Source organism: Streptomyces sp. NPDC060002 (assembly GCF_042737245.1).
Lineage (GTDB): Bacteria > Actinomycetota > Actinomycetes > Streptomycetales > Streptomycetaceae > Streptomyces.
The window spans coordinates 96452-154122 of sequence record NZ_JBHWUW010000011.1; the positions used below are offsets into that span (position 1 = coordinate 96452).

48 protein-coding genes and 1 pseudogene (2 of these 49 running past the window's edge) are annotated in these 57671 nt (G+C 70.3%); 14 read left to right on the forward strand and 35 right to left on the reverse strand.

Annotated features, from left to right (window positions below; all coding sequences use genetic code 11):
* The 6 genes from ACFWBD_RS13325 to ACFWBD_RS13350 all read right to left on the reverse strand — a co-directional run.
* Nucleotides 1-815, reverse strand: partial view of a cytochrome P450 gene (locus ACFWBD_RS13325; RefSeq protein ID WP_385666423.1) — the 5' portion only. It extends 694 nt beyond the left edge of the window; only the first 815 of its 1509 coding nucleotides appear in the window; it begins with the start codon at nt 813-815; its stop codon lies beyond the left edge, outside the window.
* Nucleotides 816-889: 74 nt separating this feature from the next.
* Nucleotides 890-1510: an ATP/GTP-binding protein gene (locus ACFWBD_RS13330; protein WP_351762450.1), complete on the reverse strand. Its 621-nt coding sequence runs from the start codon at nt 1508-1510 to the stop codon at nt 890-892.
* Nucleotides 1491-1913: a DUF742 domain-containing protein gene (locus ACFWBD_RS13335; RefSeq protein WP_385666426.1), complete on the reverse strand. Its 423-nt coding sequence runs from the start codon at nt 1911-1913 to the stop codon at nt 1491-1493. Before ACFWBD_RS13335 ends, ACFWBD_RS13330 begins: the two co-directional genes overlap by 20 nt.
* Nucleotides 1910-2317 carry a roadblock/LC7 domain-containing protein gene (locus ACFWBD_RS13340; protein WP_385666428.1) on the reverse strand — a complete coding sequence of 136 codons (408 nt, stop codon included), beginning with the start codon at nt 2315-2317 and terminating at the stop codon, nt 1910-1912. The genes ACFWBD_RS13335 and ACFWBD_RS13340 overlap by 4 nt, the downstream gene beginning before the upstream one ends.
* Nucleotides 2314-3942 (reverse strand): sensor histidine kinase, encoded by a 1629-nt coding sequence (locus ACFWBD_RS13345; RefSeq protein WP_385666430.1) that lies wholly within the window; start codon nt 3940-3942, stop codon nt 2314-2316. The genes ACFWBD_RS13340 and ACFWBD_RS13345 overlap by 4 nt, the downstream gene beginning before the upstream one ends.
* Before the next feature lie 302 nt (nt 3943-4244).
* Nucleotides 4245-4871 carry a TetR/AcrR family transcriptional regulator gene (locus tag ACFWBD_RS13350; RefSeq protein ID WP_385666432.1) on the reverse strand — a complete coding sequence of 209 codons (627 nt, stop codon included), beginning with the start codon at nt 4869-4871 and terminating at the stop codon, nt 4245-4247.
* A gap of 184 nt (nt 4872-5055) precedes the next feature.
* On the opposite strand from ACFWBD_RS13350, the gene ACFWBD_RS13355 reads away from it, so the two are divergent.
* The 4 genes from ACFWBD_RS13355 to atzF are packed head-to-tail and all read left to right on the forward strand — an operon-like array spanning nt 5056 to nt 11724.
* Nucleotides 5056-5883: an urea amidolyase associated protein UAAP1 gene (locus ACFWBD_RS13355; protein ID WP_385666434.1), complete on the forward strand. Its 828-nt coding sequence runs from the start codon at nt 5056-5058 to the stop codon at nt 5881-5883.
* The gene (locus ACFWBD_RS13360; RefSeq protein ID WP_385666436.1) at nt 5880-6521 is read left to right on the forward strand and encodes an urea amidolyase associated protein UAAP2; all 642 of its coding nucleotides are present in this window, start codon (nt 5880-5882) and stop codon (nt 6519-6521) included. The genes ACFWBD_RS13355 and ACFWBD_RS13360 overlap by 4 nt, the downstream gene beginning before the upstream one ends.
* Complete coding sequence (locus ACFWBD_RS13365; protein WP_385666437.1) at nt 6518-10030, forward strand: 5-oxoprolinase/urea amidolyase family protein; 3513 nt, start codon at nt 6518-6520, stop codon at nt 10028-10030. The genes ACFWBD_RS13360 and ACFWBD_RS13365 overlap by 4 nt, the downstream gene beginning before the upstream one ends.
* Nucleotides 10031-10068: 38 nt before the next feature.
* The gene (gene atzF, locus ACFWBD_RS13370; protein WP_385666439.1) at nt 10069-11724 is read left to right on the forward strand and encodes an allophanate hydrolase; all 1656 of its coding nucleotides are present in this window, start codon (nt 10069-10071) and stop codon (nt 11722-11724) included.
* Nucleotides 11725-11822: 98 nt separating this feature from the next.
* Here the strand turns inward: atzF and ACFWBD_RS13375 are convergent, their stop codons facing one another.
* The 12 genes and pseudogenes from ACFWBD_RS13375 to ACFWBD_RS13430 form a co-directional block, all read right to left on the reverse strand.
* Nucleotides 11823-14681 carry a DEAD/DEAH box helicase gene (locus ACFWBD_RS13375; protein WP_385666441.1) on the reverse strand — a complete coding sequence of 953 codons (2859 nt, stop codon included), beginning with the start codon at nt 14679-14681 and terminating at the stop codon, nt 11823-11825.
* 63 nt (nt 14682-14744) lie between these two features.
* Nucleotides 14745-15632 (reverse strand): annotated as a pseudogene (locus tag ACFWBD_RS13380) (diacylglycerol kinase family protein).
* 31 nt (nt 15633-15663) lie between these two features.
* Nucleotides 15664-16623, reverse strand: coding sequence for a twin-arginine translocase subunit TatC (gene tatC / locus ACFWBD_RS13385; protein WP_385666443.1), 960 nt, complete (start codon nt 16621-16623; stop codon nt 15664-15666).
* A 47-nt stretch (nt 16624-16670) separates the two neighbouring features.
* Nucleotides 16671-16958 carry a Sec-independent protein translocase subunit TatA gene (gene tatA, locus ACFWBD_RS13390; RefSeq protein WP_351762481.1) on the reverse strand — a complete coding sequence of 96 codons (288 nt, stop codon included), beginning with the start codon at nt 16956-16958 and terminating at the stop codon, nt 16671-16673.
* A gap of 283 nt (nt 16959-17241) precedes the next feature.
* Entirely contained in the window at nt 17242-17436 is a 195-nt protein-coding gene (locus ACFWBD_RS13395; protein ID WP_385666445.1) for a hypothetical protein, read from the reverse strand.
* 19 nt (nt 17437-17455) lie between these two features.
* On the reverse strand, nt 17456-17746 hold the full coding sequence (locus ACFWBD_RS13400; protein WP_385666447.1) for a hypothetical protein: 291 nt from the start codon (nt 17744-17746) through the stop codon (nt 17456-17458).
* Nucleotides 17743-18822 (reverse strand): helix-turn-helix transcriptional regulator, encoded by a 1080-nt coding sequence (locus ACFWBD_RS13405; RefSeq protein WP_385666449.1) that lies wholly within the window; start codon nt 18820-18822, stop codon nt 17743-17745. Before ACFWBD_RS13405 ends, ACFWBD_RS13400 begins: the two co-directional genes overlap by 4 nt.
* Nucleotides 18823-18840: 18 nt before the next feature.
* A complete protein-coding gene (locus ACFWBD_RS13410; RefSeq protein WP_385666451.1) occupies nt 18841-19812 on the reverse strand; it encodes a helix-turn-helix transcriptional regulator in 972 nt (323 codons plus the stop codon).
* A 130-nt stretch (nt 19813-19942) separates the two neighbouring features.
* Entirely contained in the window at nt 19943-20314 is a 372-nt protein-coding gene (locus ACFWBD_RS13415; RefSeq protein ID WP_351762493.1) for an FKBP-type peptidyl-prolyl cis-trans isomerase, read from the reverse strand.
* A 62-nt stretch (nt 20315-20376) separates the two neighbouring features.
* Nucleotides 20377-21372: an FKBP-type peptidyl-prolyl cis-trans isomerase gene (locus ACFWBD_RS13420; protein WP_385666453.1), complete on the reverse strand. Its 996-nt coding sequence runs from the start codon at nt 21370-21372 to the stop codon at nt 20377-20379.
* A 135-nt stretch (nt 21373-21507) separates the two neighbouring features.
* Nucleotides 21508-22869 (reverse strand): Pup--protein ligase, encoded by a 1362-nt coding sequence (pafA, locus tag ACFWBD_RS13425; RefSeq protein WP_351762497.1) that lies wholly within the window; start codon nt 22867-22869, stop codon nt 21508-21510.
* Nucleotides 22870-22878: 9 nt separating this feature from the next.
* Entirely contained in the window at nt 22879-24138 is a 1260-nt protein-coding gene (locus ACFWBD_RS13430) for an MFS transporter (RefSeq protein WP_385666455.1), read from the reverse strand.
* 121 nt (nt 24139-24259) lie between these two features.
* Between ACFWBD_RS13430 and ACFWBD_RS13435 the strand changes: the two genes are divergently transcribed.
* Nucleotides 24260-25276: a LacI family DNA-binding transcriptional regulator gene (locus ACFWBD_RS13435; protein WP_385666457.1), complete on the forward strand. Its 1017-nt coding sequence runs from the start codon at nt 24260-24262 to the stop codon at nt 25274-25276.
* A 63-nt stretch (nt 25277-25339) separates the two neighbouring features.
* Here ACFWBD_RS13435 and prcA read toward each other — a convergent pair whose 3' ends face one another.
* The 6 genes from prcA to arc form a co-directional block, all read right to left on the reverse strand.
* Nucleotides 25340-26077, reverse strand: coding sequence for a proteasome subunit alpha (gene prcA, locus ACFWBD_RS13440; RefSeq protein ID WP_385666459.1), 738 nt, complete (start codon nt 26075-26077; stop codon nt 25340-25342).
* A gap of 62 nt (nt 26078-26139) precedes the next feature.
* Nucleotides 26140-26985 carry a proteasome subunit beta gene (prcB, locus tag ACFWBD_RS13445; RefSeq protein ID WP_385666461.1) on the reverse strand — a complete coding sequence of 282 codons (846 nt, stop codon included), beginning with the start codon at nt 26983-26985 and terminating at the stop codon, nt 26140-26142.
* Nucleotides 26937-27530 carry an endonuclease VII domain-containing protein gene (locus tag ACFWBD_RS13450; protein WP_385666463.1) on the reverse strand — a complete coding sequence of 198 codons (594 nt, stop codon included), beginning with the start codon at nt 27528-27530 and terminating at the stop codon, nt 26937-26939. Before ACFWBD_RS13450 ends, prcB begins: the two co-directional genes overlap by 49 nt.
* 33 nt (nt 27531-27563) lie before the next feature.
* Nucleotides 27564-27782 (reverse strand): ubiquitin-like protein Pup, encoded by a 219-nt coding sequence (locus ACFWBD_RS13455; RefSeq protein WP_385666465.1) that lies wholly within the window; start codon nt 27780-27782, stop codon nt 27564-27566.
* A gap of 188 nt (nt 27783-27970) precedes the next feature.
* On the reverse strand, nt 27971-29482 hold the full coding sequence (gene dop, locus ACFWBD_RS13460) for a depupylase/deamidase Dop (protein ID WP_385666467.1): 1512 nt from the start codon (nt 29480-29482) through the stop codon (nt 27971-27973).
* A gap of 233 nt (nt 29483-29715) precedes the next feature.
* Nucleotides 29716-31482 carry a proteasome ATPase gene (gene arc / locus ACFWBD_RS13465; RefSeq protein ID WP_385666469.1) on the reverse strand — a complete coding sequence of 589 codons (1767 nt, stop codon included), beginning with the start codon at nt 31480-31482 and terminating at the stop codon, nt 29716-29718.
* Between the two features lie 243 nt (nt 31483-31725).
* Between arc and ACFWBD_RS13470 the strand changes: the two genes are divergently transcribed.
* Nucleotides 31726-32031 (forward strand): ferredoxin, encoded by a 306-nt coding sequence (locus ACFWBD_RS13470; protein WP_385666471.1) that lies wholly within the window; start codon nt 31726-31728, stop codon nt 32029-32031.
* Between the two features lie 57 nt (nt 32032-32088).
* Here the strand turns inward: ACFWBD_RS13470 and ACFWBD_RS13475 are convergent, their stop codons facing one another.
* The 3 genes from ACFWBD_RS13475 to ACFWBD_RS13485 form a co-directional block, all read right to left on the reverse strand.
* Complete coding sequence (locus ACFWBD_RS13475; RefSeq protein WP_385666473.1) at nt 32089-32667, reverse strand: hypothetical protein; 579 nt, start codon at nt 32665-32667, stop codon at nt 32089-32091.
* A gap of 262 nt (nt 32668-32929) precedes the next feature.
* Entirely contained in the window at nt 32930-33832 is a 903-nt protein-coding gene (locus ACFWBD_RS13480; protein ID WP_351762526.1) for a tRNA (adenine-N1)-methyltransferase, read from the reverse strand.
* Between the two features lie 52 nt (nt 33833-33884).
* Nucleotides 33885-35540 carry a site-2 protease family protein gene (locus ACFWBD_RS13485; RefSeq protein WP_385666475.1) on the reverse strand — a complete coding sequence of 552 codons (1656 nt, stop codon included), beginning with the start codon at nt 35538-35540 and terminating at the stop codon, nt 33885-33887.
* A 187-nt stretch (nt 35541-35727) separates the two neighbouring features.
* On the opposite strand from ACFWBD_RS13485, the gene ACFWBD_RS13490 reads away from it, so the two are divergent.
* Both ACFWBD_RS13490 and ACFWBD_RS13495 read left to right on the forward strand, forming a co-directional pair.
* Complete coding sequence (locus ACFWBD_RS13490) at nt 35728-36879, forward strand: RecB family exonuclease (protein WP_385666477.1); 1152 nt, start codon at nt 35728-35730, stop codon at nt 36877-36879.
* A gap of 14 nt (nt 36880-36893) precedes the next feature.
* Nucleotides 36894-37565 carry a response regulator transcription factor gene (locus ACFWBD_RS13495; protein WP_020128315.1) on the forward strand — a complete coding sequence of 224 codons (672 nt, stop codon included), beginning with the start codon at nt 36894-36896 and terminating at the stop codon, nt 37563-37565.
* Between the two features lie 85 nt (nt 37566-37650).
* Here the strand turns inward: ACFWBD_RS13495 and ACFWBD_RS13500 are convergent, their stop codons facing one another.
* The 4 genes from ACFWBD_RS13500 to metH all read right to left on the reverse strand — a co-directional run bounded on the left by ACFWBD_RS13500 (nt 37651) and on the right by metH (nt 45716).
* Entirely contained in the window at nt 37651-39234 is a 1584-nt protein-coding gene (locus tag ACFWBD_RS13500; protein WP_385666479.1) for an ABC transporter substrate-binding protein, read from the reverse strand.
* Between the two features lie 64 nt (nt 39235-39298).
* Nucleotides 39299-40906: an ABC transporter substrate-binding protein gene (locus ACFWBD_RS13505; protein WP_385666481.1), complete on the reverse strand. Its 1608-nt coding sequence runs from the start codon at nt 40904-40906 to the stop codon at nt 39299-39301.
* Between the two features lie 475 nt (nt 40907-41381).
* Nucleotides 41382-42080 carry an HAD family hydrolase gene (locus ACFWBD_RS13510; RefSeq protein WP_385666483.1) on the reverse strand — a complete coding sequence of 233 codons (699 nt, stop codon included), beginning with the start codon at nt 42078-42080 and terminating at the stop codon, nt 41382-41384.
* 114 nt (nt 42081-42194) lie between these two features.
* Nucleotides 42195-45716, reverse strand: a complete 3522-nt coding sequence (gene metH / locus ACFWBD_RS13515; RefSeq protein WP_385666485.1) for a methionine synthase — start codon at nt 45714-45716, stop codon at nt 42195-42197.
* Between the two features lie 373 nt (nt 45717-46089).
* On the opposite strand from metH, the gene ACFWBD_RS13520 reads away from it, so the two are divergent.
* From ACFWBD_RS13520 to ACFWBD_RS13535, 4 genes are all read left to right on the forward strand, one after another.
* Nucleotides 46090-46854, forward strand: a complete 765-nt coding sequence (locus ACFWBD_RS13520; protein ID WP_351762546.1) for an IclR family transcriptional regulator — start codon at nt 46090-46092, stop codon at nt 46852-46854.
* 389 nt (nt 46855-47243) lie between these two features.
* Nucleotides 47244-48038: an MIP/aquaporin family protein gene (locus ACFWBD_RS13525; RefSeq protein WP_385666487.1), complete on the forward strand. Its 795-nt coding sequence runs from the start codon at nt 47244-47246 to the stop codon at nt 48036-48038.
* A gap of 74 nt (nt 48039-48112) precedes the next feature.
* Complete coding sequence (gene glpK, locus ACFWBD_RS13530; protein ID WP_385666489.1) at nt 48113-49651, forward strand: glycerol kinase GlpK; 1539 nt, start codon at nt 48113-48115, stop codon at nt 49649-49651.
* A 9-nt stretch (nt 49652-49660) separates the two neighbouring features.
* Nucleotides 49661-51277 (forward strand): FAD-dependent oxidoreductase, encoded by a 1617-nt coding sequence (locus tag ACFWBD_RS13535; protein ID WP_385666491.1) that lies wholly within the window; start codon nt 49661-49663, stop codon nt 51275-51277.
* Between the two features lie 166 nt (nt 51278-51443).
* On the opposite strand, the gene mtnK is transcribed toward ACFWBD_RS13535, so the two are convergent.
* From mtnK to ACFWBD_RS13555, 4 genes are read right to left on the reverse strand one after another with little or no spacing between them, the layout of a single operon-like run.
* Nucleotides 51444-52616 (reverse strand): S-methyl-5-thioribose kinase, encoded by a 1173-nt coding sequence (gene mtnK, locus ACFWBD_RS13540; RefSeq protein WP_385666493.1) that lies wholly within the window; start codon nt 52614-52616, stop codon nt 51444-51446.
* Nucleotides 52617-52631: 15 nt separating this feature from the next.
* Complete coding sequence (locus tag ACFWBD_RS13545) at nt 52632-53678, reverse strand: ABC transporter permease (protein WP_385666495.1); 1047 nt, start codon at nt 53676-53678, stop codon at nt 52632-52634.
* Between the two features lie 37 nt (nt 53679-53715).
* Entirely contained in the window at nt 53716-55269 is a 1554-nt protein-coding gene (locus tag ACFWBD_RS13550) for a sugar ABC transporter ATP-binding protein (RefSeq protein ID WP_385666497.1), read from the reverse strand.
* Nucleotides 55256-56353 (reverse strand): substrate-binding domain-containing protein, encoded by a 1098-nt coding sequence (locus ACFWBD_RS13555; protein WP_385666499.1) that lies wholly within the window; start codon nt 56351-56353, stop codon nt 55256-55258. The genes ACFWBD_RS13550 and ACFWBD_RS13555 overlap by 14 nt, the downstream gene beginning before the upstream one ends.
* Before the next feature lie 543 nt (nt 56354-56896).
* Between ACFWBD_RS13555 and ACFWBD_RS13560 the strand changes: the two genes are divergently transcribed.
* Complete coding sequence (locus tag ACFWBD_RS13560) at nt 56897-57496, forward strand: acireductone dioxygenase (RefSeq protein ID WP_385666501.1); 600 nt, start codon at nt 56897-56899, stop codon at nt 57494-57496.
* A protein-coding gene (gene mtnC / locus ACFWBD_RS13565) for an acireductone synthase (protein WP_385666503.1) crosses the window boundary here: on the forward strand, nt 57493-57671 show its 5' portion. It continues 556 nt past the right edge of the window; the window shows 179 of its 735 coding nt (coding positions 1-179); the start codon lies at nt 57493-57495; the stop codon falls past the right edge of the window. Before ACFWBD_RS13560 ends, mtnC begins: the two co-directional genes overlap by 4 nt.

Below are 57671 nucleotides of genomic sequence, written 5' to 3' on the forward strand. Positions count from 1 at the left end.
TTGGAGAGCAGGTTGACGGTGGCCTCGTAGGCGGCGAAGAGCACCAGGCGCAGATGCTCCCTGACCTCGTCGTCGGTGAGTTCCGCCGGGTGGCCGATGAGGTGGCTGGTGAAGTCGTCCTCGGGCTTGGCGCGGCGGCGGGTGGTGAGCCGGCCGAGCGCCCCGACGACGTACTCGTGGCTGGCGACCGCGGTCTCGCTGCCCTTGAGCGCGTCGCGGGCGGCGTGCACCATCTTGTCGTCGTACTCGTCGGGCATGCCGAGGACATGGCACATCACGGCCATCGGCAGGTGCTCGGCGAAGTCGCCCACCAGGTCGGCCCGGCCCTCTTCGCAGAAGCGGTTGACCAGGCGCTGTGTGGAGCGGTTGATGTAGCGGCGCACGCTGCGGTCGTCGATGGTCGCCATGGCCGCGGTGACCGCGCCCCGCAGCCGTTTGTGCTCGTCGCCCTCGGCGTGGGCGCAGATGGGCTGCCAGGCCATGTGCGGCATCAGCGGGTGGTCGGGCCTGACCTTGCCGTCCAGCATCTGCGACCAGATGCGGCTGTCCTTGGTGAACTGCGACGGGGTGCGCACCATGCGCAGGTTCTCGGCGTGCCCGAGGACCATCCACATCGGCAGGTCGTCGTGGAGCAGGACCGGCGCCACGGGGCCGTGCTCCTCGCGCAGCCGCTCGTACAGTTCGTTCAGGTCCTCCGCGCCGGGGCCGTAGAGGCGGGCCAGTCCGCCGGGGCCCCGGCCGTGCGCGGGGCAGCCGGCCGGCGGGTCCAGGGCGAGGTCGTGCGGGCCGGTCGGGGTGGGGTGTTCGGGAGTCACAGGGGGTCGCTCCGAAACTGTGCTGAATGTGGTGTGTGGGGAGGGGCTGCCGTGCGGTCGGTCGAGGCTGCGGATCAGGTGAGGCTGCGGGTCAGGGCCAGGGAGTGCAGGAAGCGCATGAGGGTCATCAGGACGTCGCGGCTGGAGGCGCGGCGACGGACGTCGCACTCCACGATCGGGATCTCGGGCGGCAGGTCGAGGGCCGCGCGCAGGTCGTCCATGGGGTAACGGGGCCCGTCGGGGAAGGTGTTGACGGCGACGACGAAGGGCACGCCGCCCTCCTCCAGCCGGCCCATGACCTCGAAGCTGACCTCGAGGCGGCGGGTGTCGACCAGGACGACCGCGCCGAGCGCGCCCTCGAACAGTCCGTTCCACAGGAACCAGAAGCGTTCCTGGCCGGGTGTGCCGAAGAGGTAGAGCACGACCTGCTCGGTGATGCGGATCCGGCCGAAGTCCATGGCCACGGTGGTGGCGGTCTTGGTCTCGGAACCGTAGTTGTCGTCGACCCCGATGCCCGCCTGGGTCATGGTCTCCTCGGTGGTCAGCGGCCTGATCTCGCTGACGGAGCCGACCATGGTGGTCTTGCCGACGCCGAAGCCGCCCACGATGACGATCTTCGCCGCGGCCGTGGTGGTGTGCGGCAGATGGTCCTCGGCCCGTGGGCCGGGGATCGTGTCAGAGCCGTTGAAGTCCATGCATCACCGCTTCGAGAAGGGAACGGTCGGGGAGCTGCTGCCGGACGATGGGGGCGCGTGCCTGTACGAGTTCGGCCGCCAGCATCTCGGTGAGCAGCACCGTCACCACGCTGAACGGCAGGCCGAGGTAGGCCGAGATCTCGGCCACCGACAGCGGGGCGGCGCACATCCGCAGCACCGCCGTCTGCTCCGGGGTGGCCGACGAGGGCGGTTCGGCGCGCGCCACGACTAACGTGACGAGGTCGACGGGTGCGCGCTCGCCGTCCGCGCCCGTGATGATGTACAGCCGCTCGGGGTTCTTGCCCTCCCCCTCGGCTCCCTCCTTCGAGTCCTTCGGGAGCGGTGGGGGCGACGGGGGCGGTTGCGGCAGGGGTTGTCGCCGGCGGCGTTGCGGAGGCGTCATACACTCTGCCCGTTGCGCCGGGGCGGACTGGTCAGGTGGGCGCCGATGCGGACCACCAGGTCGCGCATCATGCCGCTCATCCGACTGGCCTCGCAGCGCACGTCGGCGAGGACGGCGAGGTAGGCGTTGGCACCGGCCGACATCATGTAGAAGTAGCCGCCGCTCAGGTCGATGACGACCATGTCCATCTCGCCGGTGCTCGATTGGATCTCCTGGCCGACCGCGGCGGCCAGGCTCTGGAGGCCGGCACAGGCGGCGGCGACCCGGTCGGCGGCGTCGGGGTCGCCGGCGTAGCGGGCGATGCGCAGTCCGTCGGCCGAGAGGACCACGATCATCTCGATGCCGGGAACCCCGTTGTAGAGCTCCTTGAGCAGCCAGTCGAAGTTTTGGCGCTGCTGGATCACGTGAGGTCCCCTTCATCGTCGGCCTCGGGCTTGGCCTTGTCTTCGATCAGGTGCAGATATGCGGTGGGATTGCGGGTGAAGTCGGTGGGGTGCACGCCGGGCGGGGCCGCCTTGACCAGGCCCTCCCAGAAGGCCTCGAACGCCAGGCCGGGCTCCCGCTTCTTCTGGGGTTCCGGCTCGGGCTCGGGCCGCCGCTGTGCGAACGGGTCGGGCTGGCCCAGGCGCTCGGCCTCCTGAGCGGCGTACGCCTCGGCATAGCGCTGGGTGATCGGGATCGTGGTCTTGCTGCGGCGCTGCGGCAGACCCTGATCGGTCCACTCGGTGACCTCGGGCACCTCGTCGTCGGTCAGGGAGACTCCGGCCGGGATACGCGCGTTGGTGGGACGGCGCTTCTTGGGCGGGCGCTTGGGGCCCTCGCCGATCGTGCTCAGGTCGATCTGCGGTACGGCGGTGGCGCCGATGCCGTGCGCGAAGCCGGGGGCGGGATCGCAGGTCTGCATCTCGCTCGGCACGATGAGGACGGCCCGGACGCCACCGTAGGCCGAGGTACGCAGCGACACCTGGAGGTTGAACGAGGTGCACAGACGGCCGACGACCGCGAGACCCAGGCGCGGGGTGCCGCCGACGTCCTGGATGTCGACGCCCGCCATGGCCTGCTCCAGCATGCGTTCGGCCTTGGCGCGGGCCTCTTCGCTGAGGCTGACGCCGGCGTCCTCGATCTCGATGGCGATGCCGGTCTGCACCTCGACGGCGTTGACGTGCACCTTGCTCTGCGGGGGCGAGTAGCGGGTGGCGTTGTCCAGGAGTTCCGCGAGCGCGTGGAGGAGCGGCTCGACGGAGAGGCCGCGGATGTTCACCTTGGCGATGGAGTCCAGCTGGATGCGGCGGTACTCCAGGATCCGGGACATGGCGCCGCGCAGCACGCTGTACAGCGGGACCGGCTGGGGCCAGTTGCGGCCGGGCCGGCCGCCGCCGAGCACACCGATGGAGTCGGCGAGGCGGCCGATCAGCGACGTGCCGTGGTCGATGCGCAGCAGGTCGTCGAAGACCTCGGGGTTGCGTCCGTGGTCCTCCTCCATCTCCCTCAGTTCCGCGGACTGTTGGTGGACGATGGCCTGCATCCGGCGGGCGACGCTGACGAAGGAGCGCTGGGCCGAGTCGCGCAGGGACTCCTCGTGGTCCACGATGTCGAGGATCTTCCTGATCACGGCGCGCTGCGCGTCGTCGAGTTCGCGGAAGTCGGGATCACCCTCGCTGAAGTCGCGCATCACCTCCCTGGGGGAGTTTCCGGCCCGCAGCCATTCCACGGCGTTGGGCACGAACTCCTCGGCGAGGCGGCGGTTCTCCTCCGCGTGGCCGGCCACCCGGCGTTCCAGGTACCCGACGCGCTGGTCCCGCTCCGCGCGCAGCTCCCGCAGGCGCCGCCCACGGCGCACCGACTCGGCTCCCGCCGCGATCACCAGGAGGGTGGCGACGGCTCCGCAGACGCCGACGGCGAGCCGGGCCTGCGTCGCCACCAGGGCGACGGCGGCTCCGGTCGCCGCGGCCATCAGTATCGCCGGCAGCAACAGCACGCGCGCGTAGGGAAGTTCTCGGCGACCGGGTGGGGACTGAACACTCACCATGTGGGCACCCTCTGTAGGGATCTGTCGGCATCTTCGGGAAGTTTGGGAACAAGCGCACGAATACGCCTCAACTCGGTGCGCCGCGGGCGAGCTTAGTCCGACCGGATCATCGCTGTGTCATATTCAGCAACTGCCTGAAACCGCTTCCGCACGTGGAGTAACCTCGGCTCATTTACACGCCGGGCATTCGATCGAACACGGTGCGTTACGCCGTACGGACGTGCGAAACAGTTCACCGGGACGGATGAGACGAGCGCCCATGAACGGTTCGGGCGGTGTTCGGTCCCCGCGATGCGCGGTGTTCAGTTCCCCGCGATGCGCAGTGCCGCGTCGGCGGTGGCGCGGGCGAACTCCGAGACCGAGCGGTCGGGATCCGAGCGGTGCACGAGGATGACGCCCTCGATGAGACCGAAGACGAGGTCGGTGCGCAGATCCAGCGCGCTCTTCGCGAGCGCGCCGCCCGCCACCGTGGCGGCGATCAACTGACGGTAGGTGTCCTTGAGTTCGGCGCGCACGGCATGGAAACCGGCGAACCGCTCGGTGCGCACCTCGGGCAGCAGATAGAGGCCGCCGAGGTTGTGCGAGCCGCCGCACAGCAGCTCGACGTCGGTGCGGCACAGCTCCCACAGCCGGTCCTCGGCCGTCCGCCCGTCGTCCGCGAGCAGCTCACGGGCGTACGTCAGCGAGGGCGTGACCGTCGACTCCAGCAGCGCGGCCAGCAGCTCCTCCTTGCCGGAGACGTAGTGGTACATGGAGGCCTGGCGCATTCCCGCGCGTTCGGCGACGGCCCGGGTGGTGGTGGCGGCGTAGCCGCGCGTGGTGAACAACTCCGCGGCGGCTACGAGGAGTTCGGCGCGCGGCGCGAGCCCGCTGTCCGGGCGCTGCGCGGCCCGTGGGCGGCCCACTCGACGTCCGCTGCTCGTCCCCATGCGTTCGATCCTCGCACACGGCCCCGGACGGCGATCTCCGGGCGATCCGGCGAGGGCGACCGGGTGAGGAGTCGGTAACCGTCCCGCAACCGGCGGGCAACGGCGGCGACCCGCCCCGGACCTAATTTCTGTCGGGCGACAGAAATACCGGGACAGCGACGCAACCGAGCTGCGGAGGTCCGCGATGGCGGCGACAGCGACCACATACGGAGCACGCGCCCACGCCCGGGCGCAGGAGGGCGCCCATGCCGAGGCCATGCCCGTCGTCCCGGCCCGGGACTGGCAGGAACCGCCCTGCGAGGCGGGCCACCTGGTGTGGGCCGAGACGGTCGCGGGCGGCAACTACACCCACCGGGTCCTCGCGCGCGGCACCGAGCTGCGCCTGACCGACCTGCACGGCGACGCCTGCGCCCATCTGCTGCTGCACGCGGAGGGCCGCCCCTGGGAGCGGCTGAACGTCGCCGACACGGTCAAGGTCCAGTGGAACGCCTACCTCGGCGAGGGCGTGCTGCTCCTGTCCGACCAGGGCCGCGTCCTCGCCTCGGTCGTCGCCGACACCGCCGGCCGGCACGACGCCCTGTGCGGCACCTCCACCCTCGTACGCAACACCGAGCGCTACGGCGACGGCACCCCGCAGTCCGCCTCCCCGGCCGGCCGGGAGCTGTTCAAGCTGGCCGCCGCGAAGAACGGTCTGGAGCCGCGCGATCTGCCGCCCTCGCTCTCCTTCTTCCAGGGGGTGGAGGTCGGAGGCGACGGCACCCTCGACTTCACCGGCTCGGCCGGCCCGGGCGGCAGCGTCACCCTGCGCGCCGAACAGGACGTGACGGTCCTGATCGCCAACGTGCCGCACCCGGCCGACCCCCGGCCGGGGTACGTCAGCACCCCACTGGAGGTCCTCGCCTGGCGGGCGGCGGCCACCCGGCCGGGCGACCCGCTGTGGGAAGCCACGCCCGAGGGCCGCCGCGCCTTCCTCAACACCGCCGAATTCCTGACCGCGAGGGGGCTCGCATGAGCACGAAGACAGTGGTGGCGGCCCGCGCCTCCTGGTCCGCCGTCCTCCGCGAGGGCGAGACGCTGACCATCACCGACCTGCACGGCAACCAGGCCGTCGACTTCCTCGTGTACGACGCCCACGACACGTCCGTGCGCTACAGCGCGCCCGACACGATCCACGCCCAGGGCGGCATCTTCCTCACCACGGGCAGTGTGCTGATGTCCAGCGAGCACACTGCGCTGATGACGGTGACGGCCGACGGCGTGGGCCGCCACGACACCGTCGGCGGCGCCTGCTCCAAGGAGTCCAACACCCTGCGCTACGGCCACCACACCTACGCGCAGCACGCGTGTGTGGACAACTTCCTCGCCGAGGGCGCCCGGCACGGCCTGGGCAAGCGGGACCTGGTCTCCAACATCAACTGGTACATGAACGTGCCCGTCGAGAAGGACGGCACCCTCGGCATCGTCGACGGACTCTCCGCGCCGGGCCTCTCGCTCACGCTCCGCGCCGAACGGGACGTCCTCGTGCTGGTCTCGAACTGCCCCCAGATCAACAACCCCTGCAACGGCTTCGAGCCGACGGCGGTGGAGATGACGATCACCGGACCCGGCCGGCACGCCGAGCGCGACGAACGGGACGGGGACGCGGCATGACCTTCGACAAACTGCTGGTCGCCAACCGCGGCGAGATAGCCGTCCGTGTCATCCGCACGGCCCGCGCCCTGGGCCTGCGCACGGTCGCGGTGTACTCCGACCCGGACCGCTCCACCCCTCACGTCCGGCTCGCCGACGAGGCCGTACGGCTCGGCCCTGCCCCCGCGAAGGAGTCGTACCTCGACGCCGACCTGGTCCTGGGCGCGGCCAAGGACACCGGCGCGGGCGCCATCCACCCGGGCTACGGCTTCCTCTCCGAGGACGCTGCCTTCGCGCGCCGCTGCGCCGACGCGGGGATCGTCTTCGTCGGTCCGACGCCCGAGCAGCTGGAGCTGTTCGGCGCCAAGCACACCGCGCGGGCGGCGGCGGAGGCGGCGGGGGTGCCGCTGGCCCCCGGCACCGGACTCCTGGCGGACCTGCCCGAGGCGCTGGAGCAGGCCCGGCTCATCGGCTACCCGGTCATGCTCAAGGCGACCGGCGGTGGCGGCGGGATCGGCATGTCGGCCTGCCGCTCGGCCGACGAGCTGGCCGACGCCTGGGAGCGCGTCCAGCGCGTCGCCGCCGCCTCCTTCTCCTCCGCCGGAGTCTTCCTGGAACGGCTCGTGGAGCACGCCCGCCATGTCGAGGTGCAGGTCTTCGGCGACGGCGCGGGCGAGGTCGTCGTCCTCGGCGACCGGGACTGCTCCCTCCAGCGCCGCAACCAGAAGGTCGTGGAGGAGGCCCCGGCTCCCGGCCTGCCCTCTCGCATACGAGAGCAACTCGCCACGAGCGCTCATGACTTGTGCGCCTCGGTCGGCTACCGCTCCGCCGGCACCGTCGAGTTCGTCTACGACGCGGCCCGCGAGGAGGCCTGCTTCCTGGAGGTCAACACCCGCCTCCAGGTGGAGCATCCGGTCACCGAGGAGATCTACGGCGTCGACCTGGTCGCCTGGATGCTGCGCCTGGCACGCGGCGAGCGGGACGTCGTACGCGACCCGGGGCCGCCCCGCGGCCACGCCGTGGAGGCACGCCTCTACGCGGAGGATCCCCGCCGCGACCACCGGCCCGGCGCCGGCCTGCTGACACGGGTCGAGTTCCCGGCCGGGGTGCGCGTCGACGGCTGGGTGGAGACGGGCACCGAGGTGACGACGTCGTACGACCCGCTGCTCGCGAAGGTGATCGCGTACGGCTCGGACCGGGAGCACGCGCTGCGACGCCTGGACGAGGCGCTGGCCCGAACCCGCGTCGACGGCGTCGAGACGAACCTCGGGCTGGTCCGGGCGGCGCTGGCGGACTCCCGGTTCATGACGGCGGCCCACTCCACGGCGACCCTCGCCACCGTCACCGACCCGACCCCCCGCGTCGAGGTCGTCTCCGGCGGCACGCTCACCACCGTGCAGGACTGGCCCGGCCGCACCGGCCACTGGCAGGTCGGCGTCCCGCCGTCCGGCCCGATGGACGACCGCTCGTTCCGCCTCGGCAACCTGGCTCTCGGCAACCTGGAGGGCGCCCCGGGTCTGGAGTGCACCCTTCAGGGTCCGGCCCTGCGCTTCACCCACGCCACCACGGTGTGTGTGACGGGCGCGCCGGCCCCGGTCACCTTGGACGGCGCGGCGGTGGCGCGGTGGGAGCCGGTGACCGTGCCGGCCGGGGCCCTGCTGGAGATCGGCGCGCCCGGCGAGCACGGCCTGCGGACCTACGTCCTGTTCGCGGGCGGCCTGGACGTCCCCGCGTTCCTGGGCAGCGCGAGCACGTTCACGCTGGGCCGGTTCGGCGGCCACGGCGGGCGGGCGCTGCGGACGGGCGACGTCCTGCACGGCGGGACGGTCGTCGAGGGCACCGCCGTGCCCGTCCCGGACCGCCCGGAGTTCACCCCGGTCTGGCACCTCGGCGCGGTCGAAGGCCCGCACGCGGCACCGGAGTTCTTCACCGAGGACGACATCCGCGAGTTCTACGCCGCCGACTGGAAGGTCCACTTCAACTCGGCCCGCACCGGTGTGCGCCTGGTCGGGCCCAAGCCGCGCTGGGCACGCGGCGACGGCGGCGAGGCGGGTCTGCACCCGTCCAACATCCACGACACCCCCTATTCCGTCGGCGCCGTCGACTACACCGGCGACATGCCGGTGCTGCTCGGCCCGGACGGCCCCTCCCTCGGCGGGTTCGTGTGCCCGGCGACGGTCATCGGCTCCGAGCGCTGGAAGCTGGGCCAGCTGCGCCCGGGCGACACGGTCCGCTTCGCGCCGGTGCACGTGGACGGCGCGCCGCGCCCCGAGATCGTCGACGGGGGCGTGCTGGCCCGGGACGGCGACGTGACCTACCGGCGCAGCGGCGACGACAACCTGCTGGTCGAGTTCGGACCGCTCCAGCTGGACCTGGCGCTGCGCATGCGGGTCCACGCGCTGATGGAGGCGGTGGCCGCGGCGGACCTGGCCGGCGTCACCGATCTCACCCCGGGCATCCGCTCCCTCCAGATCCGGACGGATCCCGAGCGCCTCCCCCAGTGCGAACTCCTCGCCGTGGTCAGGGAGATGACGGCCGCCCTGCCGCCCTCGGACGAGCTGGTCGTCCCCTCCCGCACCGTGCACCTCCCGCTGTCCTGGGACGACCCCGCGACCCGCGAGGCCATCGCCCGCTACATGGCGGGCGTCCGCGACGACGCCCCCTGGTGCCCGTGGAACATCGAGTTCATCCGCCGGGTCAACGGCCTGGACACGGTGGCGGACGTCTACGACACGGTGTTCGCCGCGGAGTACCTGGTCCTGGGCCTGGGAGACGTCTACCTCGGCGCCCCGGTCGCCACCCCTCTCGACCCGCGCCACCGTCTGGTGACGACGAAGTACAACCCCGCGCGCACCTGGACGGCCGAGAACTCGGTGGGCATCGGCGGGGCGTACCTCTGCGTCTACGGCATGGAGGGACCCGGCGGCTACCAGTTCGTGGGCCGGACGACTCAGGTGTGGTCGCCCTGGCAGCAGCGGGGCGCGTTCGAGCCGGGCTCTCCCTGGCTGCTGCGCTTCTTCGACCGGATCCGCTGGTATCCGGTCGACGCGGACGAACTCCTCGAACTCCGGGCCGACATCACCTCGGGTCGCTTCGTGCCGCGCATCGAGGAAGGCGCCTTCTCGCTCGCCGAGTACCAGAGCTTCCTCACCGAACACGCCGACCCCATAGCGGAGTTCAGGTCCCGTCAGCAGACCGCGTTCGCGGCTGAGCGGGACGCCTGGGAGACGGCGGGCGAGTTCGCGCGGGCGGCGGCCGCCGAGGCGCCGGCCCCTCCCCCGGCCGAGGTGGCGGTACCGCCGGGCGGCCGCCTGGTCGAGGCCGAGTTCGCCGCCTCCGTCTGGCAGTTGAACGTGTCGCCGGGCGACGAGGTGACGAGGGGGCAGCCGCTGCTCGCCCTGGAGGCGATGAAGATGGAGTCCAGGGTGCACGCGCCGGTCGACGGCGTGGTGGCGCAGGTCCTGGCCCGACCCGGCGACCAGGTCGAGGCGGGGACGGCGCTGCTCGTCCTGGCCCCGGCCGCAAGCTGACCGAGCCGACCCGACCAGAGTCCTTGCAAGGAGCCCCCATGTCCACGACCGTCTCCCGCGTCCGCGCCGCGTACGCCCGCATCGAGGCCACGGACCGCGCGGAGATCTGGATCGATCTCCGGCCGCCGGCGGACGTCGAGTCCGAGGCCCGCACGCTCGACGAACGGCTGGCGCGGGGCGAGCGCCTCCCCCTCGCCGGCCGGCTGCTCGCCGTCAAGGGAAACATCGACGTGGCCGGACTGCCCACCACCGCGGGCTGCCCGGCGTACGCCTACCGGCCCGCCGCCGACGCCCCGGCCGTCGCCCGCCTCCGTGCGGCCGGCGCGCTGGTGCTGGGCACCACGAACCTGGACCAGTTCGCGACCGGTCTGGTGGGCACCCGCTCCCCGCACGGCGCGGTGCGGGGCGCCGTCGACCCGTCGCGGGTGAGCGGCGGCTCCAGTTCCGGTTCGGCCGTCGCGGTGGCCCTCGGCATCGTCGACCTCGCCCTGGGCACGGACACGGCGGGTTCGGGGCGGGTCCCGGCCGCCTTCAACGGCATCGTCGGCCTCAAGCCCACCCGCGGCCTGGTCCCCACCCAGGGCGTGGTCCCGGCCTGCGCCTCGATCGACTGTGTGACGGTGTTCGCCCGCACGCTCCCCGAGGCGGAGCGGGCCCTGGCCCACATGGCGTCGCCGGCCGGACGAACGCTGCCCGCACTCCCCGCCCGCGGTCCCGGCCCCTGGCGGATCGCGGTCCCGCCCCTCGACCAGCTGGGCGAACTGGATCCGGGCTGGGCGGCCGCGTACGAGGCGGCGGTACGGCGGCTCGAGGCGGCCGGGGCCGAGATCCGCGGTATCGACCTCAGCCCGTTCACCGAGGCCGCCGCGATGCTCTACGAGGGCGCGTTCGTCGCCGAGCGCTACACCGCCGTGGGCGCTTTCGTCGACAAGTTGACCGCGGAGGGCGGCGAGGGTCTGGACCCGACGGTCGCCGGCGTCATCACCCGGGCCCGGGACATCCCGGCCCACCGGCTCTACACGGACACCGAACGCCTGACGGTCCTTCGCACCCGCGCCCTGGCCGAACTCGCCGACTCGGACGCCCTGCTGCTGCCCACCGCCCCCGGCCACCCCACCCTCGCCGAGGTCGCCGCCGACCCCCTGGGCGCCAACGCCCGCCTGGGCCGCTTCACCAACTCCACCAACCTCTTCGACCTGGCGGCCGCGGCCGTCCCGGCCGGCGAGGTGAACGGCCTGCCCTTCGGTGTGATGCTGGTCGGCCCGGCCTTCACGGACGACCGACTGGCCCGGATCGCCGACCTGCTGCGGCCCGAGGCGTACGTGGCGGTGGTGGGCGCCCATCTGACCGGCCAGCCCCTCAACCTCCAACTCCTGTCCCTGGGAGCGGTGCTGGACCGCACGACCACGACGGCCCCGGTCTACCGCCTGCACGCCCTGCGCACGGCCCCGCCCAAACCGGGTCTCGTGCGTGTGGGCGAGGGCGGCGCCGCGATCGAGGTGGAGATCTGGCGCCTCCCGGCGGAGGGTCTCGGCCGACTGCTCGCCGCGCTCCCCCGCCCGATGGCCCTCGGCAGCGTGCAACTATCCGACGGCACCGAAGTACCCGGCTTCCTGTGCGAACCGTCCGCGCTCACCGACGCGGAGGACATCACGGCGTACGGGGGCTGGCGCTCATATCTCGACAAACACTGAGGTGGGGCCACTTCAGGGGCGCGGGGCTGCGTCGGTATGCGGCTCCGCCGCGCGGGCGCGAGCAACCACACACAGCCCGCGCCCGCCGCCGATCAAGATCACCCCACGGACGAGTAGGCCACGACCCCCCGGAGCAGCTCGTCGACCGCCTTGCGGGCGTTCTTCGCCACCGTCGAGCCCTCGCTGGAGACGGGAGCCGCCGCCGCGATCTGCCCCAGCACGTCGATGACCTGCTTGCACCAGCGCACGAAGTCACCGGCGGGCATCTCCGCCTCCCGCAGCACCTCGTCGAGGCCCTTCCCGGAGGCCCACATATAGGCCGACCAGGCGAAACCGAGATCGGGCTCGCGCTGCCCCACGCCCTCGGTCTGGCTGATCCGGAAGTCCTCCTCCAGGGCGTCCAGCCGGCCCCAGATGCGCACCATCTCGCCTAGCGCGGCCTTCGCCTTGCCCGAGGGCAGCTTCGGCGCCATGGCGTCGTCCCCGGCCCGCGACTCGTAGACCAACGCCGAGACGCAGGCCGCCAGTTCGGCGGGGGCCAGCCCCTCCCACACACCCGCGCGCAGGCATTCGCTCGCGAGCAGGTCGAGCTCGCCGTAGAGCCGGGCCAGCCGCTTGCCGTGCTCGGTGACCTCGTTGCCCCGCAGATAGTCGAGCTCGGTCAGCAGCGCCACGATCCGGTCGAAGGTACGGGCGATCGTGTTGGTGCGCCCCTCGATACGACGCTCCAGCTGCGAGGTGTCCCGCACCAGCCGGTGGTAGCGCTCGGCCCAGCGGGCGTGGTCCTCACGGTCGGAGCAGCCGTGGCAGGGGTGCGCGCGGATCGCGGTGCGCAGCCGGGCGATCTCACGGTCGTCGGCGGCCTGCGCGCGCTGTTTGCGGGCCCGCTCCGGCGGGATGTGCCCGGCCTTGGTGCGCAGCGCGGAGGCGAGATCGCGGCGGGACTGCGGCGAACGCGGGTTGAACGACTTCGGGATCCGCATCCGGTCCAGCGCCTCCACCGGCACCGGGAAGTCCATCGAGGCCAGCCGCTTGACCTGCCGCTCGGAGGTGAGGACCAGCGGGCGCGGCCCGTCCTGGTGGTCGAAGCCGCGGTGTCCGTTGACCCGGCCGGCGGGCAGCCCCGGGTCGAGCACCAGCGCCAGCCCGGCGTACTTTCCGGTGGGCACGTGGATGACGTCCCCCGGCTTGAGCTTCTCCAGCGCCACGGCGGCCTCGGTGCGCCGCTGGTTCGCGCCCTGCTTGGCCAGTTCGGTCTCGCGGTCCTTGAGGTCGCGGCGCAGCAGCGCGTACTCCTCGAAGTCGCCGAGGTGGCAGGTCATGGAGGCCTTGTAGCCCTCGAGCCCCTCCTCGTTGCGCTGCACCTGGCGGGAGATCCCGACCACCGACCGGTCCGCCTGGAACTGCGCGAACGAGGTCTCCAGCAGCTCTCGCGAGCGGTGCCGCCCGAACTGCTCGACGAGGTTGACCGCCATGTTGTACGACGGCTTGAAGCTGGAGCGCAGCGGGTACGTGCGGGTGCCCGCGAGCCCGGCGAGGTGCTCGGGGCTCATCGCGCGCTGCCACAGCACGACGGCGTGCCCCTCGACGTCGATGCCCCGTCGGCCCGCGCGGCCGGTGAGCTGTGTGTACTCGCCGGGTGTGATGTCGGCGTGCTGCTCGCCGTTCCACTTGACGAGCTTCTCCAGCACCACCGAGCGGGCGGGCATGTTGATGCCGAGGGCGAGCGTCTCGGTCGCGAAGACGGCCTTGACCAGGCCGCGCACGAACAGCTCCTCGACGACCTCCTTGAAGGTCGGCAGCATGCCCGCGTGGTGGGCGGCGATGCCTCGCTCCAGGCCCTCCAGCCACTCGTAGTAGCCGAGGACGTGCAGGTCCTCGTGGGGGATGGCGGCGGTCCGCTCCTCGACCAGGGCGCGGACCACGGCGCGCGCCTCCTCGTCGTTCAGCCGCAGCCCGGCGTGCAGGCACTGCTGGACGGCGGCCTCGCAGGCGGCGCGGCTGAAGATGAACGTGATGGCGGGCAGCAGCCCCGCCGCGTCGAGCCGCTCGATGACCTCGGGTCGCCCCGGCGTCCACACGCGCGAGCGCTGCCTGCGCTCCCGCTCACGGTCTGCCTCGCGCATGTTGCGGCCACGCCTGCGGTCCTGGTACGAGGGCCGGCTCGCCTCCGTGCGGGCCAGCCGCGTGAGGTCGGGGTTGACGGCTCTGCGCTGGCCCTCGCCCTCCTCGAACAGGTCGTACATCCGCCGCCCGGCGAGCACGTGCTGGAACAACGGCACGGGCCGGTGCTCGGAGACGATCACCTCGGTGTCGCCGCGCACGGTGTCCAGCCAGTCGCCGAACTCCTCGGCGTTGGAGACGGTCGCCGACAGCGAGACCAGGGTGACCGACTCGGGGAGGTGGATGATCACCTCCTCCCACACGGCGCCCCGGAAGCGGTCGGAGAGGTAGTGCACCTCGTCCATCACCACGTACCCGAGGCCGAGGAGGGTCTGCGAGCCGGCGTACAGCATGTTCCGCAGCACCTCGGTGGTCATCACGACCACCGGGGCGTCGGAGTTGACGCTGTTGTCGCCGGTGAGCAGGCCCACCTTGTCGCTGCCGTAGCGTCGGCACAGGTCGGAGTACTTCTGGTTCGACAGCGCCTTGATGGGCGTCGTGTAGAAGCACTTCTTGCCCTGCTGGAGGGCGAGATGGACGGCGAACTCGCCCACGATCGTCTTGCCCGAGCCGGTGGGGGCGGCCACCAGGACGCCCTTGCCCGCTTCGAGCGCCTGGCAGGACTCGATCTGGAAGGGGTCGAGACCGAAGTCGTACATCTCGCGGAAGGACGCGAGCGCGGTGGCCTGCTCGACGGCGCGCTTACGTGCTGCCGCGTACCGCTCGGCCGGTGAGAGATCCTCTGTCATCGTGCTTTCGAGCGTACCGGGCCGCACTGACAACAGGACGATCATTATCCGGATCCGGTCTTGCCAAACCTTGGTACGCCCAGCTCACGGGCGCACGGGCAGCCCGTTTCAGGGGCCGATGACCCGCACCGCGCCCGGCACGCACCGCGCGGTCAGCGGCAGCGCCCCGAGCCGCTCCCCGTCCGCGTATCCCGAGACGCCCGCGGCGGCGATCTCGGCCTTCGCCGCCCGGTGCACGGTGACCTCGGGATGGTCGGTCTGCGTCCCGCGGTACACCTCCGGGAACACCCGCAGCGGTGTCGTCCGGCTGCGGTCCCCGACGACCGTGACGTCGAACTGTCCGTCGGCGAGGTCGGCGCCGGGGCAGAGTCGCATGCCGCCCCCGCAGGAGGAACCGTTGCCGACGGCGACGAGGGTGGCCTCGACCTCCCGGACGGCTCCGTCGTCGAGCGTGATCCGGTACGGGAACGGGCAGAACGCGGCCGGTTCGGCCGGCATCGCGAGGTCGTACCTGGCACGTCCGGTGGGCCATCGCATGCGGTTGCCCCGGTCGTTGACGCGGGAGTCGAAGCCGGAGGCGAGGACGGGGCCGAACCAGCGGTCGCCCACGAGGCCGAGGTCGATGTCGCGGATCCGGGCGCCCTTGGGGGCGTCGGCGACCAGCCGGGCCGCGGCGGCCGGATCGCGGACGGGCAGACCGAGGGGCGGCGCGGGCGAAGTCGTTGCCGGTGCCGGCGGCGACCAGGCCGAGCGGGGTGCGGGTGCCGGCGACGGCCTGGAGCGCGAGGTGGGCCAGACCGTCACCGCCGACGGCGATCAGGGCGCCGGTGCCGACGGCGACGGCGCCGCGCGCGCGGGCGTCCTCGGCGTTCGCGCCGAGGACCGTGTGCACCGTGTAGCGGCCGCCCGCAACGCGGAAGCGGCCGGCGGCGCTGAGTGAGCGCCCCGGCCGCGGCCCGCCGCGGGGTTGACGAAGAGGATGATCTCGCTGGTCACGGGGATGACCTCAAGATCTCTTCGACGCCTCTCAGGTCACGTCGTCATAACCGTTGACGCGGTCCGTGCTCGTCTGTTCCGGCAGCGCGCGGCTCGCGGTCACCGACTCGACCTCGCCGATGGCCTCGGGGCTGAGGTCCAGCTCGGAGGCCTCGTCGTCGGCGGGGCCCAGCGCGTCGCGGCGGCGCCTGCGCCGGTCGTTCAGCAGCGAGAAGGCTGTCGCTGCGAAGTACAGGATCCAGATCGGTCCGGCGAGCGCCAGCATCGAGATGGGGTCGGTGCTGGGCGTGGCGACGGCGGCGAACACCGTGATGCCGATGATCATGGCTCGCCACCAGCCGAGCATGCGCCGGCCGGTGACCATGCCGGTGAGATTGAGGAAGACCAGCAGCAGCGGGAGCTCGAAGGAGAGGCCGAAGACGACGACCATGCGCGTGACCAGCTGGAGCAGGTCGTCCAGCGGCAGCAGGTTGCTGACGCCGCCCGGGGTGAAGTCGATCAGCACCTTCGCGGTGGTCGGCAGCACCCGGTAGGCGAAGTAGCCGCCGCCCATGAACAGCGGGGCGCCCATGCCGACGAACGCGTACGCGTACTTGCGCTCGTGATTGTGCAGACCGGGGGCGATGAAGGCCCACAGCTGGTAGAGCCAGACCGGCGAGGCGAAGACGACCCCGGCCATCAGGGAGACCTGGAGGGCCAGCGTGAAGGGCGCGAGCAGACCGTTGATCGTGATGCTCGCGCACTTGTTCGTGGAGTCGCCGGACTTGAGCTGGCCCGCGATCTCCTCGAAGGTCTTCCCGCAGCCGACCGAGTCGAGGATCGGCTTGGTGAGGAAGTTGATGATGTCGTTGTAGAAGAAGGCGGCCACGACCGTCACGAGGACGATGGCCAGCATCGCCTTCGCGAGCCGGTTGCGGAGCTCACGAAGATGATCCGCGAGGGGCATCCGCCCCTCGGGGTCCTTCTCCTGTTTGCGGGCAGGCTTCAGCAACCCACGTTCCCATCTCGTGCGGCGGGCCGGAGGTCACCGGCCCTGCGTCAGCGCTTGGTCGTGTCCGTCGGCTCGGTGACCGGACGGGAGCTGGTCACGTCGCCGGGGGAAGCCTGGATGGTGCGCTGAGCCGGGGGCTGCTCGTCGTTGTTGGGCGGGCCGGCCGGGGTGGCCGTGCTGCCGCCCTCTTCCTTCATCGCCTTCGCCTCGCTCTTGAGGATGCGAGCGGACTTGCCGAGCGAGCGCGCCATGTCGGGAAGCTTCTTGGCGCCGAACAGCAGGATGACGACGACGAGGATGAGAATGATCTCGGGGGCGCCGAGCCTTCCGAACATAAGTCTTTACCTTCTCACCGAGGCTGCGGGGGCGGGTTGCCGTCCGACCGGTCGGACACCTGTCCGAGCGATCGTGTTGACAGCGATCGTAACGCTCAGGGGTAAACGTGAGGCAATCCCCGTGCGTACTCCCGGTCCGCGGTCCGGGCCTCGTTCTCCGAACCGCGACCAGCAGCGTACCTGCCCTCCCTGCCGGGGCGGGAGGGCGAAGTGGCCCAAAACGCGTTCGCCGCAGGACTCACAGGACGCCCACAGCACTACCCGAGAGTCGCCACAGCGGCCGTCACAGGGTGTCCACAGCACGGGCCGCGCTCGCGGCGGCCCGTTCCAGATCCTGGGCCGCCCGGTCGATCCGGCGCGCGGACTCCGCGACCTGCCGTCCCAGACGCCGGGCCTCCGAGAAAACCCGTACGGCGAACACCGCGAGGACGGTGAGACCTGCGAAACCCACGGCAACCGCGAACATCGGCCAGAACATGGGCCGAGCCTAGACCGTCCTACGGGGTCTGCAGCCGCAGGGTCCTGACCCCGCCGCCGGTGAGCAGTTCGACGATCCGCTCACCGGCCGGCTTGCGCACGGCGGCACCGCAGTCGGGGCAGGTGAAGGAGTAGAAGGTGGTCCGGCTCGACGCGCCGATCGCCAGCCGCAGGGCACTCGCGGCCAGCTCGAAGGCGCCCCGGCAGTCCGGGCACCCGGCCCGGAAGCGCACCGGCCCCGCGTTCCGCATACCGCCGAACGCGGAGGCCACCGAGATGGCCCGCACACCGGACGCCGTCGACTCGCTCAAAGCCCCTGCTCCCGCCCGTCGAACTGACTTTCGCCCCGCGGTCCCGGCTGCTCGCCGGGCACCGCGTGCGGCCCGTCGGCCGCGCCCCGCGCCTCGATCCCGTCGTACGCCGCCAGCGCCTCACGGGCGGCCCGGCGGGCACTGTCGGCGAGCTCCGGCGGCGAGACGATCCGGCCGTCGCGGCCGAGTCGCAGCGCCAGCCGCCTGAGCGAGGCGGGTTCGGGCGTGCGCAGGGTAATACGCAGTCCGCCGTCGGGAAGCTCATCTGCGCTGTCGTGCGGGTAGTACTCGGCGACCCAGCGGCCGCCCGGGCCGACCTCGACGACGACCTCCGGATCCTCGGCGGCCGGCTGTACGAGCCCCTCCGACAGGTCCCGGAGCTCGATCTCGGGCGGTGCGGACGGCTCGTCGAGGATCTTGATCTCGGCGACCCGGTCCAGCCGGAAGGTGCGGCGCGCCTCCGAGCGCCGGCACCAGGCCTCCACGTACGTGTGCCCGACGCTGACCAGCCGGATGGGGTCGATCTCGCGCTCGGTGACCTGGTCGCGAGCGGGCGAGTAGTAACGGATCCACAGCCGGCGCCGCTCGGAGATCGCCCGGTCGACGTCCGCGAAGACCCCGCCCTCCGACTCGAACGTCACCGACAGCCGCGCGCTCGCGCCCGCCGCCTCGCCGGCGGAGGCCTCCACCTTGGCCGTCGCCCGCAGCAGCGCCTGCCGGTCGCCCTCCCGCAGTCCGGGCAGTGTGGACACCGCGCGGGCCGCCACCAGCAGCGCGGTCGCCTCGTCGGCGGCCAGCCGCAGCGGCTCGGCGGCCTCCGCGCCGAGCGCGGCCGGGTTGTGCCACCAGATGCGCTCGCCGTCGGTGTCGATGTCGAGGAGATCGCCGCCGCGGAAGCTGGTGCCGCACATGGGCAGCACGTCGAGGTCCGAGACCAGCTCGTCCTCGGTGATCCCGAACGCGCGCGCCACGTCCTCGATCCGCGCGCCGGGGCGCTCCCTGAGATATGTCACCAGGGAGAGCATCCGCCGCGTCTGGTCGATGGCGTTCGTCGGCCTGACCGGTTTGCCTGCCACTGTGTTGCTCGCTCCCCCTCAGCCCTTCGCCACGGCCCGTAGCCGGTCCACGACGTCCGCGCGCAGCTCGGCGGGATCGAGGACCACCACGTCCGGCCCGAACTCCACCAGCCACGCGTCCAGCCCGTGCCCGTACGGAATCTCCAACTCGTCCCAGCCGTCCCCGAGTTCCCGCACCGCGGTGGCCTTCGCCCGCAAGGGGTACCCGGCGTCCGTCCGCAGCCGGATCAGCGCGCTGCGGTCGGCGTTCTCCCCCGCCCAGCTCGCGACCGTCTCACGGACGGTGACGACGTCGGGGACCGGCGCGGTGAAGCTCGCGCCGCGCGAGCGCACCCTGCCGGTGATCCGCGACAGCCGGAAGACGCGCTCGGCGCCCCGGTCGCGGTCGAAGCCGGCCAGGTACCAGTGGCCGCGCCAGCACTCCAGCGCCCATGGCTCGACGTGCCGGGGCTCCGGGTGCGCGGCGGTGGCCTTGCGGTAGTCGAACATGACGGGCCGGCGGTCGCGGCAGGCCAGCATCAGCGGCTCGAACGCGGCCTCGTGGACGGGAATCCGCGGTTCCAGGGCGCCATGCGGCTCGTACGGGTCGACGTCCTCGGGGAGCCCGGCCGCGCGCAGCTTCTGGAGGGCGCCGCTCGCGGCACCCGCCAGCCGGGCCTGCTGCCACACCTTGGCGGCCAGGCCCAGCGCCGCGGCCTCCTCGGCGTCGAGGGTGATGGGCGGCAGACGGTTGCTGTCGCGGCGGGCGAGGTAGCCGATCTCGCCGTCCAGGCTCTCCACCGTCTCGATGACCAGGCCGAGCTCGCGAAGATCGTCCTTGTCCCGCTCGAACATCCGGTTGAAGGAGTCGTCCGCCGCGCCGTTGCCCGACCGGAAGGTCTCGACATACGCCTCGATGGAGTCGCGCAGCTCGCGCTTGCTGAGCGGGCGGCGCGTCCCGAGCAGACACAGCGCCAGGTTCATCAGCCGCTCGGCCTTGGCAATGGCCATCGACGCCCTTCGCCTCCCCTATGGTGCTTACGATCGACGACCGTACCGCCCCGCGGCGCCCGGACAAAAGCCGAGGGTCCATGCCCGGGCGGGCATGGACCCCAGGTGATCAACACTGGTCGTGCGACGGTCAGACCCCGAGCAGGTCCACGACGAAGATCAGCGTCTCGCCGGGCTTGATCGCCGGGGTGGGGCTCTGGTCGCCGTAGGCGAGGTGGGCCGGGATGGTCAGCTGGCGACGGCCGCCGACCTTCATGCCCTGCACGCCCTGGTCCCAGCCCTTGATGACCCGTCCGCCGCCGAGCGGGAAGCGGAACGGCGTCCCGCGGTTCCAGCTGGCGTCGAACTCCTCACCGGTGCTGAAGGCGACACCGACGTAGTGGACGCTGACGTTGTGGCCGGCCTGGGCGACCTCGCCGTCGCCCTCCCAGATGTCCTTGATCTCGAGGTCCGCCGGGGGCGCGCCTTCGGGGAAGTCGATCTCGGGCTTGTCAATGCTCACGTCACTGGCTCCTGCATGTCTCACGGAAAGGCAACACGGACAGTCTTACACCTTCGCCGGCCTCACCCCTTGGCGATGATGTCCACCGAGAAGACCATCGTGGAGTCCTTCTCGATACCGCTGCCGCTCGGCGGGCTGTCGCCGTAACCCAGCGACGGCGGGACGACGATGACGACCCGGCTGCCCACCTTCTTGCCGGTCAGCCCCTGCGCCCAGCCCTTCACCACCTGCTGGAGCGAGAACGAGGTCAGCGAACTGCGGCTGTACGAGGAGTCGAACTCCTTGCCCGTGTCCCAGACGACGCCCTTGTACTGCACCAGCACGGTGTCGTCCGCCGCGAGCTTGGGGCCGTCCCCCTCGATCACGTAGTTCGACACCAGCTTGGTCGGCGGGTCCGACTTGGGGACCTCGATCGAGGGTGCCTTGCCGTCGGTGTTCGTCCCCACCTTCGGCACGGCGGCGTCGTCCTGCGGCACGTCCTTGCCCTTGGCCGAACTCTTCGCGTTGAACGTGTCCTGGATGTCGAAGACGAACACCAGCGTGTCGGTGCCCTTGATACCCGTGTCCGCGTCGCCGTCCTTGCCGAAGGCCCAGGTCGGCGGCACCGAGAAGAGCACCCGGCTGCCGGTCTTCTTGCCCGTCAGCGCATAGCGCCAGCCGTCGATGGTGCCGCCCTGCGCGAGCTGGGTGAACAGCGGCTTCTTGGTGTCGTAGGTGTTGAGGAGGACCTTCGCGGTGTCCCAGATCTGGCCGAGACAGTTGGCCTGGATGTAGTCGTTCTCCGCGACGATCTTGCCGCTGCCCGCGATCACCGTCTTCACCGCCAGCTGGTCCGAGGGCTCACCGGTGCCCTTGGCGACCGTCGGCTTCTCATCGAACTTCACCCCCGCCGTGATGGCCGGCAGCGGGCCGTCGACGATCTTCGGTGGAGGCGTGGCTCCGGCGGAGGACGACGCGCTGTCGCTCGCCTTGCTCGAGTCGGACTTGTCGTCGCCGCACGCGGCGAGAGTGACCAGTCCAGCGGGTACGGCGGCAAGGATGAGTGAGCGTCGGCGCACGATGAAGCCTCGTAATCGGTCGATCTTCTGATGGCGTGCGCGCTACCTTAGCGACGTTTGTCGACGTGCGAAGGGCGCCGTACGGGAACGTACGGCGCCCGTGTCGCGTTCCGCAGCGCCTGCGGAACACGTCACTCACATTCCGGCGATCAGCTTCTCCACCCGGTCGTCCACCGACCGGAACGGGTCCTTGCACAACACGGTGCGCTGTGCCTGGTCGTTGAGCTTCAGGTGCACCCAGTCCACCGTGAAGTCCCGGCGCTGCTCCTGCGCACGGCGGATGAAGTCGCCGCGCAATCGTGCCCTGGTGGTCTGCGGCGGCACCGACTTGCCCTCGAAGATCTTCAAGTCGTTGCAGATCCGCGCCGCTTGGCCCCTTCGCTCCAACAGGTAGTACAGACCACGACGACGGTGAATGTCGTGATAAGCGAGGTCTATCTGCGCCACCCGCGGATGCGACATGGTCATGTTGTGCTTGGCCCGGTACCGCTCGATGAGTTTGTACTTCATCACCCAGTCGATCTCGGTGCCGATCCGGTCGAGGTCCTCCGCCTCGATCGCGTCCAGCGTGCGGCCCCACAGCTCCAGGACCTGGTCCACGGTGCCGGTGCGCACACCCCGGCGCTCGACGAAGTCCACGGCCTTCTCGTAGTACTCCCGCTGCACCTCCAGCGCGGAGGCCTCCCGGCCGCTGGCCAGCCGCACCTTGCGCCGGCCCGTGATGTCGTGACTGACCTCACGGATCGCCCGGATCGGGTTCTCCAGCGTCAGATCCCGCATGACGGTGCCCGCCTCGATCATGCGCAGCACCAGGTCGGTCGCGCCGACCTTGAGCAGCATGGTCGTCTCGGACATGTTGGAGTCGCCGACGATGACATGCAGCCGGCGGTATCGCTCGGCGTCCGCGTGCGGCTCGTCGCGCGTGTTGATGATGGGCCGCGAGCGGGTCGTCGCGGAGGAGACGCCCTCCCAGATGTGCTCGGCCCGCTGACTGACGCAGTAGACCGCCCCACGGGGCGTCTGGAGCACCTTGCCCGCGCCGCACAGCAGCTGGCGGGTCACCAGGAACGGGATCAGGATGTCCGCGAGCCGGGAGAACTCCCCGTGCCGGGCCACCAGGTAGTTCTCGTGACAACCATAAGAGTTGCCCGCCGAGTCCGTGTTGTTCTTGAAGAGGTAGACGTCGCCCGCGATTCCTTCCTCGTGCAGGCGTCGTTCCGCGTCCACCAGGAGTCCTTCGAGAATGCGCTCGCCGGCCTTGTCGTGGGTGACCAACTCGGTCACGTTGTCACATTCCGGTGTCGCGTATTCCGGATGCGATCCCACGTCGAGATAGAGGCGGGCGCCGTTTCGCAGAAAGACATTGCTGCTTCGGCCCCATGACACGACACGGCGGAAGAGGTACCGCGCCACCTCGTCGGGAGACAGCCGGCGCTGTCCCCTGAACGTACATGTGACGCCGTACTCGTTCTCCAGCCCGAAAATGCGGCGGTCCATGAGTGAACATTACGCCCGATCCCCTGAACTGAAACGGGGTTCGGCAGCACGGTTTGGATCATTTTCCGATGAAGCCGCAACGACCCCACTTCCGGCGGGAACTGCCATTACCCGCCCTGTGGCCAGCAAAACCACCAGCGACACGGCGCCCGCGACAGCCGGCACGGTGAAACCCCACGACGCGCCGCCGGCCTCTACGACCGGACCCGTCAGGCCCGTTCCCACCGACGCGCCGACCGTGAACGTCGTCACCAGCCAGGAGAACGCCTCCGTGACCGTCCCGCGCGGCGCGTGCCGGTCCACGATGACGAACGCGCACGCGATGGCGGGCGCCAGGAACACGCCCGCGAGCGCCGTCAGCGCCACCATGGCCACCGCACCCGGCATCAGCGTCAAAGGCAGGTAACACACCGCCAGAAGCGCCACCAGGCCCCGCAGTCGCCGCTCCGGCGGCCCCTCCCACCGCCGCGCCCCGTACGCCACGCCACCGACCAGCGCGCCGAGACCCAGCGCCGCCATCAGCCAGCCGTACACCGCGTCACCACCGTGGTCGTCCGCGTACGGCACGGACGCCACCGTGATGGAACCGAGCGCGACACCGATGAACAGGAACGCGCCGAGGAGCGCCAGCAGACCGGGAGACCGCAGCGCGCCCAGCCAGTGCGCCGCGCGGGGGGCCGAGCGCCACGCGCGCGAGGGCGGCGACACGACCACCGACAGCGCGCCCACCACCCCGACCGCGTTCAGCAGCAGCAGAGCGCCCTGCGCCGACCACACCGACACGCACAGGGTCACCAGCAGCGGCCCGACGGTGAACATCACCTCCTGCGCCACCGCGTCCATCGCGTACGCCGTGTGGACCTGGTCCTCGCGGCGCAGCACCCCCGGCCACAGTGCCCGCAGGCCGCCCTCCAGGGGCGGCGTGAAGAGTCCGGCGGCCGCCACCGCCGCGTACGCGAGCGGCAGCGGGTCCGTGCCCACGAAGGCGAAGGCCGCCATGGCGAGGGCCGAGGCGAGCGCTGCGGGCAACTGGACCCGTGGCTGTCCGTGCACGTCGACGAGCCGCCCCAGCAGCGGCTGCCCGACGGCGTTGGCGACGCCGTACACGGCCGCCAGCGCGCCCGCGAGGCTGTACGTGCCGCCCTCCGCCCGCACGAACAGCACGATCGCGATGGCGGCCGTGGCGTTGGGCAGTCGGCCGACGAGGGTGCCGGTCAGCAGCCGGGCGGCATGCTTCGCCCTGAGGATCTCCAGGTATCCCGTGGCCAATGTCCCGCCTCCGTCGGCTCGCCCGAGGCGATGGCCCGCCTCGGAGGTTTTACGTATAACGTCTCTCGTCATACGTACCATGTGCGCTGTTCGCCAGTCCAGACGAAGGAGCAGACCCACGGTGGCACGAGGTAGCACGCGCCCGACGAGCCGTGACGTCGCCCAGGCCGCGGGGGTCTCCCAGGCCGCCGTCTCCCTCGTCCTCGGCGACAAGTGGCGCGGCCGCGTCTCCGAGGCCACCGCGGAACGCGTACGGGAGGCGGCCCGCGAACTCGGCTACCGGCCCAACCTCGCCGCCCGCAACCTCCGCCTCGGCCGCACCCGCACGGTCCTGCTCGTCGTCCCCGCGCTGACCACGGAGTTCTTCGCCGGCGTCTACACCGGGGCGGCACGCGTAGCGGCCGAGCACGGCTTCGGCGTGGTCCTCTACCCCTCCCCCGAGGGCGTCGGCCCCGCCCGCGACCCCTTCGCCTCCGCCCAGGCCGCCCTCGACGGCGTCCTCGCCTCCTCGATGGCCGCCGACGCGCTGACCGCCATCCGCGGCGACCAGCTCCCCCTGGTGATGCTGGACAGCGACCCCTCCGGAAGCCTCGGCGCCGCCACGGTCAACCTCGACATCACCGACGGCGTCCGCCAGGTCGCCGACCATCTGCTGGGCCTCGGCCACCGCCGCTTCCTGCACCTCGCGGCCGACATCCCGTCCTGGACCTTCGAGGTACGCGCGCGTGAGCTCGCCGCCCGGGTCGGCGCGACGGCGGGGACCTCGCTGCGCACCGCCCCCGCCCCGATCTCGATCGACGGCGCCCTGGCCGCCGCGGAGGCGGCGCTGAGCGCTCCGGGACCGCGGCCCACCGCCGTCGTCTGTGACGACGACAAACTCGCGGCAGGCGTCTACAAGGCTCTGCGGCGCCTCGGCCTGCGCGTCCCCGACGACGTGTCCGTCACCGGCCTGGACGACCTCGCCCTGGCCACCGCCCTCGACCCCGAGCTGACGACGGTGCGGCTGGACGCCGAGCTGTTCGGCGAACGAGGCATGCGGGCCCTCCTGGCCGTCCTGGAGGGCCGCACACCGGACGGCGGGGATATCCCCGTCGAACTGGTCGTACGGGCCTCCACGGCGTCACCGAACGCCTCCTGAGACGCCCTGCGCCCCGGCCGAATCATCGACCGGGGCGCACAAGGGTGTGAAACGTGGACGGTGTCACTCCTCGTCGGAGCTCTCCGCCTCCGTGGCCGCGCCGTCGATCTCCAGCAACCGGCCCAGCTGACGGCCCACGATCCGCTTGAACTTGCGTGACTGCGGCCGGGTACGGTCCAGCACCGCCACCTCCAGGCGCTCGGCGGGAATCTCCCGCTCCGTGCCGTTGGTGTCGCGCGACAGGGCCTGCACGGCCAGCTTCAGCGCCTCGGCCAGGCTCATGCCCTCCTGGTGACGCTGATCCAGGTAACTGTTGATCTGCTCGGCGTTGCCGCCGACCGCCACCGAGCCGTGCTCGTCCACGATCGAACCGTCGTGCGGCAACCGGTAGATCTGGTCCCCGTCCGGCGTGGCGCCGACCTCGGCCACCACCAGTTCCACCTCGTAGGGCTTCTCGCCCGCCGAGGAGAAGATCGTGCCCAGCGTCTGGGCGTACACGTTGGCCAGACCACGGGCGGTCACGTCGTCACGGTCATAGGTGTAACCACGGAGATCGGCGTACCGGACGCCGCCGATCCGCAGGTTCTCGTACTCGTTGTACTTGCCGGCGGCCGCGAAGCCGATCCGGTCGTAGATCTCACTGAACTTGTGCAGCGCACGGGACGGATTCTCACCGACGAACACGATGCCGTCGGCGTACTGGATCACGACGAGGCTGCGCCCGCGCGCGATGCCCTTGCGGGCGTACTCGGCGCGGTCGGCCATCGCCTGCTGGGGTGAGACATAGAACGGAGTCGACACCGGTTATCCGTCCCTTTCTGTCGAAGTCACTGGATCACCTGGGATGAGAACGGGGCCGCCGGCTACAGCAGGGCGGCGCGAGGGCCGTCCGGCTGCTCCAGGCGACGCGCCAGGATCGAGCGGGCGATCTCCGACGACTCCTCGTCGGTGAGCCGGCGGAAGCCGTCCTCGGTGATCACGGTGACGATGGGGTAGATCCGGCGTGCGACATCGGGACCACCGGTCGCCGAGTCGTCGTCCGCCGCGTCGTAGAGGGCCTGGACCACGAGGGTCGTGGCATCCGACTCGGACAGGCCGTTGTGGAAGAGCTTCTTCATCGCCCCGCGCGCGAAGACCGAGCCGGAGCCGGTGGCGGCGTAGTTGAGCTCCTCGGAACGGCCGCCCGTGACGTCGTAGGAGAAGATCCGGCCCCGGTCCCGGTCCACGTCGAACCCGGCGAAGAGAGGCACGACCGCCAGACCCTGCATGGCCATGCCCAGGTTGGAACGGATCATGGTCGACAGCCGGTTCGCCTTGCCCTCGAGCGAGAGCTGAGCTCCCTCGACCTTCTCGAAGTGCTCCAGCTCCAGCTGGAACAGCTTCACCATCTCGACGGCCAGGCCGGCGGTACCGGCGATTCCGACGGCCGAGTACTCGTCAGCCGGGAAGACCTTCTCGATGTCCCGCTGCGCGATGACGTTGCCCATCGTGGCGCGACGGTCACCGGCGAGCACGACACCACCGGGGAACGTCACGGCGACGATCGTCGTGCCGTGCGGCGCCTCGATCACACCCTGCGTCGGGGGCAGCTGCCGCTTGCCGGGCAGCAGCTCCGGCTGGTGGTCGGAGAGAAAGTCCATGAAGGACGAGGACCCGGGCGTCAGGAAGGCAGCCGGTAGACGCCCGGTGCTACGAGTGTTGGCTTCCATGGAGTTCCTTCCAGGTAAGCGGCTGCCCGACGAACAGCGTCGGGATCGTCTCCCAACTTGCCGATGGCCGAATTGCAGTTGAAGCACAGTACGCCACGGACCCTACCCGTCTCGTGGCAGTGATCCACATGCGCGGCAGGAGCTTTCAGGCAGATCACGCAGAGACCTCGCTGAGCGGCCACCAAGGTGTCGCGTTCGGCTTCCGTCATGCCGTACTGGCGCTTCAGGTGTCCACGACGACCCTTGACTGCTTTGCATGCCTTGCAGCAGGTCGCAAGGCCGTCGGACGCTGTCGCGTTGCGGTGCCACTCGCTGTGCGGCTTGATCTCCTCACAGCTGCGGCAGAACTTGTGCCCCTCGGGCGTCTCCACCCGCGGCCGCACGTTCCGGCCCTTCGCGAGTTGGCGAGCCTGGTGATATGCCGCCCAACACTCCCGGCAGTAGGCCTGCAACCCGTCCTTCGCCGCCCTGTTACTGGCGAAGGCTGCCCGTGGCTTCGACTCCCCACACCGCGAGCAGCTCTTCACAGCATCTTCGATTGCCAATTTCAGAGACCCCCGCAGCCTTCAATTCGAAGGCTACTCGCCGCCCTTCTGAACGAAACTTCGAACGAAATCCTCGGCATTCTCCTCGAGTACATCGTCAATCTCGTCAAGAACCGAGTCGACGTCGTCGCTCAGCTTCTCCTGACGCTCCTTGAGGTCCTCCGACGCCTGCGTCTCGGGCGCCTGCTCCTCGACCTCCTCCGTGGAGCGCGTCGCCTTCTGCTGGCCGCCGCCGGTGTCCTTGGTCGCCATAACCCTCACCCCGCTCTTTCGCCCGACATGGTCGACAGGTCGGCATTCCTGCCGATCGGTGATGATCAGACCCTACAAGCCGGGTCCGACATCGGCCCCGCAGTTGCCACAACGTACGGGGGCCACCTCGATGATTCCCGGACGGGAGGGTTTCCACCCCGTCCCGGAAGTTGCGTCCGGGTGGTCGTTCAGCCGCCCGAGAGGACCTTGACCAGGTCTTCTGCCGTCCGGCAGCGGTCCAGAAGCTCCTTGACGTGATTTCGCGTTCCGCGAAGAGGTTCGAGGGTTGGGACGCGCTGGAGCGAATCCCGGCCCGGCAGATCGAAGATCACCGAGTCCCAGGAGGCGGCGGCGACATCGTCGGCGTACTGCTCCAGACAGCGGCCGCGGAAGTACGCGCGGGTGTCCTCCGGGGGCTTCGTGATCGCCCGCTCGACCTCGGTCTCGTCCAGCAGGCGCTTCATGCGGCCACGGGCCGCGAGACGGTTGTAGAGGCCCTTGTCGGCCCGTACGTCGGCGTACTGGAGGTCCACGAGGTGGAGGCGGGCGGCGTCCCAGTCGAGGCCGTCACGGCGCCGGTAGCCCTCCATGAGCTCCCGCTTGGCGACCCAGTCCAGTTCGCGGGAGAGGCTCATGTGGTCGTTCTCCAGACGGTTGAGGGTGTCCTCCCAGCGCGCGAGGACGTCCTTCGTCTGATCGTCGGCGTCCGAGCCGAACCGCTCCTCCACGTACTTGCGCGACAGCTCGAAGTACTCCATCTGCAACTGGACCGCGGTGAGCGTACGGCCGCTGCGCAGGGTGACCAGGCGCTTGAGGGTCGGGTCGTGGGAGACCTGGTGGAGGGTGCGGACCGGCTGGTCGACCGCCAGGTCCACCGCGATGAAGCCGTCCTCGATCATCGACAGGACCAGGGCCGTCGTGCCCAGCTTCAGGTACGTCGAGATCTCGGAGAGGTTCGCGTCGCCGATGATCACATGGAGGCGGCGGTACTTCTCCGCGTCGGCGTGCGGCTCGTCACGCGTGTTGATGATCGGGCGCTTCAGCGTCGTCTCCAGGCCGACCTCGACCTCGAAGTAGTCGGCGCGCTGACTGAGCTGGAAGCCGTGCTCATGGCCGTCCTGGCCGATTCCCACGCGGCCGGCGCCGGTGACCACCTGGCGCGAGACGAAGAAGGGCGTCAGGTGGCGCACGATGTCCGAGAAGGCGGTCTCCCGCTTCATCAGGTAGTTCTCGTGCGTGCCGTAGGAGGCGCCCTTGTTGTCGGTGTTGTTCTTGTAGAGGTGGATGGGCTGCGCGCCGGGCAGTGCGGCGGCACGCTCGGCCGCCTCGGCCATGATCCGCTCGCCGGCCTTGTCCCAGAGGACGGCGTCACGCGGATTGGTCACCTCGGGCGCGCTGTACTCCGGGTGTGCGTGGTCGACGTAGAGGCGGGCGCCGTTGGTGAGGATGACGTTGGCGAGGCCGATGTCCTCGTCGGTGAGCTGGCTGGAGTCGGCGACCTCGCGGGCGAGGTCGAAGCCGCGCGCGTCCCGCAGCGGGTTCTCCTCCTCGAAGTCCCAGCGGGCCCGGCGGGCCCTGTGCATCGCCGCCGCGTAGGCGTTGACGATCTGGGACGAGGTGAGCATGGCATTGGCGTTGGGGTGGCCGGGGACGGAGATGCCGTACTCCGTCTCGATGCCCATTACTCGCCGTACGGTCATGCGGCCCTCCTTGCCCGGCGGCACCCTCGGTCGTGGGCGCCGCTCAGATACCGGTGGTGCTCCGGCGCGTGTGCGGTGCCCGTCCCCGCACTGCGCGACCCGGCGGTACGGAAGAGCCTAGAACGCCTCCGCGCTGGTGGGGAGATCATTTGCGTCATTGCCTTGCTCCAGCCGTGGCCCGGAAAGCAGTCGGCTGCGGGTACCCGTGGTGGGCACCCGCAGCCGCCCTGTTCTTACAGGTACTGTCCGGTGTTCGCCACCGTGTCGATGGAGCGTCCGGTGTCCGCGCCCTGCTTTCCGGTGATGAGGGTACGGATGTACACGATCCGTTCGCCCTTCTTTCCGGAGATCCTGGCCCAGTCGTCGGGGTTGGTGGTGTTCGGCAGGTCCTCGTTCTCCTTGAACTCGTCCACGCATGCCTGGAGGAGGTGGGAGACCCGAAGGCCCTTCTGGTTGTGGTCGAGGAAGTCCTTGATGGCCATTTTCTTGGCACGGCCGACGATGTTCTCGATCATCGCGCCGGAGTTGAAGTCCTTGAAGTAGAGGACTTCCTTGTCGCCGTTGGCGTAGGTGACTTCCAGGAAGCGGTTTTCCTCGGATTCGGCGTACATGTGTTCCACGGCCGTCTGGATCATGCTCTGGACGGTGATGGTCCTGTCGCCGGCGTGTTCGCCCACGTCGTCCGGGTGCAGCGGGAGGCGCGTGGTGAGGTACTTCTGGAAGATGTCCTTCGCCGCCTCGGCGTCCGGACGCTCGATCTTGATCTTCACGTCGAGGCGGCCGGGCCGCAGGATCGCGGGGTCGATCATGTCCTCACGGTTGGAGGCGCCGATGACGACCACGTTCTCCAGACCCTCGACGCCGTCGATCTCGGCGAGGAGCTGCGGAACGATGGTGTTCTCCACGTCCGAGCTGACGCCGGAACCGCGGGTACGGAAGAGGGACTCCATCTCGTCGAAGAAGACGATGACGGGGGTGCCCTCGGAGGCCTTCTCCCTCGCACGCTGGAAGACGAGGCGGATCTGCCGCTCGGTCTCACCGACGTACTTGTTGAGGAGCTCGGGACCCTTGATGTTGAGGAAGAAGCTCTTGCCGGTGGCCTGACCGGTGACCTCGGCGACCTTCTTGGCCAGCGAGTTGGCCACGGCCTTGGCGATGAGCGTCTTGCCGCATCCGGGAGGTCCGTAGAGCAGGACGCCCTTGGGCGGGCGCAGCTCGTGCTCCTTGAAGAGGTCCGGGTAGAGGTACGGGAGCTCGACGGCGTCGCGGATCATCTCGATCTGGTTGCCCAGACCACCGATCTGCTCGTAGCCGATGTCCGGGACCTCTTCGAGGACGAGTTCCTCGACCTCGCTCTTGGGCACGACCTCGTAGACGTAGCCGGAGCGGGGTTCGAGCAGGAGGGCGTCGCCGGGGCGGATGACGACGTCGAGGAGCGGCTCGGCGAGCCGGACCACCCGTTCCTCGTCGGTGTGCCCCTGCACGAGGGCGCGCACGCCGTCCTCGAGGATCTCCTTGAGGGTGACGATGTCGCCGACGCTCTCGTACTCCATGGCCTCGACCACGTTGAGCGCTTCGTTGAGCATCACTTCCTGGCCGCGTCGAAGCTCTTCGAGCTCGACGCCGGGGCTGACGTTCACCCGGAGTTTGCGGCCCCCGGTGAAGATGTCGGCCGTGCCGTCCTCGTTCGCCGTGAGGAAGACACCGAAGCCGGCCGGCGGCTGGGCGAGCCGGTCGACTTCCTCTTTGAGGGCCACGATCTGGTCGCGGGCCTCACGGAGTGTGTTCGCGAGCCGCTCGTTCTGGGCGGACACGCCGGCCAGGTTTGTCTGTAGTTCGACGATCCGCTCTTCGAGAATCCTCGTGTGCCGCGGAGAGTCGGCGAGCTTGCGTCGCAGGACGGCGATCTCCTGCTCAAGGTAGGCAATCTGCCCGGACGGGTCGTCGGACCCTCGTCCCGGGCGGATGCCGCGGTTCATGTCGTCGTCGTGGGCTGCCACGGTCCTCACCTCCTCCAAGGGGAGCTGGACGCTTCCAGACCCTACCTGGGTGGGTGTCGATTGAAACCCCTAGATCACAAAGACTGTCGGGGTGTGTCCGATCTTCACCCTTGCGCTCTCCCTCACGCCAGGGGAATACCCACCGAACACGGTCCGGAAGCCGCCGAGGGTAGGGTCGAAGTGTTCAACACCCGTCAGAGCCTGCATGGTTCCCTGGCGGCTCGACAGTAAACGGCAGGAGATATGGGCGTGCAGCAGGAGGCCGGTGTCGGCAGCGAGGAGCTGGAGGTCTGGATCGACCAGGATCTCTGTACCGGTGACGGGATCTGCGCCCAGTACGCGCCCGAGGTGTTCGAGCTGGACATCGACGGTCTGGCCTACGTCAAGAGCGCCGAGGACGAGCTGCTCCAGGCCAAGGGGGCCACGACCCCGGTGCCGTTGCCGTTGTTGACGGACGTGGTGGATTCGGCGCGGGAGTGTCCGGGCGACTGCATTCATGTGCGACGCGTTTCGGACAGCGTCGAGATCTACGGTCCGGACGCGGAGTGAGGTCGCGGACGCGCACTGTCACGCCTGTCTGATTTCTCACAGGGCTGACGGCCCGGATCAGACGCTGTGGGCGCCCGCGGGCGTCGAGCGGACGAACCGGTCGTCCTTCCACTGCCACTTGGCGCTGTCCTTCACGTCGGGGCAGCAACTGGGTACGTCGGCCGTGGAGTAGCCGAGGAGCGTGGCGAGGACGGCTCCGTCGGTGACGGAGAGGCTCGTGACGGTGTTGCGGGCCTTGGGGTCGACGAGGGTCGCGACCACGCGCGCGTGGGTGCTGTCCGCGCCCTGGGTGAGGACGTAGACGCCGTCGGGCGGGGTTCCCATGGGGGCGTCGCAGTGGACCACGGCGACGGTTTCCGGGGCGCCGTCGCCGTCGAGGTCGCCGCTGGCCTTCTTGACCACGAGGGCCTGTACGGGGCCGCATTCGAGCGGGAAGTCGACGCCGGTCGTGGCGGGGGCCGCGGTGGCGACCGGGGCGGGTCCGGCGTCCGGGCCCGCGGCCTGGGCGGCTGTCGCGGGTTTGGGTTGCAGGAGCGAGGAGAAGGCGACGACGCCGGCGAGGGCGGCGGCGGTCGCGACCCAGTGGATCGGCCGGGTGTGGGTGTGTGCCAGTTCCGGGACGGCGGACTGCTGCACTGGCAGTGTCTCCTGTGGTGGCTGTGCCGGTGGGGGTGGGGGATTGGCCAGCATCGTGCCACACGCCACAGGGTGGGGGAACGGCGGGGTACGGGATATCGGACGCGGATCCGTGACACGTCGCCCTACCGTGCCGAGGCGTGCCGACGGACGCTGGACCGGTGTCCGGTCGACGCCAACGACAAGGCGCCGCGGCCGAGTTCCGGGTGGTCCGGGAACTCGGTCACGGCGCCTTGTCGTCGAACGCTGTGCTGGGGCGGCGTCAGCGGCCGCTGCCTCCGTCGGCGTTGGGACCCGTGTAGTCCTCGCCGTAGGCACCCTTGGCGGGGCGGCGGCGGCGCATCGGCGGCTCGACGCCGTCGGCGAGGCGACGGGCGGTGAGCAGGAAGCCGGTGTGGCCGATCATCCGGTGGTCCGGGCGGACCGCCAGGCCCTCCACGTGCCAGTTGCGGATCATCGACTCCCAGGAGGTCGGCTCGTTGAAGGAGCCGATCTCGCGGATGGACTCGACGGTGCGGGCGAGCTGGGTGGTGGTGGCCACGTAGCAGCACAGGATGCCGCCGGGCACGAGGGCCTTGGAGACGGCCTCCAGGCACTCCCAGGGGGCGAGCATGTCGAGGATGACGCGGTCGACGTCGGTGTCGGACAGGTTGTCCTGGAGGTCGCCGACGGTGAGCTGCCAGGCGGGGTGCGGGCCGCCGAAGTAGCGCTCCACGTTCGCTTGCGCGATCTCGGCGAAGTCCTCGCGGCGCTCGTAGCTGTGCAGCATGCCCTGGTCGCCGATGGCGCGCAGCAGGAAGCTGCTGAGCGAGCCGGAGCCGACGCCGGCTTCGACGACGCGGGCGCCGGGGAAGATGTCGGCGAAGGCGAGGATCTGCCCCGCGTCCTTCGGATAGACGACGGCTGCCCCACGGGGCATGGACAGGACGTAGTCGGGGAGCAGGGGGCGCAGCGCGAGGTAGGCGACGTTCCCGGTGGTGCGGACAACGCTGCCCTCGGGAGCACCGATCAGCTCGTCGTGCGGGAAGGAACCCTTGTGGGTGTGGAAATTCTTCCCGGCCTCGAGCGTGAACGTGTAGTGGCGGCCCTTGGGGTCGGTCAGCTGAACCTGGTCCCCGACCTTGAAGGGCCCGCGCCTGCGGGCGGCACCGGTCGGTTCGGACATGTGAACAGCCTACCGGGGTTTGCCGGGGCCGCCGACCACGGGGACGACCACGCTAGGACGGCCTGGCCATGGCCTTGACGAAGGCGCGCTCGACGTCGGCGGCGGACAGGACGCCGAAGATCTCGCCGGTCTCCTCGACCACGAGGTACTCGGTGGCGGGGGTGGCCCGCAGGACGTCGAGAAGGTCCTCTCCGGCCAGCTCGGCGGAGACGCGCATGCCGTCGGTGAGGTCCTGGGCGAGGCCGCTGACGGCGACCCAGGGGCGGCGGTGTTCGGGCACCCCGACGATGGCGGCCTCGCGGACGAGGGAGAGGGGATCGCCGTGGGCGTCGACGACGACGAGGGCCCGGGCGCCGGCGTCGTTGGCGCGGCGCAGGGCCTCGGAGAGGGGGGTGTGGGTCTCGACGGGGACGGCACGCCGGGTGAGGGTGCGGGCGCGCAGTTCGGGGAGGTGTTCACGCAGGCGGGCCATGCGCAGGCTGTTGCCGGCACCGGTCCAGATGATCGCGGCGAGGATGGCCGCGAGGAGGGCGTCGGTGACGGTGTCCATGCCGACGCTGTCCTCGGCGCTGGAACCGAGGGCGCCTGACTGGGTGAGCAGCGGCAGGCCGATGAGGACGGAGACGGCGAGGGCGCGGCCGACCCAGGCGGCGGCGATGGTGCCGTTCATGGGCTTGCCGGTGAGCTTCCAGACGACGGCGCGGAGCATGCGGCCGCCGTCGAGGGGAAGGCCGGGCAGCAGGTTGAAGATCGCCACGATGAGGTTGGAGATCATCAGGCCGGCCAGCAGGACGCCCGGGACGGTGCCGGGCTCCACGGGCTGCATGGCGAGGTAGAAGAGGCCGGCGAGGACGAGGGAGAGCAGCGGGCCGACGAAGGCGAGCCAGAACTCCCGGCCGGGGGTCTCGGCCTCCTTCTCGATCTCGGAGACGCCGCCGAAGAACTGGAGCTGGATGCGGCGGACCGGGAGCTTGAAGCGGAGGGCGGCGATGGTGTGGGCGAGTTCGTGGATGAGCACGGAGGCGTAGAAGGCGACCGCGAAGAAGAGGGAGACGAGGTAGCGGAGGGCGCCGAGTTCGGGGAGTACGCGGTCGAGCTGGTTGCCGAAGACCCAGGTGATGAGGGCGGCGACGAGGAACCAGCTGGGCGCGACGTAGACGGGGACACCGAAGGGACGGCCCATGAGGAGGCCCCCGCGCGGCTGCTCCGGGGGGCGCTGGGGCGGGGGGCCCTTCGGGAGCATCGGGGCGGGGGCAGGGGTGGGGGCGGGAGGTACCGGTTGCCCGGTCTCGGCCGCGGTCCCGGTGCCGGTCCCGGCAGCGGCCCCGGTGCCGTTCCCGTTCCCGGCCCCGGCTCCGGTCTCGGGGTCGGCCTCGGCTCCGGTCTCGGGGTCGGCCTCGGCTCCGGTCTCGGGGTCGGCCTCGGCGTCGCCGTTCGCATCGGGGACGCGGTGGTCGTCGCCGGGTGCCGAGGGCCCCTGTGGAGCGTTCCCACCGTCGGCCGACGCGGCTTCGGCGGACGCGGCCCCGCCCGGCTCCGGTGCCTCGGACGTGGCCGGCGCGGGTTCCCTGTCGGGCGTGGCCGGGCCGGGAGTGCCGGGGTCCGGGGTCTGCGCGAGGTCGGTGGCCGGAGACGCAGGTGTCGCGGGGTGCTCGGCCGACTGTTCGTTGTCCGGCCGCGGCCGCCCGGTCCCGCCGCTTTCCACCACGGTGTCCCCTCGTCGAAGCGTCTCCCGCTCGTGCAGGGCGGGAGGGTCTCGGACCGATGGTATGCGGCGGTCGTGACGTGTTCCGCCCCGGCACCCCCCGTGTTTCCGCGGTCGTCGCCGGTGTTCGGGACGAGCCGTGGTGCGCGGACTGGGTGACTGTCCGTGGTGGGCCGTAAGGTCTGGGGTCATGGAGAGCAGCAGCGAGGGCGTCGCCCGGGTGGGCGACGGCGGTGTCGTGGAGGATCCGGCGCACACGGAGGCGAGCCCGGCGGAGTCGGCCCCCGCGGAGTCCGCCGCCGCGGAGGCGATCGTCCCGGGGCCGGCGGTACCGGAGTCCGCCGCCGCGGAAGCCGCCGCCGCGGAAGCGATCGTCCCGGGGCCGGCGGTACCGGAGTCGGCCGCCGCGGAAGCCGCCGCCGCGGAGGCGGTCGTCCCGGGGTCGGTGGTGCCGGGGTCGGTGGCGACGGCCGTCGCCGCCAAAGCGCCCGCCTCGCTCTCGCCCTCGCGGGCCGGTGACTTCATGCAGTGCCCGCTGCTGTACCGGTTCCGGGTGATCGACCGGCTGCCGGAGAAGCCCAGCCCGGCGGCCACGAAGGGCACGTTGGTGCACGCGGTCCTCGAGCGGCTGTTCGACGCGCCGGCGGGCGAGCGGACCGCCCCGCGGGCCAAGTCGCTGATCCCGGGCCAGTGGGACCGACTGCGGGAGACGCGGCCGGAGGTCGTGGAGCTGTTCGCCGACGATCCGCAGGGCGAGCGGCTGGCCGGCTGGCTGGTGGAGGCGGAGCGGCTGGTCGAGCGCTGGTTCACGCTGGAGGATCCGACGCGGCTTGAGCCCGCCGAGCGGGAGCTCTTCGTCGAGACCGAGCTGGAGTCGGGGCTGCGGCTGCGCGGGATCATCGACCGGGTCGATGTCGCGCCCACCGGCGAGGTGCGGATCGTCGACTACAAGACGGGCAAGGCGCCCCGGCCGGAGTACGCCGAGGGCGCGCTGTTCCAGATGAAGTTCTACGCCCTGGTCGTGTGGCGGCTGAAGAACGTCGTCCCCCGGCGGCTCCAGCTCGTGTACCTGGGCAGCGGTGACGTGCTGACGTACGACCCGGTACTGGCCGATCTGGAGCGGGTCGAGCGCAAGTTGCTCGCACTGTGGGAAGCCATCCGGCTGGCGACGGAGACAGGTGAGTGGCGGCCCCGGCCGACCAAGCTGTGCGGCTGGTGCGACCACCAGGCCCACTGCCCGGAGTTCGGCGGCACTCCCCCGCCGTATCCCCTTCCCGTGACGCTGCCGGTGAGGGCGGCGGAGTCCGAGGGCGGAGCTCAGGGCAGAATGGGGCCGGGCTAAAGAAGGAGACATACGTGGCCATCCGCGTCCTACTCGTCGACGACCAGCCGCTGCTGCGTACCGGCTTCCGGATGATCCTGGAGGCCGAGCAGGATCTCGCGGTCGTCGGCGAGGCCGGAGACGGCCTCCAGGCTCTCGACCAGGTGCGGGCGTTGCAGCCCGATGTGGTGCTGATGGACATCCGCATGCCGCGGATGGACGGGGTGGAGGCGACCCGGCAGATCACCGGGCCGGGGCGGGACGGGCCGGCGAAGGTGCTGGTGCTGACCACCTTCGACCTCGACGAGTACGTGGTGGAGGCGCTGCGCGCCGGGGCGAGCGGGTTCCTGCTGAAGGACGCGCCCGCCAACGAACTCGTCCAGGCGATCCGGGTGGTGGCCTCGGGCGAGGCCATGCTGGCGCCGAGCATCACGCGTCGGCTGCTCGACAAGTACGCCACGCATCTGCCCTCGGGCGACGAGCCGGTGCCGGACACGCTGCACACGCTGACCGACCGTGAGGTCGAGGTGCTGAAGCTGGTGGCGCGCGGGCTGTCGAACGCCGAGATCGCCGCCGACCTCTTCGTCAGCGAGACCACCGTGAAGACGCACGTGGGTCACGTGCTGAACAAGCTGGGCTTGCGCGACCGGGTGCAGGCCGCGGTGTACGCGTACGAGAGCGGTCTGGTGCGCCCCGGCGCGCAGTAGCACGGCAAGAGCTGGAAGAGACGAGAAGAAACAGGAAGGCGCCCCCTGGTCAGGGGGCGCCTTCCTGCGTGTGGCTGTCGGGTCGTCAGCTCTTGCTGAGTTCCCAGAAGCGGAACACCGTGGAGGCGTCCAGGCAGTTCTCCAGGCCGTAGACGTTCTCGCCGACGACCGCGTACTGCTTGGCCTGCCAGAGGGGCAGGACCGGCACTTCCTCGGCGACGATGTTCTGCAGCTCGGCGTAGTCCGCGTCGGTGGCGGTGCGGTCGCTCTGCGCGGCGGTGCGCGGGATGAGCGTGCCGGTGATGGCGGTGTCGGCGAAGTTGTTGCTCAGCACGTTGCCCTTGCCGAAGAAGGGCGAGGTGAAGTTGTCGGCGTCCGGGTAGTCGGGCACCCAGCCCTTGACGTAGACGCCGTACTTGCCGTCGGCGATGTCCTTCTCGTACTGACCGTAGGCGACGGACCGGACGTCGGCGTCGAACAGGCCGCTGGCGTTGAGCTGGGCCGCGATCGCCTTCAGTTCCTGGTCGGTGGCCGGCCCGTAGCGGGTCGGGGTGGACCAGAGGGTGAGCTTCACCTTGTCGGTGATGTCCTCGTCGGCGAGCGCGGCGGCGGCCGCGGCCCGGGAGGGGCGGGCGCCGTAGCGGTCGAAGAAGGCGGTGTTGTGGCCAGCGACCCCGGCCGGGATGATCGAGTAGAGGGGTTCGGCGGTGCCCTCGTAGACGTCTTTGATCAGGGCTTCGCGGTCGATCAGGTGGGCGATGGCCTGGCGGACGCCGAGCTTGCCGGCGACCGGGTCGTCCATGTTGAAGACGAGGTGCTGGACCTCGGCGCTGCTGCCCTCGACGACCTCGGCGCCCCCGTCGGCGGTGCTCTGCTGGATGTCGGAGACGTCGGCGGCGGTGAGGCCCCGGTAGGCGATGTCGATGTCGTTCGCGAGCAGGGCCTGCTTGAGGGCCTTCTGGTCGCCGCCGAAGAACTTCAGGGTGACGCCGGTGTTGTCGGCTTCGCCGGCGCTGCCCCGGTAGTGGTCGTTGACGGAGAAGACGGCCTCGTCGTCGCCGAAGGAGTCCAGCTTGTAGGGGCCGGAGCCGACGGCGGCGCCGTCCTCACGCAGGCCGTCGGCGTCGTACTCGGCGTGGTCGACGATGGAGCCGGCGCCCGAGGCGATCTTGCTGGGGAAGGTGGCGTCGGGCACCTTGAGCCGGAAGACGACCGTCTTGGCGTCGGGTGTCTCGACCTTGTCGAGCGCGGGGAACATGATCGCCGGGCCGGCGTCGTCGTCGATCTTCAGCATGCGGTCGAAGGAGAACTTGACGTCCTCGGAGGTGAGCGCGTCGCCGTTGCTGAACTTCAGGCCGTCCTTCAGCGTGCACGTGTAGACCTGGGTCCGCGTGTCGGTGAAGGAGCACTCCCGGGCCGCGTCCGGCTCGGGTTCCGTACCGCCCTTGGGGAAGCTCAGCAGTGACTGGAAGACGTTGTTGAACAACAGCCAGGAGCCCGGGTCGTAGCCGGAGGCGGGGTCCGTGGCCAGAACGTCGTCGGACATTCCCAGGACCACGGAGGAGGCGTCACCCCCGGAGCCTCCGCTCTGGGTGCCGCAGCCGGTCAACAGGCCGGAGGCCAGTCCCGCCACGATCGGCAGGACTGGCCACTGGTTACGCATGTTCACAAAATGCCTTGTCGTCGTTTCTCTGCACACCGGGGCTGTCGTACCGGGCCCCGGAGAGGGTGCGTCAGTTGCTCACACCGTGGCCGAGCTCCCACAGCTGAAGGGTCGCGGAGGAGTTCAGCACGTAGGCCGTACCGGTGACGTCGTTGTTGGCGGCGACGTACTGCTTGCCCTGCCACAGCGGCAGGATCGGAACGTCCCTGGCGACGATGTCCTGGATCTCCGTCAGGTTCTTCGCGGCGCTGAGACGGTCGGCCTCGCGGCGGGAGGCCGGGATCAGGTTGTCGATGATGTCCGAGTTGGAGTACGGGGACTTGAGGAAGTTGTCCTTGTCGAGGAACGGGGCGACGAAGTTGTCGGCGTCGGGGAAGTCGGGGAACCAGCCCATGCCGTAGACGGCGTACTCGCCCTTGCGCTCGGCCGGGACGAACGCGTCCCAGGCGGTTCCCTTGATGGTGACGTCGAACAGGCCGCTGTCGTTGAGCTGCTTCTGCAGCACCTCGAACTCCTGCTTGGTCGCCGGACCGTAGTGGTCGGTCGTGTAGTTCAGGGTCAGCTTCACCGGGGCGCTGATGTCCGCGTCCTCCAGCAGGCCCTTGGCCTTGCTGACGTTCGGGTCGCCGTAGGTGTTGAAGAACGAGTTGGAGTGGCCGGTGAGGGTGGCCGGGACGAGCGAGTAGAGGGGCTCGGCCTGGGAGCCGTACACCTCGGAGACGAGCGCGCTGCGGTTGATGATCTGGGCCATCGCCTGGCGCACGGCCTTGGTCTTGACCGACGGGTCGGTGGTGTCGAAGGCCAGGTAGCGGATCTCGAGGCCGTTCAGCTCGACGAGGCCGATGTCCCCGGCCGCGGAGGACTCGGAGAGCTTCTGGATCTGCTCCGGCGACATGGTGCGGGTCATGAGGTCGATGTCGCCCTTTTCGAGGGCGGTGCCCATGGCGTCGGCGTCCTCGTAGGAGACCATGTCGACCTGGTCGTTGTTCACCTTCAGCGTCCCCTTGTAATTGGGGTTCTTGGTGAACACGGCCTTGGTCATCTCGTCGTCGTCGGTCTCGGCCTTGAGGGTGTAGGGGCCCGAGCCGTCGATCGAGAAGCCGTCGCGCAGCTTGTCCTTCTCGTAGTCGTCGGGGTTGACGATGCCGGCGACCGGAGTCGACAACTTGAAGGGGAAAGTGGCGTCTGCGGTCTTGAGATGGAAGATGACTTCGTTGTCACCCTGCGTCTCGATGGTGTCGATCGTGGAGAGCAGGGCGAACACACCGGAGTCGGCCTTGATGGTGCGGGCGCGCTCGATGGAGAACTTGACGTCCTCGGCGGTGACCGCGTCGCCGTTCGCGAACTTGAGGCCGCTGCGCAGCTTGCAGGCGTAGCGCTCGTTGCCGGTGTCGGTGAAGCCGCAGCTCTGGGCCGCCTCCGGGACGGGTTCGCCCTCGCCCTTGGGCTGGATCATCAGGGTCTGCACGGTCTGGCGCAGGATGTTCCAGGTGCCGACGTCATAGGAGTACGCCGGGTCGAGCGGCGCCGGGGCGTCCTTGGTGACGGTGAACCGGTCGGTGGTGCCCATGACGATGGCGTCCCCACTGCCGCTACTGCCGTCGGACCCGCCGCAGGCGGCGAGTACGGGCGCGAGCAGACTGACCACGGCCGGCAGCACCAAAGTCTTGCGGTTCATGCTCGAGTTTCTCCAGAGCTGTCGAGTCCGTGTACCCAGCATGCAGGGGTGTCGCGGCGGATCACGGGTTAGGGCGAGGTTCTCGCGATGAGATTAGTCCGCGGCAGCACGAGGGTTCGCAGCCAGCGGAGTTGAAAGTCCATCACGCTGCGAAACCGGCTGTGGACGCACTGAACAACCCTCAGCGGAAGGATTCGTACAGCCACCCATCAATCGGGACACAAAGACACGTCGAAGCCCTGTTCATCAGGGAGTAATACACACGGAGAGTCAACTGTCGACCCCCGCACGGGTGGGGAACGTCACATGCCGTACGGGGTTCGAGTGGGGTGGAATTCGGCCGCCGCCGGGACCTTGCCGCAGATCGGAATTCCACCGCGCGCACACGCCGAATTCCACGTTATCGGCGGTGCACGCTGGGTGAACGCCTATCGCATTTCCGTCATCGGCCGATCACCAATGATCGGGGTGCCGATCATCGGAGCGGCATCAGGTCGCGCAGAAATGCCAGGTCGACCTGTTCCAGCGAGGAGACGACGGTGCGTCCGGGGGACGGCGTGATCGGCGCCACGGAGGGCACCGCGACCACGCGACAGCCCGCCGCCTCGGCCGAGGCGACCCCGGTCGCGGTGTCCTCGATGACGGCGCATCTGGTGGGATCCACGCCGAGTCCGGCGGCCGCGAACAGGTAGGGATCGGGGTACGGCTTGGTCCGCGGGACCTCGTCGCCTGCCACGCTCAGGCGGAAGTTCTCGGCGCCGAGCGAGGTGAGGACGCGGTCGATGATGCGCCGGTGGGAGGCGGAGACGAGGGCCGTGGGCACCTCGTGCTCGGCCAGCTCGGCAAGGAGCCGCGCGGCGCCCGGCATCAGGGGCAGAGCGCGGATGATGCGGTCCTCGAACCCCTCGTTGAGCAGGACGGTGAGTTCGGCGAGGTCGATGTCGGCCCCGGTCACCTCGATCAGGAACCCGGCGCTGCGGCTCATCGGGCCGCCGACCACTACATGGCGCCATGAGTCGTCGAGGGTGTGGCCCAGGCCGGCGAAGACCTCGACCTCGACGTCCCACCAGAAACCCTCGGTGTCCACCAGGGTGCCGTCCATGTCGAGCAGCACGGCCTGCAGGGCGGAGCCCTCGGCCGTACGGGTTACTGGCGCGGGAACCGTACTGGTCATCCACATACCTCCTTGAGGGACGAGCAGGCCGGTTCCCGCTGTGGGGAACCGGCCTTCAGTGGACCGACAAGTGTACGACTTATCCGATCAGTGTGCTCGGTGGCACGCCCTGCGTCACCGGGCGTTGAAGTATTTCGCCTCGGGATGGTGGATCACGATGGCGTCCGTGGACTGCTCGGGGTGGAGCTGGAACTCCTCCGACAGGTGGACGCCGATCCGCTCGGGCCGGAGCAGCTCGGCGATCTTCGCGCGGTCCTCCAGGTCGGGGCAGGCGCCGTAGCCGAGGGAGAAGCGGGCGCCGCGGTACTTCAGGGCGAACATGTCCTCGACCTCGTCCGGGTCCTCGCCGGCAAAGCCGAGTTCGGCACGCACGCGCGCGTGCCAGTACTCGGCGAGGGCCTCGGCCAGCTGCACGGACAGGCCGTGCAGTTCGAGGTAGTCGCGGTAGGAGTTCGACCCGAAGAGCCTCGCGGTCTCCTCGCCGATGCGCGAGCCGACCGTGACGATCTGGAAGCCGACGACGTCCCTCTCCCCCGATTCCTCCGGGCGGAAGTAGTCGGCCAGGCACAGGCGGCGGCCGCGGCGCTGGCGGGGGAAGGTGAAGCGGGTCCGCTCGTTGCCCTGCTCGTCCAGGACGATCAGGTCGTCGTCCTTGGAGACACAGGGGAAGTAGCCGTAGACGACGGCCGCCTCGAGGAGGTTGTCGGTCTGGAGCTTGTCCAGCAGGCCGCGCAGCCGCGGCCGGCCCTCGGTCTCGACGAGTTCCTCGTAGGTCGGTCCGTCGCCGGCGCGGGCCTGCTTCAGGCCCCACTGGCCCTTGAAGAGTGCGCCTTCGTCGAGCCAGGAGGCGTACTCCTTGAGCTGGATGCCCTTGATGACCCGGGTGCCGTCGAACGGCGGCTTCGGGACGGGGTTGTCGATGGCGACGTCGGAACGGACGTGGCCCTCCTCCGGGCGTTCCTCGGTCTCGACGACGGCGGCGGCGCTCGGGCGGACCCGGCGCTGCTTCAGCTCCGGCAGCGCGGCCCCGGGCACCCCGCGCTTGACGCCGATCAGGGCGTCCATCAGGCGCAGGCCCTCGAAGGCGTCACGGGCGTAGCGGACCTCGCCCTGGTAGATCTCGTGCAGGTCCTGCTCGACGTAGGCCCTGGTCAGGGCGGCGCCGCCGAGGATGACCGGGTACTCGGCCGCCAGCTTGCGCTGGTTCAGCTCCTCCAGGTTCTCCTTCATGATCACCGTGGACTTGACCAGCAGACCCGACATGCCGATGACGTCGGCCCTGTGCTCGACGGCGGCGTCCAGGATCGCGGAGACCGGCTGCTTGATGCCGAGGTTGACGACGTTGTAGCCGTTGTTGGACAGGATGATGTCGACGAGGTTCTTGCCGATGTCGTGGACGTCGCCGCGCACGGTGGCCAGCACGATGGTGCCCTTGCCCTCGGCGTCCGACTTCTCCATGTGCGGTTCGAGGTAGGCGACCGCGGTCTTCATGACCTCGGCGGACTGGAGCACGAACGGCAGCTGCATCTGGCCGGAACCGAACAGTTCGCCGACCACCTTCATGCCGTCCAGAAGCGTCGCGTTGACGATGTCGAGGGCGGGGCGGGTCTGGAGGGCCTCGGCGAGGTCGGCGTCCAGGCCGTTCTTCTCGCCGTCGATGATCCGGCGCTTGAGCCGCTCGTCCAGGGGCAGCGCGGCCAGTTCCTCGGCCTTGCCTGCCTTGAGGGACTTGGTGGTGGCGCCCTCGAACAGCGCCATCAGCTTCTGGAGGGGGTCGTAGCCCTCGCGGCGGCGGTCGTAGACCAGGTCGAGGGCGGTGGTCACCTCCTCCTCGCTGAAACGGGCGATGGGCAGGATCTTCGACGCGTGGACGATCGCCGAGTCCAGGCCCGCCTTCACACACTCGTCGAGGAAGACCGAGTTGAGCAGGATGCGCGCGGCCGGGTTGAGACCGAACGAGATGTTCGACAGGCCCAGCGTGGTCTGCACGTCGGGGCGGCGGCGCTTGAGCTCGCGGATCGCCCCGATGGTGGCGACGCCGTCGCCCCGGGACTCCTCCTGGCCGGTGCAGATGGTGAAGGTCAGGGTGTCGATGAGGATGTCCGACTCCTGGATGCCCCAGTTCGTCGTCAGGTCGTCGATGAGCCGCTCGGCGATGGCGACCTTCGTCTCGACGGTACGGGCCTGGCCCTCCTCGTCGATGGTCAGCGCGATCAGCGCGGCGCCGTGCTCCCGGGCCAGCTCGGTGACCTTGGCGAAGCGGGACTCGGGGCCGTCGCCGTCCTCGTAGTTCACGGAGTTGATGACCGCGCGACCGCCGAGCCGCTCCAGGCCCGCCCGGAGGACCGGAACCTCGGTGGAGTCCAGGACGATCGGCAGCGTGGAGGCGGTGGCGAAGCGGCCGGCCAGTTCGTCCATGTCGGCGACGCCGTCGCGGCCCACGTAGTCGACGCACAGGTCGAGCATGTGCGCGCCCTCGCGGATCTGGTCGCGGGCCATCTCCACGCAGTCGTCCCAGCGGCCTTCCAGCATGGCCTCGCGGAACTTCTTCGAGCCGTTGGCGTTGGTGCGCTCGCCGATCGCCATGTACGCGGTGTCCTGGCGGAACGACACGGTCTGGTAGAGCGAGGCGGCACCGGGCTCGGGCCGCGGCTGCCGTTCGGTGGGCGAGGCCCCCCGGACCCGCTCCACGAGCTGCCGCAGATGCTCGGGCGTCGTACCGCAGCAGCCGCCGACCAGGTTCAGCCCGTAGTCGGTCACGAAGGTGTCCTGGGCGTCGGCCAGGCCTTCGGCGTCGAGCGGGAAGTGGGCGCCGTCCTTGGTGAGGATCGGCAGACCCGCGTTGGGCATGCACAGCAGCGGGGTGCGGGAGTGGCGGGCCAGATAGCGCAGGTGCTCGCTCATCTCGGCCGGGCCCGTCGAGCAGTTCAGGCCGATCATGTCGATGCCGAGGGGTTCGAGGGCGGTCAGGGCCGCGCCGATCTCCGAGCCGAGCAGCATGGTGCCGGTCGTCTCGAACGCCATCGAGACCAGCAGCGGCACGTCGACGCCGGTCGCCTCCATCGCGCGCTTGGCGCCCAGGATCGACGACTTCGTCTGGAGGAGGTCCTGCGTCGTCTCGACGATCAGGGCGTCCGCGCCACCGGCGAGCAGGCCTTCCGCATTGGCCTGGAAGCCGTCGCGCAGGGTGCCGTAGCCGATGTGGCCGAGTGTGGGCAGCTTGGTGCCGGGGCCGATCGAGCCCAGCACCCAGCGCGTGCGTCCGTCGCGTCCGGCGAAGGCGTCGGCGGTCTCACGGGCGATACGGGCGCCCGCCTCGGACAGCTCGAACACCCGCTCGGAGATGTCGTACTCGGCCATGGCCGAGTGGTTTGCGCCGAACGTGTTGGTCTCGACGCAGTCCACGCCCGCGTCGAAGTACTCCTCGTGCACGGAGCGGACGATGTCCGGCCGGGTGACGTTGAGGATCTCGTTGCAGCCCTCGAGGTTCTCGAAGTCGTCGAGGGTGGGCTCCTGGGCCTGGAGCATGGTGCCCATGGCTCCGTCGGCCACCACCACACGGGTGGCCAGGGCCTCTCGGAGCGCGGACACACGGGTCCGGCTGTCGGCGGAAGGGGTCGGCGGCACAGAGGCCATGAAAGGGCTCCCTCAGATGCGACGGCTGTCGGCTTTGCGTCACCTCGGAATGCGGGCAGGAAGGCTCCCCGAGACGAGCGCACGCCGTCAGGGTAGCCGGGACGGAGGCCTTATGGTCAGGGGCGTCCACGGGACGGACGGGCGTGGCGGCCTTTCACAGGGCGGCCACGAGCCGGGCCGGAGCCGGGCACGACCGGAGCACTACCGGAACGCGAGTGTGCGACGGCCGCGTCACTCCGTGGGGACGAATGGCGTAACACGTATCGACCGAACGTTAGCGAGAGGTCGACATGGACCGGTAGTGTTCGACATTGCCGAACGACGGCAGTAGATGCCGCGCGTTGACGGTCGAGGGGACGGAGGCAGGACGGCGATGGCACGGAACATCCAGTCGGTCGAACGTGCGGCCGCGATGCTGCGGCTGCTCGCGGGCGGCGAGCGGCGACTGGGCCTGTCGGACATCGCCTCGTCCACGGGCCTGGCCAAGGGCACCGCCCACGGCATCCTGCGCACCCTCCAGCACGAGGGCTTCGTCGAGCAGGACGACGCCTCCGGGCGCTATCAGCTGGGCGCGGAGCTGCTGCGCCTGGGCACCACCTATCTGGATGTGCACGAGCTACGCGCGCGTGCCCTCGTGTGGACGGACGATCTGGCCAGGTCCAGCGGCGAGAGCGTGCACCTGGGGGTGCTGCACCAGCAGGGCGTGCTGATCGTGCACCACGTCTTCCGGCCCGACGACAGCCGGCAGGTGCTGGAGATCGGGGCCATGCAGCCGCTGCACTCCACGGCCCTGGGCAAGGTGCTCTCGGCCTACGACCCGGTCGCGCACAGCGAGGTCCTGGAGGCCGAGCGCAAGCCGTTCACGGACCGCACGGTGTGCGAACCGGAGGCCTTCGAGCGGGTCCTCGACCTGACCCGCGCGCGGGGGTACGCGGCCGACGTCGAGGAGACCTGGGAGGGTGTCGCCTCCGTCGCCGCGCCCATCCACGACCGGCGGCGCATGCCCGTGGGCGCGGTCGGCATCACCGGCGCGGTGGAGCGGCTGGGCCGGGACGGCGAGGTGCGCCCAGAACTGATCGCCGCGGTACGGGACTGCGCCCGCGCGGTCTCGCGCGACCTGGGTGCCGGGCGTTTCTGAGCGACCAGCCGCCCGACCCCCGCCGCTGACCCACCGCTCCTGAGGAGTACGTAAGAGCAGGCCGGGACGTCCTCCGACGTTCCGGCCTTTGTCGTACGTTCAAAACTGTCCGAACTACACAAACAGGGCGAGAGTATGCGCACCGGCGCGAAGATCGATAACTCGCGTCGATCAATAACGATCGCGCTTTCGACAACAACACTCTTGACGCGCACGTAACGCCACGGCAAGACTCCCGTCCACCGGTCGACATTGTCGAACACCTAACGGCAATACGCGCTAGAGTGTGACAACGCCAAAGGCCGGCATCGCTCTCACCCCCGAGGGCGCTCGAACCCCCGGCGGGACCCGGGGTTCGGCTTCCTGGACGAAGGACAAAGGAGTCGCGGGTGTCCAGCTCCGACATCTTCATCGGCGAGACCATCGGTACCGCCATACTCATCCTGCTCGGCGGCGGCGTCTGCGCCGCCGTCACGCTGAAGGCCTCCAAGGCCCGTAACGCCGGCTGGCTCGCCATCACCTTCGGGTGGGGTTTCGCCGTTCTGACGGCTGTCTACACCTCGGCGCCCCTCTCGGGCGCCCATCTCAACCCGGCGGTCACTCTCGCACTCGCGATCAAGGACGACGACTGGAGCAACGTTCCGGTCTACTGGGCCGGGCAGCTGCTCGGTGCCGCCATCGGCGCCACCCTGGTCTGGGTCGCCTACTACGGCCAGTTCCACGCGCACCTCACCGACAAGGAGATCGTCGGCGAGCCGGACGCGGAGGCCGCCAAGGCCAAGTCCGTCGAGGCGCGGGAGCAGGCCGCCGGCCCGGTCCTGGGCGTCTTCTCCACCGGCCCCGAGGTCCGGGTCGTCTGGCAGAACCTCGCCACGGAGATCATCGGCACCATCGTGCTCGTCCTCGCCGTGCTCACGCAGGGCCTGAACGACAAGGGCAACGGCCTCGGCAACCTGGGCGCGCTGATCACCGCGCTGGTGGTCGTCTCGATCGGTCTGTCCCTCGGTGGCCCGACCGGCTACGCGATCAACCCGGCCCGTGACCTCGGTCCGCGCATCGTGCACGCCCTCCTGCCCCTGCCCAACAAGGGCGGCTCCGACTGGAGCTACGCCTGGATCCCGGTGGTCGGTCCGCTGATCGGCGGCGCGATCGCTGCGGGTATCTACAACGTCGCTTTTGCTTAAGAGCACCAGCCACACCGCGTAGTCATCAGCGCCGTACAGACAGCCCCCTCACCACGGAACCCCAGGAGCACACCGTGACCGACGCGCACACCGCCGGCCCCTTCATCGCCGCCATCGACCAGGGCACCACCTCCTCGCGCTGCATCGTCTTCGACCGGGACGGCCGTATCGTCTCCGTCGACCAGAAGGAGCACGAGCAGATCTTCCCGAAGCCGGGCTGGGTGGAGCACAACGCCACCGAGATCTGGACCAACGTCGAGGAGGTCGTCGCCGGGGCCATCGAGAAGGCCGGCATCACCCGCGCCGACATCAAGGCGATCGGCATCACCAACCAGCGTGAGACCACGCTGCTGTGGGACAAGAACACCGGTCAGCCCGTCCACAACGCCCTCGTCTGGCAGGACACCCGCACCGACGCGCTCTGCAAGGAGCTCGGCCGCAACGTCGGCCAGGACCGCTTCCGCCGCGAGACGGGCCTCCCCCTGGCCTCGTACTTCGCCGGTCCGAAGGCGCGCTGGCTGCTCGACAACGTCGAGGGCCTGCGCGAGCGTGCCGAGGCGGGCGACATCCTCTTCGGCACCATGGACAGCTGGGTCATCTGGAACCTGACGGGCGGTGTGAACGGCGGCAGGCACGTCACCGACGTCACCAACGCCTCCCGCACCATGCTGATGAACCTGCACACCATGGAGTGGGACGAGAAGATCGCCGAGTCCATCGGCGTCCCGCTGGCGATGCTCCCCGAGATCCGCTCCTCCGCCGAGGTGTACGGCGAGATCACCGGCGGCAAGCTCGGCGAGCTGCTCGGCGGCATCCCGGTCGCCTCCGCGCTCGGTGACCAGCAGGCGGCCCTGTTCGGCCAGACCTGTTTCGCCGAGGGCGAGGCCAAGTCCACGTACGGCACCGGCACCTTCCTGCTGATGAACACCGGTGAGAAGCCGGTCAACTCCTACAACGGCCTGCTCACCACGGTCGGTTACCGCATCGGCGAGCAGAAGGCGGTCTACGCCCTCGAAGGGTCGATCGCCGTCACCGGTTCGCTGGTGCAGTGGATGCGCGACCAGATGGGCCTGATCTCCACCGCCGCCGAGATCGAGACCCTCGCGCTCTCGGTCGAGGACAACGGCGGCGCCTACTTCGTGCCGGCCTTCTCCGGTCTGTTCGCCCCGTACTGGCGCTCCGACGCCCGCGGTGTGATCGCCGGCCTCACCCGGTACGTCACCAAGGCGCACCTCGCGCGCGCCGTCCTGGAGGCCACGGCCTGGCAGACCCGCGAGATCACCGACGCCATGACGAAGGACTCCGGCGTCGAGCTCGCGGCGATCAAGGTCGACGGCGGCATGACCTCCAACAACCTGCTGATGCAGACGCTCTCGGACTTCGCGGACGCCCCCGTGGTGCGCCCGATGGTCGCCGAGACCACCTGCCTCGGCGCCGCCTACGCCGCCGGCCTCGCCGTCGGCTTCTGGACCAGCACCGACGAGCTGCGCGCCAACTGGCGCCGGGCCGCCGAGTGGACCCCCCGCATGGACGCGGAGACCCGCGACCGTGAGTACAAGAGCTGGCTCAAGGCCGTCGAGCGGACCATGGGCTGGCTCGAGGACGAGGAGTAAGAACCCCACATGACCAGTCAGACCACCCTGAAGTCCGTGCCTGCCCTGGGGACGCACCCGGCGTCCGGCTCGAACCCGAGCCGTGCCGAGACCCGGGAACAGCTCTCCAAGGCGTCGTTCGACCTTCTCGTCATCGGCGGCGGCATCCTGGGCATCTCCACCGCCTGGCACGCCGCGCAGTCCGGGCTCAGGGTGGCTCTGGTCGACGCCGGCGACTTCGCCGGCGCCACCTCCTCCGCCTCCTCCAAGCTCCTCCACGGCGGTCTGCGCTATCTGCAGACCGGCGCGGTGAAGCTGGTGGCGGAGAACCACTTCGAGCGCCGTGCGGTCTCCCGGCAGGTGGCTCCCCACCTGGCGAACCCGCTCACGTTCTACCTCCCCGTGTACAAGGGCGGGCCGCACGGCGCGGCGAAGCTCGGGGCGGGCGTCTTCGCCTACTCCGCGCTGTCGGCGTTCGGCGACGGCGTCGGTCACCTCCTGTCCCCGGCCAAGGCCGCGCAGGACGTGCCCGAGCTGCGCACCGACAACCTCAAGGCCGTGGCCGTGTACGGCGACGACCAGATGAACGACGCGCGCATGGCGCTGATGACGGTCCGCGCGGCCGTCGAGGCGGGCGCCGTCGTCCTCAACCACGCCGAGGTCTCCGGGCTGCGCTTCACCAAGGGCCGGGTCACGGGCGCCGAGCTGCGCGACCGGCTCTCCGGTGACGAGTTCGGCGTGAGTGCCCGGCTGGTGCTGAACGCGACCGGTCCGTGGGTCGACCACCTGCGCAAGATGGAGGACCCGAACGCGGCTCCGTCCATCCGCCTCTCCAAGGGCGCCCACCTGGTACTGAAGCGCACCGCCCCCTGGAAGGCCGCGCTCGCGACCCCCATCGACAAGTACCGCATCACCTTCGCCCTCCCCTGGGAGGACATGCTGCTGCTCGGCACCACCGACGAGGAGTTCGAGGGCGACCCGGCGGACGTCGCGGTCACCGAGAAGGACACCGCCCAGATACTCGACGAGGCCGCGTTCTCCATCCGCGACCAGCAGCTGGACCGGGACCTGATCACGTACGCCTTCGCGGGTCTGCGCGTACTGCCGGGCGGTCCCGGCAGCACCGCGAAGGCCAAGCGCGAGACCGTGGTGACCGAGGGCAGGGGCGGCATGCTGTCCGTCGCCGGCGGCAAGTGGACGACCTTCCGGCACATCGGCCGTACGGTCATGCAGAAGCTGGAGGCGCTGCCCGGCCACCCGCTGGGCGACGACTTCGAGCCGGTCTCCTCGCTGCCCAAGAAGCTGCCGCTGCCCGGCGTCGCCAACCCGCGCGCGGTCGCCCACCGTCTGCTGGTCGACAACCCGGCGCCCGGCCCGCGCATGGCGGCCGACACCGCCAGGCACCTGGCCACCCACTACGGCTCGCTGGCCTTCGACATCGCGCGGCTGGCCAACGACAACCCCGAGCTGGGCGAGCGCGTCCACCCGGAGGCCCCCGAGATCTGGGCGCAGGTCGTCTACGCCCGCGACAACGAGTGGGCCGAGACGGCGGACGACGTGCTGCGCCGCCGTACGACGCTGACGATCCGCGGTCTTGCCACGGACGACGTCCGCGGCAAGGTCCAGAACCTGCTCGACAAGAAGTAGGTCCAGCGGAAGACCTCTCGCCGGCCCACTCCCCTGACCAGGGCCGGCGTCAGGGACGGCCCCACCGTACCGGGGCCGGAACCACGGGACGGGGCGGCTCCACAGCTGTGGAGCCGCCCCGTTTCGTCATGCGCCGCCGAGTGCCCCGGCGCCTGTGCCGGCCGGTTCAGCCGAGCCCGTCCACCACCGCCCGCACCGCTGCCGCGTTCGTCAGTTCCTCGCGTCGCACGATCAGTTCGCGGCCCAGGAGCAGGGACCGCCGGGACGCCGGTACCGGGTCCGGCAGGGTCGTCAGGTCGGTCAGGTGGGCGAAGCCGATGATGCGGCGGACGATCTCCGTGCCCGCGTAGCCGACGGAGTCGGTCCAGACGCGGCGCAGGAAGCGGTCGAGATAGGCGTCGTCGAAGAAGGTGTCGACGCGGGTCGGCCACAGCCGGCGGAACTCGGCCTCGAACGCCTCCCAGGTCAGGCGGAGCTGGTCGGCGTGGTCGGCCAGGGTACCGAGGGCGCGGGCCCGTTCCTCGGAGACCAGCACGTTGGCCCAGTAGAGGCCGAGGTCGTAGCCGATCGGGCCGACGAAGGAGAACTCGGGGTCGAAGACCCGTACGACGGACGCGCCTTCGCGGGTGCCGACCATGACGCTGCCGGTGTGCAGGTCGCCGTGCAGGAGGGCCTGGGCGCCTGTCATGAAGGTGTGGCGCAGGTCGGCGACCTCGGTGCGCAGCCGGGTGTCGGCGCGGAAGGCGGCGGCCAGGTCGTCGAGACCGGGGTGCCAGTGGTTGTGTTCGTGCTCGACGTACGGCTCGGACAGCACGACGTCCTCGGTGATCTTGCACAGCTCGGGGCTGACGGAGGCCGCGATCAGCGCCTTGCGTTCGGCGGACGGCATGCCGAAGTCGCTGGTGGCGAAGGAGAACTGGGCGACGAACTCGCCGATCCTCGCCGAGGTGTGCGGGCCGTAGGCCGCGCCCTCGTTGAGCAGCGTGCGCAGCACCTCGAGGTCGGACATGTCCTCCATGACGAGGGCGTAGTTCCCGGGGTCGTAGCCGTGCACCACCGGGATCTTGTCGGGGGCGACCTTGGCGACCTGCTGGTAGGCGCGGGCCTCGGCGTCGGCACGGTCGGGGTTCATCGGCCAGGAGGGGCCGGCCACGCGGACCCAGGGCAGGGCCTGCTTGACGGCGAGGCTGCGGGTGCCGTCGGCGGAGGAGGCCAGGAACACCCGGTTCATGTTGCCGTCCGACACCTCCCGGACCTCGATGTCCGCCGGGTCCGGCCAGTGGCCCCGCTCGTTCAGGTACGCGGGGATGTCTTCGGTCTCCAGGATGCGGTAGCCCATGGTCGGTGAACTCCCTTATGCGGTGCGGCGCTTGGACAGGGTGAAGCTGAAGACCAGGGCGAGGATCAGCACCGCGCCCTCGACGACGTCCTGCGTGTAGTACGGCAGGCCCTTGATGGTCAGGCCGGTGGTGATGATGCCGATGAGCACCGCGCCGAGGGCGGTGCCCCAGACGTTCGGCCGGCCGCGGCCCAGGACGGAGGTGCCGACGAGTGCCACCGCCACCGCCTCCAGCAGCTGGGAGGTGCCGGCCGACACGTCGCCCTGGCCGATCCTGGACGCCAGGATGAGGCCGCCCACCGAGGCCAGCACGCCGGAGATGACGTAGGCCAGGGCGCGGTAGGCGCCGACCCGGATGCCGGCCAGCCGGGAGGCCTCGGGGTTGGCGCCGATGGCGTACAGGACGCGGCCCCAGCGGGTGCGGGCGAGGAAGACCCAGGCGGCGATCGTCAGACCGCCGAAGATCAGCACGGAGATCGGGATGCCGAGGACCGTGCCGCGGTCGATCTTCAGGAAGCCGTCGGTGAACCTGCCGGGCGCGGTGGACCCGTCGGACATCGTCATGCCGGGAGTGATCGACTGGCCGTCGACGAGGATCAGCTTGCTGCCCTGGATGACGAACATCGTGCCGAGCGTGGCGAGCATGTCGGGGATCTTCAGTACGACGATCAGCAGGGCGTTGAGCAGGCCGGCGAGCGCGCCCGCCACCAGGACCGCGAGGATCGCGACCGTGCCGACCTGGTTGAAGACGACCATCGTCTGCGCGGCGACGGAGACGCCCAGTCCGGCCACGGCGCCGACGGACATGTCCATTCCGCCGACGGCCATGGTGAGGGTGACACCGAGCCCGAGGATCGCGGCGACGGAGACGTACCGCAGGGTGTCGAGCAGCGTGGCCGACTCCCGGAAGGAGCCCTCGCTCAGCGCGAAGTACAGGAACAGCGCGACCGTCACGAAGATGAAGCCGTACTTGATCACGGCGTTCTGGACGCGGACCGCCGTGGTGGTCGCCGGCCGGATCGCCGCCTTGGTGGGGACCTCGGTGCTCTGGGTGGTGGTCATGGGGTGCTTCCTGGGCCTTCGTGGGGGCGGGCCGGCGTCAGACGGACGCCGAGATGGTCTGGATCACGCGGTCGCGTTCCGCGTCTTCGCCGTACGCGTCGAGGTGGACCTCACCGGCCGCGAGGACGACGACCCGGTCGGCCACCTCCAGGACCTCGTCGACGTCGGCGGACAGGACGAGGACGGCCGCGCCCTCGGCGGCGAGGGCACGGGCCCGGCGGCCGATGTCGCGCCGGGCGCCGATGTCCACGCCTCGGAACGGCTCGTCCAGGATGAGGACGCGCGGAGTGTGGGCGAGCCAGCGGCCGACGACGACCTTCTGCTGGTTGCCGCCGGAGAGTTCCTCGACGGTGCTGTGCTCGTCGCGGGCGACGACACCGAGGGCGTCGATCGTCTCGCGACCAAGGGCGTCCTCCTTCGGCCCGTTCATGAGACCGGCCCGGGAGAAGGACTTGAGGAACGGCAGCGAGATGTTCCGCGCGACCGACCAGCCGGGCACCAGGGCGTCGGCGTGCCGGTCCTCGGGAACGAGGTGGACGCCGGCGCGGATGGCGTCGGAGGGGCGGCGGGGCGCGTAGGCCGTGCCGTCCAGTTCGACGGTGCCGGTGGCGAAGGGTTCCGCACCGAACAGGCCGCGGGCCAGCTCGGTCTTGCCCGCGCCCAGCAGGCCGACGACGCCGGTGACCTCGCCGGAGCGCAGGTCGAGGTCGAGGGGGGCGCGGCCTTCGAAGAGGCGGACACCGCGGAGCGAGAGGGCGACCTCCCCCTCGGCGCCTTCCCTGACGGGCCGCGCGGTCGTCGCCTCCTGGGCCTGTTGGGCCGGCTGGTGTCGCAGCATCGCGCGCAGGGCCGCGTCCCAGTCGAAGGGCTTGGCCTGGTCCTCGGTGAGGAGACCGTCGCGCAGGACGACCAGCCGGTCGGCGAGCGCGTCGATCTCGCCGAGCCGGTGGGAGACGTAGAGCACGGCGATGCCGTCCGCGCGCATCCTCTCGACGAGCGCGAACAGCCGCTGCGCCTCGGCGGCGGAGAGCGCGGAGGTCGGCTCGTCGAGGATGAGCAGGCGGGGGCGGGTCGCCAGCGCGCGGGCCAGGATCAGCAACTGCCGGTCGGAGATGCCGAGTTCGCCGACGTCCTGCTTGAGCACCTGCTCGCTCCAGTCCAGACTTAGGCCGGCCTGGATCTCGCGGGCGCGGGCGAGCGTGCTGCGGCCGCTCAGGAACGGGTTGCCGCGCTTCTGCGCGAGCTCCTCGAAGACCAGGTTCTCGGCGACCGTGAGGCCGGGCACGATGCCCTCGCCGATCCGCTGGTGCACCGTCTGGATGCCCAGCTGACGGGCGGCCAGCGGCGAGGCGAGGGCGACCGGTGCGCCGTCGACGCGCACCTCTCCCCCATGGTCCGTGTGGACGCCCGAGAGGATCTTGATCAGCGTGGACTTGCCCGCGCCGTTCGCGCCGAGCAGCGCGACCACGCTGCCCGGTGCGATGTCCAGCGTCACGGAGGCGAGCACCGTCTTGCCGCCGAAGGCCATGCTGACGTCGGTGAGACCGACCGCCGGGACGGCCTGCGAAGGGCCGGGCTCAGTGGGCGACATTCGAGATCCAGTCCGCGGTGGAGACCTGCGACAGGTTCAGCGCGGGCAGCGCCTCCCGCAGCTGGTCCATGTTCGCGATCTTCTTCTCGCGCAGGAAGTCCTGCGTGATGGCGACGGCCGGGAACTCGACGGAGGTCTTGTTCAGCTGACCGGCCAGCTCCAGCGCGGTGGTGCGCACGACGGCCGCGCCGACCGCGGACGGGTCGGTGCCCGCCGTGGCGACCCAGGGGCTGTCGGCGGCGGTCATCTGCTGGATGTCGGCGTTGGAGACGTCGGCGCCGAAGACCTTCACCTTGTCCTGGAGCTTCTTGTTCTGCACGGCGAGCACGGTGCCCTTGGCGAGCTCGTCGTAGGGCGCGAAGACGCCGGCCACGTCGGAGTGCTGGGTGAGCGCGGCGGAGACGAGGGGAACGTTGTCGGTGGCCGTGGAGTCGGTGACCTTGCCGACCTTGAACTGCTGCTTCCAGGCCTGCGAGGTGACCGTCGACTTCCAGACGCCGTCGCGCTTGTCGAGGGCCGCGTAGCCGGCGACGTTGACGTAGCCGACCTTGGCGTTCTTGCCGACCTCCTTGGCCATCACGTCGAGGACGGCCTGGGCCATGCTCGCGTCGTCCTGCTTGGTGGAGACCACACCCTTCGTGGCGGTCTCGACGTCGTAGACGACGACCTTGATGCCCTTCTTCACGGCCTTGTCGATCTCCGGCTGGATGGTCGCCGGGAAGCCGTGGTCGATGATGATCGCCTTCGCCCCGGAGTTGATCGCCGAGGACAGGTCGGTGGCCTGCTTGGCGTTGTCGGCCTGGGCGTCGTACACGGTCAGGTCGATACCGAGCGCCTTGGCCTGGGCCTTCGCGCCGTTGCCCCACTGCTCGAAGTAGTCGCCGGCGCCGCTCTGCCGGACCAGGGCCACCTTGACCGCGCCGGTGCTGAAGGGGGCGGGCTTCTTGCCGGTGGCGGCGGAGGCCGAGGCCGCGGCGTTGCCGGTGTCCTTCGAGGCGTCCGTGGACTGCGCGCAGCCGGAGAGGACGAGGGCGGAGACGGAGGCCAGCGAGAGCGCGGCGAGAGGCAGACGGACACGGGACATGAGGGGCTCCAGGTGCGGGGTGACGCAGAGGGGGTGGGGCGGAGGGGAGGCGAAGCAGGGGTGCGTGAGCCCGGAGCGAAGGACGGGAACGAGCCACCGCGCGTGGCGGGGAGCGCCCCGGGAACGGGGGCGCGTCGGAGCTCCGGGAGGGGTCAGCGACAGCTGGCTGTGGTCGACCGGAGCAAGTCCACGTACAGCCGCCGCACGAGCAGCAGCGTCTTCATACGCAGATCATGAGAACGATTCCAGCCACCCGTCAAAGGAATGGACGCCGCATCTCAACATTCGAGACAACGATTACGTCACAGGCGGTGGACGTGCCGCCGGGAGTTACCATCACGGAACCGGCATCCCAACCGGCACAGTGAGGCCCCGATGACGACATATCGCGCGAACGCGCTGCGCATGCCCCGCACGCGGCGCTGTCCCGGCGCGCCGTGTCGCGGCTGAGTGACCGTCCCCGCCGCCCGCCTCACCCTTCTTCACCCCGTCCGATCCGTCTCGGTATCCGGACATCCCTTCCAGAATCCTGGAGTTGCTTCCATGACGCTGCTGACGACCTGGTCCGAGTCCGGCCCGGAGACCCTGGTCCGCCGCACCTCCGACCCCGCCGAGATCGCCGCGGCCCTCGAGCCGCTGGGCGTGCGCTACGAACAGTGGCCGGTCCGCTCGGACGTGCCGTTCGACGCAGACAGCGAGACGGTGTTCGCGGCGTACGGCCCGGAGATCGAGAAGCTGAACGCGGAGGAGGGCTTCACCACCGTCGACGTCCTCGGTCTGCACCCGAGCGACGACCCGGCGTTCCCGGCGAAGGCGAAGGCCGCCCGCGAGAAGTTCCTCCAGGAGCACACCCACGACGACGATGACGAGGTCCGCTTCTTCGTCTCCGGCTCCGGCATCTTCTACCTGCACGTGAACGGCGAGGTGCACGCGGTCCTCTGCGAGAAGGGCGACCTGCTGGGCGTGCCGCGCGGCACCACCCACTGGTTCGACATGGGCACCCGGCCGTCGTTCACGGCGATCCGCTTCTTCCACGAGGAGGACGGCTGGATCGGCAGCTTCACCGGCTCCACCATCGCCGGCCGCTTCCCGGACTACGACACGATCGCGGCCGGCTACGAGGCCGACCGGGCCGCCGCGTGAGCGTGCGCGGCCTGAGTTACGACGTGGACGCCGTGGTGCTCGACATCGAGGGCACCACGAGCGCCACGGGCTTCGTGGTGGACGTGCTGTATCCGTACTCCCGCGCCCGCTTCGCCGAACTGCTCACCGAGCGGGCCGGGGAGCCCGCGGTGGCACGGGCGATGGAGCAGGTACG

Coding starts and splice junctions, on each gene's coding strand:
- ACFWBD_RS13505 (WP_385666481.1), bottom strand. CDS start 40,906: ATGAACCGCAAGACTTTGGTGCTGCCGGCCGTGGTCAGTCTGCTCGCG.
- ACFWBD_RS13550 (WP_385666497.1), bottom strand. CDS start 55,269: ATGTCGCCCACTGAGCCCGGCCCTTCGCAGGCCGTCCCGGCGGTCGGT.
- ACFWBD_RS13510 (WP_385666483.1), bottom strand. CDS start 42,080: ATGACCAGTACGGTTCCCGCGCCAGTAACCCGTACGGCCGAGGGCTCC.
- ACFWBD_RS13455 (WP_385666465.1), bottom strand. CDS start 27,782: ATGGCGACCAAGGACACCGGCGGCGGCCAGCAGAAGGCGACGCGCTCC.
- ACFWBD_RS13480 (WP_351762526.1), bottom strand. CDS start 33,832: ATGTCCGAACCGACCGGTGCCGCCCGCAGGCGCGGGCCCTTCAAGGTC.
- ACFWBD_RS13375 (WP_385666441.1), bottom strand. CDS start 14,681: ATGATCGTCCTGTTGTCAGTGCGGCCCGGTACGCTCGAAAGCACGATG.
- ACFWBD_RS13345 (WP_385666430.1), bottom strand. CDS start 3,942: ATGGTGAGTGTTCAGTCCCCACCCGGTCGCCGAGAACTTCCCTACGCG.
- ACFWBD_RS13520 (WP_351762546.1), top strand. CDS start 46,090: ATGGCACGGAACATCCAGTCGGTCGAACGTGCGGCCGCGATGCTGCGG.
- ACFWBD_RS13560 (WP_385666501.1), top strand. CDS start 56,897: ATGACGCTGCTGACGACCTGGTCCGAGTCCGGCCCGGAGACCCTGGTC.
- ACFWBD_RS13355 (WP_385666434.1), top strand. CDS start 5,056: ATGGCGGCGACAGCGACCACATACGGAGCACGCGCCCACGCCCGGGCG.
- ACFWBD_RS13470 (WP_385666471.1), top strand. CDS start 31,726: ATGGGCGTGCAGCAGGAGGCCGGTGTCGGCAGCGAGGAGCTGGAGGTC.
- metH (WP_385666485.1), bottom strand. CDS start 45,716: ATGGCCTCTGTGCCGCCGACCCCTTCCGCCGACAGCCGGACCCGTGTG.
- ACFWBD_RS13365 (WP_385666437.1), top strand. CDS start 6,518: ATGACCTTCGACAAACTGCTGGTCGCCAACCGCGGCGAGATAGCCGTC.
- ACFWBD_RS13490 (WP_385666477.1), top strand. CDS start 35,728: ATGGAGAGCAGCAGCGAGGGCGTCGCCCGGGTGGGCGACGGCGGTGTC.
- ACFWBD_RS13350 (WP_385666432.1), bottom strand. CDS start 4,871: ATGGGGACGAGCAGCGGACGTCGAGTGGGCCGCCCACGGGCCGCGCAG.
- prcB (WP_385666461.1), bottom strand. CDS start 26,985: ATGGAAGCCAACACTCGTAGCACCGGGCGTCTACCGGCTGCCTTCCTG.
- dop (WP_385666467.1), bottom strand. CDS start 29,482: ATGACCGTACGGCGAGTAATGGGCATCGAGACGGAGTACGGCATCTCC.
- tatA (WP_351762481.1), bottom strand. CDS start 16,958: ATGTTCGGAAGGCTCGGCGCCCCCGAGATCATTCTCATCCTCGTCGTC.
- ACFWBD_RS13330 (WP_351762450.1), bottom strand. CDS start 1,510: ATGGACTTCAACGGCTCTGACACGATCCCCGGCCCACGGGCCGAGGAC.
- ACFWBD_RS13360 (WP_385666436.1), top strand. CDS start 5,880: ATGAGCACGAAGACAGTGGTGGCGGCCCGCGCCTCCTGGTCCGCCGTC.
- ACFWBD_RS13545 (WP_385666495.1), bottom strand. CDS start 53,678: ATGACCACCACCCAGAGCACCGAGGTCCCCACCAAGGCGGCGATCCGG.
- ACFWBD_RS13335 (WP_385666426.1), bottom strand. CDS start 1,913: ATGACGCCTCCGCAACGCCGCCGGCGACAACCCCTGCCGCAACCGCCC.
- ACFWBD_RS13395 (WP_385666445.1), bottom strand. CDS start 17,436: ATGTTCTGGCCGATGTTCGCGGTTGCCGTGGGTTTCGCAGGTCTCACC.
- mtnK (WP_385666493.1), bottom strand. CDS start 52,616: ATGGGCTACCGCATCCTGGAGACCGAAGACATCCCCGCGTACCTGAAC.
- ACFWBD_RS13535 (WP_385666491.1), top strand. CDS start 49,661: ATGACCAGTCAGACCACCCTGAAGTCCGTGCCTGCCCTGGGGACGCAC.
- ACFWBD_RS13555 (WP_385666499.1), bottom strand. CDS start 56,353: ATGTCCCGTGTCCGTCTGCCTCTCGCCGCGCTCTCGCTGGCCTCCGTC.
- atzF (WP_385666439.1), top strand. CDS start 10,069: ATGTCCACGACCGTCTCCCGCGTCCGCGCCGCGTACGCCCGCATCGAG.
- pafA (WP_351762497.1), bottom strand. CDS start 22,869: ATGGACCGCCGCATTTTCGGGCTGGAGAACGAGTACGGCGTCACATGT.
- ACFWBD_RS13410 (WP_385666451.1), bottom strand. CDS start 19,812: ATGGCCATTGCCAAGGCCGAGCGGCTGATGAACCTGGCGCTGTGTCTG.